The organism is Burkholderia sp. Ac-20345, from assembly GCF_017104825.1.
In the GTDB taxonomy this organism is placed as follows: Bacteria; Pseudomonadota; Gammaproteobacteria; order Burkholderiales; family Burkholderiaceae; genus Burkholderia; species Burkholderia lata_B.
Genome location: NZ_JAAGPO010000015.1, coordinates 1 through 57,671, shown reverse-complemented (window position 1 = coordinate 57,671; position 57,671 = coordinate 1). Strand labels below are relative to the sequence as shown.

42 protein-coding genes (1 of these 42 running past the window's edge) are annotated in these 57,671 nt (G+C 64.7%); 21 read left to right on the top strand and 21 right to left on the bottom strand.

Going from position 1 to position 57,671, the window contains the following annotated elements:
* The 3 genes from G3O06_RS09080 to G3O06_RS09070 all read left to right on the top strand — a co-directional run.
* Window positions 1–352: the 3' portion of an XRE family transcriptional regulator gene (locus G3O06_RS09080; protein ID WP_174917979.1), read on the top strand. 260 nt of this gene lie to the left of the window's left edge; only the last 352 of its 612 coding nucleotides appear in the window; its start codon lies off the left edge, out of view; it ends in the stop codon at window positions 350–352.
* Window positions 353–492: 140 nt separating this feature from the next.
* Window positions 493–870: a DUF2471 family protein gene (locus G3O06_RS09075; RefSeq protein WP_174917980.1), complete on the top strand. Its 378-nt coding sequence runs from the start codon at window positions 493–495 to the stop codon at window positions 868–870.
* Between the two features lie 102 nt (window positions 871–972).
* Window positions 973–1,992 (top strand): tyrosine-type recombinase/integrase, encoded by a 1,020-nt coding sequence (locus G3O06_RS09070; protein ID WP_205815782.1) that lies wholly within the window; start codon window positions 973–975, stop codon window positions 1,990–1,992.
* A gap of 136 nt (window positions 1,993–2,128) precedes the next feature.
* Here G3O06_RS09070 and G3O06_RS09065 read toward each other — a convergent pair whose 3' ends face one another.
* Window positions 2,129–3,310 carry a DNA-binding protein gene (locus G3O06_RS09065; RefSeq protein ID WP_174974386.1) on the bottom strand — a complete coding sequence of 394 codons (1,182 nt, stop codon included), beginning with the start codon at window positions 3,308–3,310 and terminating at the stop codon, window positions 2,129–2,131.
* Between the two features lie 1,821 nt (window positions 3,311–5,131).
* Between G3O06_RS09065 and G3O06_RS09060 the strand changes: the two genes are divergently transcribed.
* A complete protein-coding gene (locus G3O06_RS09060) occupies window positions 5,132–6,499 on the top strand; it encodes a replication initiation protein (protein ID WP_174917983.1) in 1,368 nt (455 codons plus the stop codon).
* A 92-nt stretch (window positions 6,500–6,591) separates the two neighbouring features.
* Here the strand turns inward: G3O06_RS09060 and G3O06_RS09055 are convergent, their stop codons facing one another.
* On the bottom strand, window positions 6,592–7,653 hold the full coding sequence (locus G3O06_RS09055) for a ParB/RepB/Spo0J family partition protein (RefSeq protein WP_205815781.1): 1,062 nt from the start codon (window positions 7,651–7,653) through the stop codon (window positions 6,592–6,594).
* 23 nt (window positions 7,654–7,676) lie between these two features.
* Window positions 7,677–8,339 (bottom strand): ParA family partition ATPase, encoded by a 663-nt coding sequence (gene parA, locus G3O06_RS09050; protein ID WP_174917985.1) that lies wholly within the window; start codon window positions 8,337–8,339, stop codon window positions 7,677–7,679.
* Window positions 8,340–9,297: 958 nt separating this feature from the next.
* On the opposite strand from parA, the gene arsC reads away from it, so the two are divergent.
* Complete coding sequence (gene arsC, locus G3O06_RS09045) at window positions 9,298–9,654, top strand: arsenate reductase (glutaredoxin) (protein ID WP_205815805.1); 357 nt, start codon at window positions 9,298–9,300, stop codon at window positions 9,652–9,654.
* Between the two features lie 141 nt (window positions 9,655–9,795).
* Here the strand turns inward: arsC and G3O06_RS09040 are convergent, their stop codons facing one another.
* Together G3O06_RS09040 and G3O06_RS09035 are read right to left on the bottom strand one after the other, a co-directional pair.
* A complete protein-coding gene (locus G3O06_RS09040) occupies window positions 9,796–10,017 on the bottom strand; it encodes a zf-HC2 domain-containing protein (protein WP_174984150.1) in 222 nt (73 codons plus the stop codon).
* Complete coding sequence (locus G3O06_RS09035; protein WP_174918638.1) at window positions 9,995–10,594, bottom strand: RNA polymerase factor sigma-70; 600 nt, start codon at window positions 10,592–10,594, stop codon at window positions 9,995–9,997. Before G3O06_RS09035 ends, G3O06_RS09040 begins: the two co-directional genes overlap by 23 nt.
* 369 nt (window positions 10,595–10,963) lie before the next feature.
* Between G3O06_RS09035 and G3O06_RS09030 the strand changes: the two genes are divergently transcribed.
* Entirely contained in the window at window positions 10,964–11,518 is a 555-nt protein-coding gene (locus tag G3O06_RS09030) for an NAD(P)H-dependent oxidoreductase (protein ID WP_175000100.1), read from the top strand.
* Window positions 11,519–11,564: 46 nt separating this feature from the next.
* Here G3O06_RS09030 and G3O06_RS09025 read toward each other — a convergent pair whose 3' ends face one another.
* Window positions 11,565–13,823: a hybrid sensor histidine kinase/response regulator gene (locus G3O06_RS09025; RefSeq protein ID WP_205815780.1), complete on the bottom strand. Its 2,259-nt coding sequence runs from the start codon at window positions 13,821–13,823 to the stop codon at window positions 11,565–11,567.
* 471 nt (window positions 13,824–14,294) lie between these two features.
* On the opposite strand from G3O06_RS09025, the gene G3O06_RS09020 reads away from it, so the two are divergent.
* From G3O06_RS09020 to G3O06_RS09010, 3 genes are read left to right on the top strand one after another with little or no spacing between them, the layout of a single operon-like run.
* Window positions 14,295–14,663, top strand: coding sequence for a response regulator (locus tag G3O06_RS09020; RefSeq protein ID WP_039344648.1), 369 nt, complete (start codon window positions 14,295–14,297; stop codon window positions 14,661–14,663).
* A complete protein-coding gene (locus tag G3O06_RS09015; RefSeq protein WP_174974378.1) occupies window positions 14,656–15,282 on the top strand; it encodes a chemotaxis protein CheC in 627 nt (208 codons plus the stop codon). Before G3O06_RS09020 ends, G3O06_RS09015 begins: the two co-directional genes overlap by 8 nt.
* On the top strand, window positions 15,279–16,217 hold the full coding sequence (locus G3O06_RS09010) for a diguanylate cyclase (RefSeq protein ID WP_174984155.1): 939 nt from the start codon (window positions 15,279–15,281) through the stop codon (window positions 16,215–16,217). The genes G3O06_RS09015 and G3O06_RS09010 overlap by 4 nt, the downstream gene beginning before the upstream one ends.
* Window positions 16,218–16,262: 45 nt before the next feature.
* Here the strand turns inward: G3O06_RS09010 and G3O06_RS09005 are convergent, their stop codons facing one another.
* Window positions 16,263–17,147, bottom strand: coding sequence for an alpha/beta fold hydrolase (locus G3O06_RS09005; protein ID WP_011353631.1), 885 nt, complete (start codon window positions 17,145–17,147; stop codon window positions 16,263–16,265).
* Between the two features lie 175 nt (window positions 17,148–17,322).
* On the opposite strand from G3O06_RS09005, the gene G3O06_RS09000 reads away from it, so the two are divergent.
* The 10 genes from G3O06_RS09000 to tssM all read left to right on the top strand — a co-directional run bounded on the left by G3O06_RS09000 (window position 17,323) and on the right by tssM (window position 36,567).
* Entirely contained in the window at window positions 17,323–17,655 is a 333-nt protein-coding gene (locus tag G3O06_RS09000; RefSeq protein WP_174918643.1) for a hypothetical protein, read from the top strand.
* A gap of 259 nt (window positions 17,656–17,914) precedes the next feature.
* Window positions 17,915–18,763, top strand: coding sequence for a presqualene diphosphate synthase HpnD (gene hpnD, locus G3O06_RS08995; protein ID WP_166891082.1), 849 nt, complete (start codon window positions 17,915–17,917; stop codon window positions 18,761–18,763).
* 13 nt (window positions 18,764–18,776) lie between these two features.
* Complete coding sequence (gene hpnE, locus G3O06_RS08990; protein ID WP_174974371.1) at window positions 18,777–20,030, top strand: hydroxysqualene dehydroxylase HpnE; 1,254 nt, start codon at window positions 18,777–18,779, stop codon at window positions 20,028–20,030.
* 11 nt (window positions 20,031–20,041) lie between these two features.
* A complete protein-coding gene (gene shc, locus G3O06_RS08985) occupies window positions 20,042–22,015 on the top strand; it encodes a squalene--hopene cyclase (protein ID WP_174918646.1) in 1,974 nt (657 codons plus the stop codon).
* A 51-nt stretch (window positions 22,016–22,066) separates the two neighbouring features.
* On the top strand, window positions 22,067–22,723 hold the full coding sequence (locus tag G3O06_RS08980; RefSeq protein ID WP_241019677.1) for a phosphorylase: 657 nt from the start codon (window positions 22,067–22,069) through the stop codon (window positions 22,721–22,723).
* Between the two features lie 364 nt (window positions 22,724–23,087).
* The gene (gene tssF / locus G3O06_RS08975) at window positions 23,088–24,965 is read left to right on the top strand and encodes a type VI secretion system baseplate subunit TssF (protein WP_205815804.1); all 1,878 of its coding nucleotides are present in this window, start codon (window positions 23,088–23,090) and stop codon (window positions 24,963–24,965) included.
* A gap of 70 nt (window positions 24,966–25,035) precedes the next feature.
* Entirely contained in the window at window positions 25,036–30,960 is a 5,925-nt protein-coding gene (gene tssI / locus G3O06_RS08970; protein ID WP_241019671.1) for a type VI secretion system tip protein TssI/VgrG, read from the top strand.
* Window positions 30,961–31,352: 392 nt separating this feature from the next.
* Complete coding sequence (locus G3O06_RS08965; RefSeq protein WP_205815779.1) at window positions 31,353–31,607, top strand: PAAR domain-containing protein; 255 nt, start codon at window positions 31,353–31,355, stop codon at window positions 31,605–31,607.
* A 267-nt stretch (window positions 31,608–31,874) separates the two neighbouring features.
* Window positions 31,875–32,582: a type IVB secretion system protein IcmH/DotU gene (gene icmH / locus G3O06_RS08960; protein WP_346779500.1), complete on the top strand. Its 708-nt coding sequence runs from the start codon at window positions 31,875–31,877 to the stop codon at window positions 32,580–32,582.
* Between the two features lie 28 nt (window positions 32,583–32,610).
* Complete coding sequence (gene tssM / locus G3O06_RS08955) at window positions 32,611–36,567, top strand: type VI secretion system membrane subunit TssM (protein WP_205815777.1); 3,957 nt, start codon at window positions 32,611–32,613, stop codon at window positions 36,565–36,567.
* Window positions 36,568–36,592: 25 nt separating this feature from the next.
* Here tssM and G3O06_RS08950 read toward each other — a convergent pair whose 3' ends face one another.
* The gene (locus G3O06_RS08950) at window positions 36,593–37,540 is read right to left on the bottom strand and encodes a VacJ family lipoprotein (RefSeq protein WP_205815776.1); all 948 of its coding nucleotides are present in this window, start codon (window positions 37,538–37,540) and stop codon (window positions 36,593–36,595) included.
* Entirely contained in the window at window positions 37,533–39,638 is a 2,106-nt protein-coding gene (locus G3O06_RS08945; RefSeq protein ID WP_205815775.1) for an MMPL family transporter, read from the bottom strand. The genes G3O06_RS08950 and G3O06_RS08945 overlap by 8 nt, the downstream gene beginning before the upstream one ends.
* A 323-nt stretch (window positions 39,639–39,961) precedes the next feature.
* Here G3O06_RS08945 and G3O06_RS08940 point away from each other — a divergent pair, with 323 nt between their 5' ends.
* Window positions 39,962–40,558: an ABC transporter substrate-binding protein gene (locus G3O06_RS08940; protein ID WP_034181524.1), complete on the top strand. Its 597-nt coding sequence runs from the start codon at window positions 39,962–39,964 to the stop codon at window positions 40,556–40,558.
* A 175-nt stretch (window positions 40,559–40,733) separates the two neighbouring features.
* On the opposite strand, the gene G3O06_RS08935 is transcribed toward G3O06_RS08940, so the two are convergent.
* The 6 genes from G3O06_RS08935 to G3O06_RS08910 form a co-directional block, all read right to left on the bottom strand.
* Entirely contained in the window at window positions 40,734–41,864 is a 1,131-nt protein-coding gene (locus G3O06_RS08935) for a fimbrial protein (protein WP_205815774.1), read from the bottom strand.
* Window positions 41,865–41,945: 81 nt separating this feature from the next.
* Window positions 41,946–43,115 carry a fimbrial protein gene (locus tag G3O06_RS08930; RefSeq protein ID WP_205815773.1) on the bottom strand — a complete coding sequence of 390 codons (1,170 nt, stop codon included), beginning with the start codon at window positions 43,113–43,115 and terminating at the stop codon, window positions 41,946–41,948.
* Window positions 43,103–45,649 (bottom strand): fimbria/pilus outer membrane usher protein, encoded by a 2,547-nt coding sequence (locus tag G3O06_RS08925; protein WP_241019669.1) that lies wholly within the window; start codon window positions 45,647–45,649, stop codon window positions 43,103–43,105. The genes G3O06_RS08930 and G3O06_RS08925 overlap by 13 nt, the downstream gene beginning before the upstream one ends.
* A 153-nt stretch (window positions 45,650–45,802) precedes the next feature.
* On the bottom strand, window positions 45,803–46,576 hold the full coding sequence (locus G3O06_RS08920; RefSeq protein ID WP_205815771.1) for a fimbria/pilus periplasmic chaperone: 774 nt from the start codon (window positions 46,574–46,576) through the stop codon (window positions 45,803–45,805).
* A gap of 89 nt (window positions 46,577–46,665) precedes the next feature.
* Window positions 46,666–47,214, bottom strand: coding sequence for a fimbrial protein (locus G3O06_RS08915; RefSeq protein WP_205815770.1), 549 nt, complete (start codon window positions 47,212–47,214; stop codon window positions 46,666–46,668).
* A 275-nt stretch (window positions 47,215–47,489) separates the two neighbouring features.
* Window positions 47,490–48,128, bottom strand: coding sequence for a TetR/AcrR family transcriptional regulator (locus tag G3O06_RS08910; protein WP_205815769.1), 639 nt, complete (start codon window positions 48,126–48,128; stop codon window positions 47,490–47,492).
* 144 nt (window positions 48,129–48,272) lie between these two features.
* Here G3O06_RS08910 and G3O06_RS08905 point away from each other — a divergent pair, with 144 nt between their 5' ends.
* Window positions 48,273–49,793 (top strand): MFS transporter, encoded by a 1,521-nt coding sequence (locus tag G3O06_RS08905; protein ID WP_205815768.1) that lies wholly within the window; start codon window positions 48,273–48,275, stop codon window positions 49,791–49,793.
* A 54-nt stretch (window positions 49,794–49,847) separates the two neighbouring features.
* Here G3O06_RS08905 and G3O06_RS08900 read toward each other — a convergent pair whose 3' ends face one another.
* The 6 genes from G3O06_RS08900 to glcF all read right to left on the bottom strand — a co-directional run.
* The gene (locus G3O06_RS08900; RefSeq protein WP_174918656.1) at window positions 49,848–50,492 is read right to left on the bottom strand and encodes a response regulator transcription factor; all 645 of its coding nucleotides are present in this window, start codon (window positions 50,490–50,492) and stop codon (window positions 49,848–49,850) included.
* Window positions 50,493–50,521: 29 nt separating this feature from the next.
* Complete coding sequence (locus G3O06_RS08895; RefSeq protein ID WP_205815767.1) at window positions 50,522–51,907, bottom strand: cache domain-containing protein; 1,386 nt, start codon at window positions 51,905–51,907, stop codon at window positions 50,522–50,524.
* Between the two features lie 157 nt (window positions 51,908–52,064).
* Window positions 52,065–53,627 carry a sensor domain-containing diguanylate cyclase gene (locus G3O06_RS08890; protein ID WP_205815766.1) on the bottom strand — a complete coding sequence of 521 codons (1,563 nt, stop codon included), beginning with the start codon at window positions 53,625–53,627 and terminating at the stop codon, window positions 52,065–52,067.
* A 597-nt stretch (window positions 53,628–54,224) separates the two neighbouring features.
* Window positions 54,225–56,399, bottom strand: a complete 2,175-nt coding sequence (locus tag G3O06_RS08885) for a malate synthase G (protein WP_205815765.1) — start codon at window positions 56,397–56,399, stop codon at window positions 54,225–54,227.
* A gap of 46 nt (window positions 56,400–56,445) precedes the next feature.
* Window positions 56,446–56,850: a heme-binding protein gene (locus G3O06_RS08880; RefSeq protein WP_174918660.1), complete on the bottom strand. Its 405-nt coding sequence runs from the start codon at window positions 56,848–56,850 to the stop codon at window positions 56,446–56,448.
* Between the two features lie 20 nt (window positions 56,851–56,870).
* On the bottom strand, window positions 56,871–57,671 hold an 801-nt coding region (gene glcF, locus G3O06_RS08875; protein WP_205815764.1), incomplete at its 5' end, for a glycolate oxidase subunit GlcF.

The window sequence follows — 57,671 nt, the reverse complement described above, 5'->3', positions numbered from 1 at the left end:
GCCGAAAGCGCCCGAGACCATTCGCGTAGACGGCCCGCACGACATTCCGACGCTCGCCGGCCATGACGGCCGGTACCAGTTGCGCGTGTGGGGCCCGATCGACCTCGCCGGCAAGTTCGAGTGGTACGAGCTGACGCTGCCGGGCGGCGGCGCACTGATATCGAACGCACACGAGCCCGGCACGCGCGAGCACCTCACCGTGCTGCAGGGCGCGATGGAAATCGAAGCCGCGGCGGCCAGCCGGCGCCTGAAGGTGGGCGACACCGCGCGCTACCCGGCCGACGAGCCGCACGCGATCCGCAATCCCGGCAAGGCCGAGGCGCGGGCACTGCTGATCGTGATACACCGCTGACGGCGCGGATAGCTGACCAAAAGGCCGATTGCAGGCTGGTTGCGGAAAACACTGTATGTTTGTACAGTATACGGACATTCCGCCATGCATGGGCCGGAGCCGGCGCACCGAGGCGCCCGCCCGGTCGACAGGAGCCTGCAATGACAGAAGAACAAGATTTGGCCGCGCTCAGCTTCAAGGCTGCCGCGCACGACCTCGAGCTGATCGTCCGGCATATTGCCGGGCGCTACATCCACCAGCGTGTCCCGCTGACGTGGCGCCTGCTGCACGCCATCGAAGCCGAGGCGCTCGCCGATCTCGGCTTTGCCAGCCGGCACGACGCCGGCATGCGTCAATTGTTCGAACGGCCGTCGGACATGACGTTTCCCGAAACGGACGATCCGATCGACTTCGGGCGCTCGAATGCGCTGCCCGCCGCTTTTTCGTTCGCGGTTCTCGCGTACGAAGCGGCGTCGACGTCGCACGACACCGCGCCTCGCGAGCGTGTTCACCGCCCGTCCAAGGCGTGGGGTGACTGACTGCCCGCCCGGGCTGCCGCGCATGGCGGCCTTGTCCAGCCTCTTGCTGCCCGAGACGTTGCGGAAAGGGCTACCATATACGCAACTAACGGAATAAATCACATGTCTCTTCCCGCCTCTCCCGATACCCCAGCACGCCCGGAAGAAACGGATCTGTTCGACCGCGGCGCGTCCGACTGGATCCTCTCGCCCGAAGCCGCATTCGATGCATGGCTCGCCATGCAGGACTATCGCCGCTCGTCGGCCGACGTCTATCGCGCGCAATGGGGCGCGTTTCTCACATGGATGCGTGCACACCAGAAGAATCTGGCAACGGTCGATACCGCAACCATCGCGAATTTCGTCGGCGAACTGCCGATCCGGAAAACCCAGCGAATGCGCTATTTGCGGCTGATCGAGCGCGTGCTCGACCACATCCGGCGCACCGAATACGCATCGACCAACCCGGCCCGGTTCATTGCTCAGGATGGCGAAGCAAACTGGCGCAAAGCGCGCGACAACGAACCTACCGGTTTCCTCACGCCGGCCGAGCGCGCGACGTTGCTCGCGTACCTGTTTTCACCGATCGGCGTATCCGGTTCAGCGTACTGGAAAGAGCGGCGCGACCGCGCGCTCGTCGCCGTATTTCTCGGTGCCGGCATTAAAACCGGCGAAGCGCGCGCACTCACGATTAGTTGCATCAATACGAGTGGAACGTCGCTGCAGATCGAGTCGACACATCCGGATTTCGCGCGCGAAACCCACCTGGCATCGTTCGCGATCGCCCTGCTCGAAGCCTGGCTCACCGAGCGCAAGCGCCAGGACATTCCGGGGGAACTCGTGTTTCCGGCGTCCCATGCCGGGCGTCCGATGCACAAGGCGACGATGCTGCGCGCGATCGACGCGATCGTTGAATCCGCCGGGCTCACGTCGTCGCGCACCGCGCGCGCGAGCCCGCAAACGCTGCGCAATACCTACGCGGCCGAACTGTTCGAACACGACGTGCCGCCCGAACGCGTCGGCAAATGGCTGGGCTTCATGCGGCCGATCTCGTCGAACCGCCTGCATCGCGCGTGGAAGAACTGGCGCGACGGTCTGGCCGGCAGCAACGGTGAAGCGTCCGACAGCGACGAAACTCACTGATCACCAAACGGCTGCTCACGCGAAATGATCCGTGAGCAGCCTTGTGTGGCGCAGCCTCACCGTTTCACCGCTCCCGAAAAACCTCACCTCAAGCTCCCCGGATCGTCTCACCTGTGCGGTGCAGGCGATTCTCGCGTCACGTGTGCGCAAAACGGGCAACGGCTTCGAATCGGGACGGCCATGCGCCCGAAGCGTGTTCGCACTCGGGGCACGCCACTTCAAAACCCTCTTCTCCGTGTGACAGCTCCGGCTCTGCATCGCAATGCGGACAATGGGCCGGCACCGGAATCTCCTGATCCAGCGAGGTGCCGATCGCGGCAAACGCCTCCGCATCCAGTTGCCCAGCATCGGCTAGGCGGCGGATCAGCGCGGCGATTTCCGGATTCATGCCGCGGCTCGCGCGCAGCGAAGTCACGTCGCGCGTCGCACGTTCCAGTTCATCGCCCTGGCTGCGCAACTGCTCTTCGAGCCGGTCGGCGCGGGCCTTGGCGGAACTCAGTTGCTGCAGGAAATCGAATTCCTTGCGCTGCACGTCGCGCAAACCGCTCTGATAGGTCGACGCCATGCTGCGCAACGAATCCAGCTCGACCAGCATCGGTTTGACGCGGCGTTCGGCCTCGGCCACCGCGTCCTTGATTTGCTGCGCGTAGTGCTCGGTGCGCTGCTGCAGTTCGGCTTGCAGCGCATCGATGCGGTCGCGCAGCGTCGCGTTCTGCGTCTGCTCGGCTTCGACGCGGCCGGCGGCCGCGGCCAGTTCCTTCTCCAGTCGAGCGACTGTGGTGAGCAACGTCGCTTCGCTGGCCGAACCGTGCGTCGTTTGCGACGCGAGCTGGACCTCGAGTTCGGTCACGCGAGCCTGCAATTGTTCGTTTTTCGCTTCGCCACGCGCGAGCGCGCCTTCGAGCGTCTCCTGGCGAACGGTTGCGTCGCGCAACCGCTGTTCGGCGTCGACAACACCGGCGCGAACCTGCTCGCGATCGCCATCGAGGCTGTCCCGCGCGGCTTTCAATGCTTCTTCATAAAGTGCGCCGAGCAACGCACCGGCCTTTTCCTCGACAGCTTTCGGGATTGCCGCACCGTCGAGCCTGACCTTGGAGGCGGAACGGATGCGCTCCCAGAAATGGTCGATGTCTTTGGGGATATCGCTGGCACTGCCGGTCTGGGTGAGATCGCGGACGTTGGCAGCCGACGGCCGGATGCCGAGATCGAAGAACAAGCGCTTGCAAGCATGCAGCGACAATTCCTGCCGTCGCGCACCGCTTGCACGCAGCGATTCCAGTTCGTCACGAATGGCTTGGCGGATTTCGTCCAGGGTCATCGCTGTGCTCACAGACATTGAAGTGTGGCAATCATAACGAAATACGTATCTATCGATACTTCTTTTGAGTTGCAGTTGTGAATTTACGTCGCTTTGCACAGAAATCAGGTCTGTGAGCCAATCCGGACGACTGTGGTCCAGGATCCCGTGAAACAAAGCGAAGAAAGTCAGCCAAGTCCTTGTCCCACAAGCATTTTCCTGCAGACCCCGAATTTTGGCATTTGTTTCACATGAACACGGATCCGATTGCCAGTGGGTGTTCAGGGGTTGGGGTGTCTGTGGAAAACTCGTCAGCCGATGTCTTGAGAGTATTAGAAGTAAACACCCTTGAACCCTTAGTTAAAAACGTTAACGCCACGGCACAGCCTTATGCTGCAAGGCTTTCCAGCCGACAAGGTGAAGTTTTACGGGAGCCAAGGTGATCTTCTGCGGGAGCTGACGTGATTGGGTTCAGGGAGCAGCGTGAGCCGTTGCGGGAAAGGTCGTGAGCGGATTCGGGAGCACAGTGAAACACGAGATTTCCCAAAGGTGAGGCTTTTCGGGGCCTCACAGCCACAGAACCCGCGCTGTGCCTGTCTGCACAGTTTTCTGCCTGTGCAGACATAGGTGAGAATTTGCGGGACCTTCTTCGCGCCCCGATTCTGCCCATCTTTTGGGCAGTTTTTCTGAAAGGTGAGGTTTCACGGGACTCCGCGGGTGTTTGGTGTGAGGCTTTCCGGGAAACGAACGCCATTTTGCACAGCAAAAGCACTCTCGGGGGCCTGTGAAGCCCTAAAGGTGAGGTTTTTCGGGAGGGGAATCCGGGTTTTCCTGCCCGGATCCCGTTGAGGTGAGGTTTTTCGGGGCCTGGATCACAGGCTGTGATTCAGGCTTTAGGTGAGACTTTTCGGGAATGGAAATTGCCTGAAAAACGGTCAAAGGTGAGGCTTTTCAGGACCTGTGAACGGCCGAATTCGCCGAAAAGCCCGCCAGGACTGGAAGAAATCTCGTTTTTGCTGTGCCACTTTTTGGCACAGGTGAGATTTTTCGGGGGCTGACATGAGGTTGTCGTATGAAGGATTTCCGGTGAAAGGTGAGGCTTTTCGGGGGATGTTGGCGACGCACAGCCAAATGCCTTCTGTGCATAAGTATCGGAAGGCATTGGGATTTTTGATACCGCGACAGTTACGGTGAGGTTTTTCGGGAGCCATTCCCAGGCCTATGGAGGCACAGCGATTTTTCGGTAAGGTGAGGGTTTTCGGGAGGCTGAGATAGGGAATCCCGCGCGTGCCGGGCATTCGTCGGTATCCAGGCGAATGAACACGCTGTGCTCGAGGTGAGTATTTTCGGGACCCGATACGATTTGTGCGCTGTACAATGCGCACCCGGGCCGGCAAAGCAGGCCCGATCGGGTCGCGCAGGCTGGTTTCGCAGGCGTCTTCCGGGATGCCGAACCCGATCACGATCTCCCGGTGAGTCGCTCCTGTACATGCATACAGGCTGATGCGGGTCGATCGGGAAGCGCGGTGAGGTGGGATCGCAACCCTGTGCCGAACTCACAGCTGCGCAGTCGTAAAATTACGACAAATCGAAAGGTGAGCCGATACGGGAGCACATTCCGCACGTGTCGTGCACAGGTGAAATTCTGTGAATCGGCGCATCCCGCAGCACGTCTGGACGAGTCCGGAACGCTGCAAATCCGGAGCGGTGAGGGTTTTCGGGAGCGCTTGGGGTGAGTGCCGTTTTGCACGTGCGCTTCACCCGCTATGGTGAGCATGTCGTTCTGGACGCACATCACCGCAGGCGCTATCCTTCCGGAAAACTTCTCCTCCGACCCGACGTATGGCCACGACGAAGCGCGCCAAGAAAACCGATGTGGATGTGGTGAGTGCCAGTTCAGCCGAATTGCGTAAGGCCGTCGAGGCGATCGCAATTCAGCCGAAGAGCGGCAAGATCACGCTCCTCACTCGCAAGCTGTTCAATGTCCTGCTGGCCGTGGCCCAGCAGGCCGACGACTCGGGCGATACGTATCGCGCGCTGCTGTCGGACATCGTTGCCAACTCCGCCTTCGATTCGAACGACACCGCGCTGGTGAAGGAACACCTGCGCCGCATGGTGTCGGTGCAGGTCGAATGGAGCACGGGGACGTCGAGCCAGAAGCCGGGCCGCAAGTGGGGGATCTCGACGCTGATCGCCGACGCGGAAATTCTCGAGGATCCGGCGACCCGCCGCGTGTGGGTTGAATTCTCGTTCGCGCCGAAGATCAAGAAGAAGCTGCTCGACCCGGTCCAGTATGCGCGCCTGAGCCTGCAGTTCCAGAGCCAGCTGCGCAGCAGCGCCGGCCTCGCGCTGTACGAAATCTGCGTGCGCTACCTGACGAACCCGAGCCACCTGACGATGCGCGAGCCGTGGGAATGGTGGCGGCCGATCCTGTCGGGTACGCCCGACACGGAAGCCGGCGACGAGGCGAAGCGCGAGTACAAGTATTTCAAGCGCGACTATCTGCGCCCCGCAATCGCGGAAGTCAACGCGGTCACCAACATCTTCGTCGAGCTGATCGAGCACCGTGAAGGGCGCCGGGTCGCGGAGATCCAGTTCCGCGTGACCGAGCGCAAGCAGCCGATGCTCGCGCTCGACGAACACCCGAACGTGTTCGACAGCACGCTGGTCGACCGGATGGTGAAGCTCGGGATCCCGCTGAAGGAAGCGCAGACGCTCTATGCGGACAGCGAGGAGAATCGCATTCGTGCCGCACTGCAGATGACCGAGCAGCGGATGCGCAGCACGACGCTGCCGCCGGTGCGCAGCGCGCCGGCGTTGTTCAAGGATGCGCTGAAGAAGGGTTATGCGCCGCCGGTCGAGTCGGTCGACGCGCTGCCTGTCGGCACGCCGTCCCCGAAGATTGCAGCGGCCCAGCCGGATGATCTGAAGGCACGCCTGCTGAGCGAGTTCGCCGCGTTCCGCCGCAAGGAAGCGAAGGTGCTGTACGAGGAGCAGGGCGACGCGGAGCGCGAAGTGGCGCGCGAGTCGTTCGAATCGGAGGCGCTGCCGACGATGGGCACGCATCTGCGCGATGACTGGCGCAAGCGCGGCCTCGATTCCAAGCTGGCCGAGACGGCCTTTTTCGACTGGCTGGCCCAGAGGACCTGGGGCGAGCCGACGGACGGCGACCTGCTGTCGTTCACGCTGAACCAGTCGCGGGCCGCCTGAGGCCCGCTCAGGCCCGCTGACGGGCCGCCGCCGGCCCCGCCCCTCAGGCGGGCGGGCCCGGCATCCTCACCAGGCCCTGCCGGCCGTTTCCATCACTCCGACAACAGCATCCGCTCGAGCTGCTCGAGGATCGCGTCGCGCTTGTCCTTCGGGAGACCGCGCAGGCGCAATTCGATGCGATCTTCGCCATACGACTTCAGGTCGCCGACCGACTTGCCGCCGAGCTTGATCTCGAGGCGTTGCGCGTAACGCTGACGACCCGCAGCCTTCGGCGTTTCCTGCGCCGCGACGCGGCCCTTGACGATGTCCGACACTTGGCGCGTGCTGAGATCGTCCGACACGATCTTGTTGATCAGCCGCAGCGTGGCCTCGGTGCCGCGCGCGTTGTGATAGCGGCCGACCTGATACGCCATGTTCGAACCGAATCGGTCGGGGCGCGCGACCATTTCCTGCATGATCGCTTCCGGCAGCTTGCCGATCGACAGCGCGACGGCCACCGTCGATTCGTCGAGGCCGAGGTGCTCGGAGAGCTCCTTCTGGCTCTGGAAATGCTTGTCGTCGAGGAAGCGGCGCCACACGACGGCGTTGTCGAACACCGTCTGCGAATCGCGCTGGACGTTGAGATCGTAGCCGAGCTTGTAGCTCTGGATGCCGATCGGCACGTCGATCACGATTGCCTTGACCGATTCCTTGTTTGCTTCCTTCAGTGCCCGCACGCGGCGGCCGCCGTCGCTGACGAAATACGTGCCCGGGGTGTCGTAATCCGGAATCACGTGGATCGCCTGCTGCTGCCCCTGCTTCGCGAGGTTGACCGCGAGTTCGGCAATCGACGATTTCAGATAGAAGTGCCGCGGATTGAACGGGCTATGCTTGATCGCCTTCAGCGACAGCTCGATCACCTGCCCCGGCGCATAGCGGTTCTCGAGACGCCACGCGCGATATTGCGTCGACTCATCGATCGACGGATCGATGGTGAGCTCGGGAGCGGGCGGCGGCGCGATGTCTTTCTTCGCGGATTTGGTCGGCGCCGGGGTGGGCGTCTCGGACTTGACGATGCCGTCGATCGCATTGAGTCGATCGAGTGCCGTGCGCTTCTCGCTCGTCGTGATATCCGGGCGCGCTTGGAATCCTTTGGCAAATTGGGAAGGTTTCATGTGACTCCTTTGTGCGCATAAAGTCAGGGCAGCATGGCGACGATTTCGTCGGCGCATGCGCGAATTTCGGATGCGGCCAGCTTGCCGCCGCGATCGTTCATCTGCAGCACGGTCTGACCGAGCGCCATTGCCTGCTTGTACGCCTCCCGGGTCGGGATCTGCGTTTTCAGCAACGGGAAGCCGAGTTCCTCGAGCGCGCGCTTGAGCTCGCGGGTCAGCATGCGTTTCTCTTCGGTCTTGTTCAGCAGGAAGACGGCCCGGAGGTCTTCGTTCATGACCTGCGCCTGCTGGATCAGTTTGACCAGTCCGACGCTCGACCAGTAATCGGCCGGCGACGACGACGTCGGAATCACGGCAATCGATGCGGCCAACAGGACCACGCCCGATACCTTCTCGGTGATCGACGGCGGGCAGTCCACGACGATGATGTCGTAGTCGTTGATGAACTTCTTGATCTCGCGATGGATCTGGCCATCGGCTTCGGCCAGGTTGACGACCGGAAACGGAATGCCGGTGTCGCTGTCGCCGGATGCGCTCGACCAGTGAACCAGTGTGTTTTGACGGTCTGCGTCGACGACGAGGACGCGCTTCCCTTTTTCATGGAACGCGGCACCGAGGTGCATGGCAATCGTGCTTTTGCCGACGCCACCTTTTTGTTGAGTGACTGCAATGATTTCCGCGGCCAATTTTCACTCCTATTTTGGTCGTTGGAATTCTACAGGACGATATTTGAATTTCAATGAAATTGTCGTTCTGCAACTACGCATTGGCCATTCGGGCTATCGGTTTATGCGCATAAACGAACAGGCGATGAGCGGTGGCTCGAGTGGATGGTGTGGCGGATGTCTGAAACGTCGCTGAGCGACTCGGGGTTTGAATCGTCGCGTGTGGGTCGTCAGGGTGAGTAGCAAGTTGCCGCAGGATCGCGGTGCACTGCCCTTTCGTTCGATGGGGCCGTCTTGCCTGAGAGCCGGGAAGTTTGTGCGCATAAAGTCCGCGGAGCCGGGGCAGTCGACCGTGCTATGGGAAGGCCGGTACTTTCATGAGCGGGTTGTGAGCGGTACGACCTGGCAGGGGATGCCGCGTCGAGGTGTGCCACTGAACCCGCGTACGTCGACACATCGCGCCATCCGGGCGCTACGTTTATGCGCATAAACCGAGAGCGATAGGCGGCGAGCGGTGAAGGATCACATCCCGACCGCGCCGGAATCCAGTGTGTGGCGATCTACCTGCGAGGCGTCACACCGAAGCAGGCATCACACCCGAGCGCCGAAATGTCCGGATTCACCGCGCCGTGGATCTCGAGGCACCTCACCCGGCACTCGCACGCTTTATGCGCATAAACCAATCGACCTACGATGCACCCGCCCGCACCTTTTGCGATCCGAAACACGCCTCGTACTGATCTGGCGTGGGGGCATTTATTCACCGTCACGCGAGTCGCTCGATAGAGTCCCGTCCACCTTTATGCGCATAAACCTACAAACTCCTTGAAGCGCATCCCGAGCAGCACTCCCCTCCCGCGGTCCGTCGCACTATCTAACCCACCTGCTTCTACAAAGTAGCGAGTCCGCGTCCACCACCCCGCCAAGCCCCCGATGCAGACTGGCTACAATACAGGGCTCTCCCCTCCAGGCCTGAATGATGATCACGATCTTCCACAACCCCCGATGCTCGAAGTCGCGCGAGACGCTTGCGTTGGTCGAATCTCTGAATACCACCGGTGCACCGGTGAATGTCGTCGAGTACCTGAAGACACCGCCGACGGCCGAGGAGTTGGAGACGCTGCATCGGCAGCTTGGCCGTCCGGTTCGCGACATGCTGCGCGACGGTGAGGAGCCGTACAAGACGCTGGATCTGGCCCGCGCCGACTTGACCGATGCGGAAGCCTATGCGGCGATTGCCGCTCATCCGATTCTGCTGCAGCGGCCCATCGTCGTTTATCGCGGCAAGGCAGCCATCGGCCGGCCGCCTGAATCCGTGCAGGCGCTGTTCGAATAATTCTTGTCTGCCGTATTTTTCTGATTGCATCAGCCCGGTGCAAGCAATAGTACAAGCACCGGCAATTGAAGCTGGCCCGATCACCGGGCAGCACGCCACTACTCACCACCGCCCGGACGATCGCCGTCACGCGATCCGGGCCTAGCCTTCCCCTGGCGACGCACTGTCATCATCGGGGGAAGGCCCCCGCCCCGCCGCCGCTTTCGCGGCCGTCCGCAGCAGCGCGATCTGCCCGCGATAGGCCCTGCAGCCGCTGCAGGTCGGCAGGTGGACGCGCACCTGCAGGCGCTCATGCAGGGTCAGATGCCGGTCGAGCGCATCCGACAGCAGTCGCGTCACGTCAGTACATTTCCCCGGCAGCATCTTCGGTCGTCAGTCCTTTTTCGCTCAGGCAGGTTCGCAGGCGCGTGCGCGCCCGATACAGCAGCACGCTGCAATGATTCGTGGTCAGCGTCAATTCGCTGCAGATGTCCGTTATTTCGACGTCGAGGAATTCGCGCATCATGAACACGCGCCCGATCTGCTCCGGCAGGTGATCGAGGCAGACCTGGAACAGCGTCCAGAACTGCTGCTGCTGCAACAGCGTTTCGGGGCGCGCCCACGGTCGCGGCTTCGCATGCGCGGCCCAGTGTCCGTTTTCCTTGAACAGCTCGCGATCGAGCACCGATTCGCCGTCGAGTTCGGCATCGAGCGCGGACAGGTTCACCGTCCGCTGCCGCGCGCGCAGCACGTCGATCAGCTTGTTGCGCAGGATACCGAACACCCAGGTCTTGTGTGCCGACAGCCCGGCGAAATCACCCGCGTGCGACCACGCGGCGGCGAGCGCTTCCTGCACGGCGTCTTCGGCCGCGTCGGCATCACGGAGCTGGAGTCGCGCGAAGCGCAGCAGGTCGCGCCGCAGTTGCGCGAGATAGGCGGGGTCGTCGTAGGCGGACGGCATGTCTGGGTTGCGGTGTCTCGAGGCAAGCGCATTTGCGCCCTCAAATGGGCGCGTCGCGGTGCGAGCAGCTTACTGGGCGCGGTGCGGGCCCGCAATGCATGTTCCGTCACGAATTCACGAAACCGGCCGGCGCGCTGCGCTATGCTTGCCGAGAACCCTGTGTCGCGTGTCGGCGACGACGCGCGGCGGGCAATCTGTAACGTCAGAACATAACGGCCGAGTTATCCACAATTTCTGTGGAAAACCTTGTGGAAAGTCGGCCGGACGGCCCCGTGGGGCGGTTCGCGGGCTGGCTTGCCTATAAACAGACCTTTGTCGCTCGTTCGGAAGCAATCGGTCCGATTCCTCACTCACCGGAAGGAGAATGCCATGTCCTATCGCATCGCTGTGGTCGTCGGCAGCCTGCGTCGCGCTTCGTCGAACCGCGCGCTCGCGCACGCCGTGATCTCGCTCGCCCCCGCCGATTTCTCGTTCGAGTTCGTCGAGATCGGCGAACTGCCGCTGTACAGCCAGGATTACGACGCGGATTTCCCGGAAGTCGCGAAGCGCTTCAAGCAGTCGATCGAAGCCGCTGACGCGCTGCTGTTCGTCACGCCCGAGTACAACCGCTCGATTCCGGGCGTGCTGAAGAATGCGCTCGACTGGGGCTCGCGCCCGTGGGGTTCGAATTCGTGGTCGGGCAAGCCGGGCGCGGTGCTCGGCACGTCGCCGGGCGCGACGGGCACTGCCCTCGCGCAGCAGCACCTGCGCAACGTGCTCGCGTACCTCGACGTGAAGACGCTCGGACAGCCCGAGATGTTCATCAAGCACGATCCGGCGCGTATCGACGACCAGGGCCAGATCGTCAGCGAAGATACCCGCAAGTTCCTGCAGGGCTTCGTCGATCGCTACACGGGCTGGGTGCGCTTGCTGAAGGCGGCCTGAGCGTCGCACCCCTTCACGACGCCGGCGCCGGCCCGCACGCAGCGGGTCACGTGCCGGCGTGCCGCGCGTGTCGTGCGTCGCGCGCTTCGCGGATGCCCAGCAGGATCTCGTCGAGCAGCGCGATGTCGAACGGCTTCGACAGCACGCGGACGTTGACAGTGCGCGTGCGGTCGAGCTCCTCCGCGTAACCTGTGACGAGAATCACGGGCAGTTTCTCCGGCCGCTGCTCGACCGCTTCGGCGAGGTCGATGCCGTTCAGGCGGCCCGGCATGTGGATATCCGAAATCACGAGGTCGAACGCGTCGTTCGCGGCTGCGCCTTCGATCAGGCGCAACGCGTCGTCGGCGGTGGGTGCGTAGGTCACGCGGTGCCCGAGCAGCGACAGCAGCGCTTCGGTGCCGGCCGCGACTTCGCTGTTGTCCTCGACGAGCAGCACGTGCAGGCCGGCGAGCGCGCCCGCCCCCGCTTCATGCACGACCGCCGGCGGCCGTGCGACGACATCCTCGGCCCGCGCGCGCGGCAGGTAGAGACGCACCGACGTGCCGGCACCGACCGCGCTGTCGATCGTCGCGAGGCCGCCCGAGCGTTCGCAGAACGCGAACACCTGCGGCAGGCCGAGTCCCGTCCCCATCCCCTGCGCCTTCGTCGTGAACAGCGGTTCGAACGCACGCGCGAGCACGTCTGGCGCCATGCCCGAACCCGTATCGTCGAGCGAGATCTGCACGAAATCGCCGGTCAGCGGAAAGCCGTCCTCGCGACGCAGCGTCACGTTGCGCGCGCCGACCGTGAAGCGGCCGCCAGTCGCCATCGCGTCGCGTGCGTTGACCGCGAGGTTGATCACCGCGAGCTCGAGCTCCGCGACGTCGACGCGGATCGGCCAGACGGCGGGCTCGATCGCGACGACCAGCGACGACTTCGAACCGAGCGACGTCTTCAGCAGTTCGCGGCACGTGCCGACCCATTGCCCGACGTCGATCGTCTCGTTGTGCAGCGGCTGCTTGCGCGCGACACCGAGGAGCTGGCGCGTGAGCGACTGCCCGTTCTTCAGCGCGCGTTCGATCGCGCCGAGTTCCTTGTCAAGATGCTGGACCCCGCGCCGCCGCACGATCTGCACGTTGCTCGAGATGATCATCAGCAGGTTGTTGAAGTCGTGCGCGACGCTGCCGACGAGGTTGCCGAGCGCCTGCATCTTGCGCGACTGCCGGTACGCCGATTCGATCGAGCGCCGCATCGACGCCTCGGCCTGCCAGCGGTCCCACGCCTCCTCTTCCGCCTTCAGCCGCTTGAGCGACAGCCAGATCACGGACCACAGCGCGATCGACGGCGCGAACATCGAGATGAACAGCACGCTCAGGTGTTCGTACCATTCATGCCAGATCGCCGACGTGCGGTATGCGCACGTCACGTACACGGGATAGCTGCCGACCTGGCGATACGCGACGATCTCGCTGCTCCCGCCGTCGTGGCGCACGCGCACGATGCCGGCGCGCGGATCGTTGCGCGCGTCGCCGAACGTGACCGAGCGATCGGTGTGCGCGAGTGCCGGCGGCGGCGGATACGATGCGATGACCGCGCCGTCCGAGCGCGCGAGCGCCATCGTCATCGGCGTGCTCGCGCCGCCGAGCAGGTCGCGGTAGAACGCGTTGAAATACGATGACTTCAGCGCGATCGACACCATCCCGGCGAACGAACCGTCGCTATGGCGCCGCGCGACGCCCGTGTTGAACACGGGAATGTTCTCGAGCTTGAGCGGCCCCATCATCAGCCGCGAGATGTGTTCGATGACCTTGCCGTCGCGGATGCCGGCGAAGTCGTCGCGATTCGCGATCGACGCGTAGGGCGCCGGATAGTAGAGGCTGTTCGCGAGCAGCATCCCGCTTGCGCCGAAGATCGACACCGCAGCCACTTGCGGATAGCCGCCACCGATCGTGTTCAGCGCTTCGTGGATGTCGGACTCGCGGTTGCGCACGGTCGCATCGTCCATGTCCTGCACGAGATCGACGATGCGCGCATCGAGCGTTTCGCTCAGGTCGAACACCTTGAGCGCGTGCTCCTCGGCCACCCGCACGGTGCGCATCGTCACGTCGCTCGCGGCGGCCTCGCGCGTCTTGAGATCGTTGTACGCCATCACCACGACGTAGATGCAGGGGAGCACGATCGCCGCGACGAGCAGCACGATCAGCGTCACGCGGCGCACCGCGAAATCGTGCTCGGGCGCACCGGACGCATAGTTGCCGTCGTCCTGCCAGTCGTCGGTGGGTGTAGAGGCGGGAGCGTGGGAATCGGCGGGCCGGTCGGACGTCATTGAAGAAGCGGGTGAGGCGGAGGTGCCTGCCATCATAAACGAGTTGCGGCGGCCCGCCGCACGGCCCCGGACGCACGCAATCCTGTCGATTCCGACAGGGGGAAACTGTCAGATTGAAAACGCGACGAATCCGGCAGCGCAAACGTACACAAGGAAAAATTTTGCGTGCTTATCTCGAAAATGGTCATGGCTGTTTTCAGAATGGCGCGTGTTCGGACCAATTTTGTTCGAAATGGTGAAAATGGCGAGTTGCATCGCCTCCGGTTTACTCCGAGAATCGCGCCTTGCTTTCCCTATGACAGATATATGCGCCCGCCGGCGTTCGCCGCGCGGTGCGTCGCGCGCACCTGCGTCGCGGCGCCCGCGCGCGGCCGCAAGACGGTTGCCCGCGCCCGAACGCATTGGCGCCTCAAGAAGCGCGCCGCGCGGTCGTTAACGCGAGAGAGACCACTCCGTATACCGCTTCGCTCCATGCCTTTGCCGATTGTAATTGCCGACGATTCGCTGCTCGCTCGCAAACTTCTGACAAAGGCGCTGCCGGGAGGCTGGGACGTCGAAGTCGCGTATGCCGCGAATGGTCGAGAGGCCCTGGCGCTCTATCGTGACGGCAAAGCTTCCGTAATGTTTCTGGACCTGACGATGCCCGACATGAGCGGATATCAGGTCCTGGAGACACTGCGCCACGAAGATCTGAACACGTTCGTGATCGTGGTATCCGCCGATATCCAGCCGCAGGCGCAAGCACGCGTGCGCGAATTGGGCGCGATCGCATTCGTAGCCAAGCCCGTGACGTCGGAGGCATTGCTGCCCATTCTCAAGGAGTATGGGTTGTATGCCTGACTCGGTGTTCACGGCGGAGCAACGCGACGCGTTGCAGGAGATCGCCAACCTCGCAATGGGCCGCGCCGCCGCGCGGCTTGCGTTGTTGCTCGGGCACTTCATCGAGCTGTCGGTGCCGCGCGTGCGGGTCGTGAAAGCGTCCGACGCGGGCGACGCGCTGCGCGAGATGACGGGCATTCACGACAACGTGACCGCCGTGCGCCAGGGCTTTCGTTCCGACATCAAGGGCGAAGCGATCGTGCTGTGCCGCACCGCGAGCATCGCGCGGCTCATGTCGGTCGTCGACCGCACGTTCGGCGACGGCGTGTACGGCGGGATGGCGACGCCCGACGAAGTCGTGTTCGACGTCGCGAACGTGCTGATGGGTGCGTGCGTCGCGTCGATCCTCGACGAGCTCGGCCGCAAGCCGGTGTTCTTTCCGCCGGGGCTGCTCGGCGCGAACGTGTCGTTTGACGACGTCTTCCAGCCGACCGAGCTGGCATGGAGCGTGGCATTGCTGCTGGAAGTGAACTTCGGGCTCGAGGACCATGCGTTCCGGGCCCACTTCGTGATGCTGATGGCCGAGGATTCGATCCGGCTGATGGGCGACGCGCTCGACGCGTTGCTGTCCGCGCTATGACGGCCGCCACCCCGTCGCTGAGCGACCTCGTGATCGAGCGGGTGGGCTTCGGCCTGTTCGTGCTCGACCGCACGATGACCGTGCTGATGTGGAATCGCTTCATGCAGGACCACAGCGGCATCCCGGCCGCCGACGTGATCGGCCGCAACCTGTTCGACTGCTTTCCCGACCTGCCGCGCGCGTGGCTGTCGCGCAAGCTCGAGAGCGTGTTCCAGCTCGGCAGCTTCGCGTTCAGCTCGTGGGAGCAGCGGCCCTACCTGTTCCGCTTCGAGCACGACCGGCCGATCACGGGCGGTGTCGACTACATGCAGCAGGACTGCACGTTCATGCCGCTCACGCGCGGCCGCGACGTCGAGGCGGTGTGCGTGACGATCTCGGACGTCACGCATGTGAGCGTGATGCAGCGCGAGCGCGAGGAAGCGGTCGCGAAGCTGCGCGAACACGCGAACCGCGACGGCCTGACCGGCATCGCGAACCGGCGCTTCTTCGAGGCGCGGCTCGGCGACGAATTCGCGCGCTGGCAGCGCTACGGCGGCGACATGTCGGTGCTGCTGTTCGACCTCGATCACTTCAAGACGATCAACGACCGTTTCGGGCATGCGGCCGGCGATGCCGTGCTGCGCGAGACCGCGCGCCGCGTCGCGTCGATCGTGCGTGCGCAGGATACGTTCGGCCGCTTCGGCGGCGAGGAATTCGCGCTGCTGCTGCCGTGCACGAATCTCGATGAGGCGATGCTGGTGGCCGACAAGGTGCGCGATGCGATCGGCAGCATGCCGGTCGATGCCGAGGGTGTCAGCGTGCCGGTGACGGCGAGCGTCGGCGGCGCGTGTGCGAAGACGGGCGCACCGACCTGCGACGTGCTCGTCAACGAGGCCGACGCCGCGCTCTATCGCGCGAAGCGGCTCGGGCGCGATCGGTCGGTCGCGTACGCATAGGCGGCGCATCCGCCCCGCTGTGCGCGGAGCGGACGAGCACCGGGCTCAGCTTTTCGCGATGTCGGCCAGCACGCCCGCCAGGACGGCCGGCTGCGACATGAACGGCGAATGGCTGCTGTCGAGCTGGTGCACGTGGGTCGGGTTGCCGGGCGCGAACGCGTCGGCTTCGTCGATGAAGCGCTGCTGGAGCGCGGGCAGGATCACGCGATCCTGCAGGCACTTGATGTAGTGGCGGTCGATCGCGCCCCAGCGTGCGGCTGTCGTCGGGATCGCGGTCGCGAACGGCGCGGCCGGCACGTCGCAGGTCATCAGGTTCGCGACGGCCTCGAAGTCGGCCTGCGGCACGTCGTCGTACAGCGCGCGCTTCGCGAGGTCGCGATACGCGGCGTCGCCACTGCGCGGATCGATGCGCAGCGCACCGGCGACGCGCGGGCTCGCCAGCATCAGCGGGCCGAGCATTTCACCCTTGTTTTCAGGGGCCCGCACGTAGTCGAGGCCCGGCACGCCCGACGCGGGCATGAAGGCCGCGAGATAGACGATCTTCGCGATCTTTTCCGGCGCGCGTTCGGCGGCCGCCGTGATCGCGAGGCCGCCCATGCTGTGGCCGACGAGCACGACCTTGCCGTGGCCGAGCGCGTACGCGTCGTCGACCGCCTGCATCACTTGCGTCGCGTAATCGTCGAGCGTCGTGTTCGCGACCGGCGACGGCTCGGCGCCGAACGCGTCCTTGTCGAGCGGGCGTGCGAAGTAGGAAGCGGGAAAGCGGGCATTGATGCCGTGCGCGGGCAGGTCACGCGCGATCGACAGGTGGCCGCGCGCGGCCAGCGCGGCCGCGACGTGCGCGTAGCTCCACGCGCCGTGCCAGGCGCCGTGCACGAGTACGAAAACGGGATGATCGGACTGCGGGGTGGCGCTTGCGTTCGTCTCCATGGTGTCCGGGTCTTTAGATTTTGAGAAAGGTGTCATCTTAGACGAACCCGCGTGCGCCCAGACGGGCCGGATTCGATCTGTCCCTCTTGTCTCGTGCAGGCCACATTTCGTCCGTATCCGATTTGAATTTATCCCGAAGCACGCTAATTTGTTGCTTTGCCTGCGATTGCACCCCATGAACGTCGACTACCTCTTCTACCGGAAGCCGGACAAACCCGGCCCCTATTCGCTCGACGACCTGGGCGACATCGCGCCGCCGATCGGCCCGGGCGACCTGGTGCGCGCGGGCATCGCGCGCGTGTTCGCGCAGATCGACTGGCAGGAATCGCCCGATGTGCCGGGCGCGTGGTTCGGCACCGGCGGCGCGGTTTTCCAGTTCACCGCGGAGCCCGACGGCGGCGTGACGAGCTTCATGGGTTCGCGCCTCGAACGCCGCTCGATGCTGCAGCTCACGCGCGAAATGGGGCTCATTGCGCTCGACCTGCAGCGCGACATCGTTTACGGCTGAAGCGCCGCCGGCGCCGGTTTCCGCCCGGGCCGGCCGCGCTTGCCGGCCAACGGCTTCCGGCCTGCCGCCGCACGCGGCGCGTGTCCGCCATCGAACTTCAAAGATTGCTATACTTTCGCCCAATTCCGGCTTCCGGCCGGTAATTTGTGCCTGTCTGCGTCGATCGTTCGCATATCTCGCACGCATTTGACACCCTGACCATCCCAGCCGGGCATGGCTTCTTCAATCGCCCCGCGTGGGTGTCTCCGTGGAGCTCGTCTTGGCCGTTTCCAATTCCGTCGTGGACGAACAAGAAACCGACGCCGCTGCCGTCACATCGGGCAGTTCTTTCTATCTTGCGATGCGCATCCTGCCGGCCGTGCAGCGCGATGCGATGTTCCAGGTCTACGCGTTTTGCCGCGCGGTCGACGACATCGCCGACAGCGACCTGCCGCGCGCCGAGCGCAACGCGGGCCTCGACCGCTGGCGCGCGGACATCGACGCATGCTTCGCCGGCCGCCCGCCGCGCCACCTGGCCGCGCTCGACCGCGAGATCCGCGCATTCAACCTGCAGCGCGACGATTTCCACGCGATGATCGACGGGATGGCGATGGATGCGGTCGAAGACATCTGCGCGCCCGACGAACCGACGCTCGACCTCTTCTGCGATCGCGTGGCGAGCGCGGCCGGCCGGCTGTCGGTGAGGATTTTCGGGATGCCGGAAGCCGAAGGGATCAAGCTGTCGCATCACCTCGGCCGCGCGCTGCAACTGACGAACATCCTGCGCGACATCGACGACGACGCGGCGATCAACCGTTGCTACCTGCCGCGCGAGCTGCTCGCGCGCGAAGGCATCGCGATCACCGACCCGGCGACGATCGTGCGCGATCCGGCGCTGCCGCGCGTGTGTGCGACGCTCGTCGAGCGCGCGCTCGAGCACTTCCGCCAGGCCGATGCGGTGATGGATACCTGCGCGCGTGCGCAGGTGAAGGCGCCGCGCATCATGTCGGGCGCGTATCGCTGCATTCTCGAAGCCGCGATCGCACGCGGCTTTGCGTTCCCGCGCGCGCCGCTGCGCAAGCCGAAAGCGCGCATGCTGATGATCGCCGCGCGCTACGCGCTGTTCTGAGCCGACCGAGTCGATGCCCAGGACCGTCCACGTGATCGGCGCCGGCGTTGCCGGCCTGTCGGCCGCGGTCGAGCTGCAACGTCGCGGGCGACGCATCGTGCTGCACGATGCGCACGCGCATGCGGGCGGCCGCTGCCGCTCATGGTTCGACGGGACGCTGAACACGACGCTCGACAGCGGGCTGCATGTCGCTTTCGCGGGGCAGCCGGCGACGCAGCGCTACCTGCGCGCGATCGGCGCGGCCGACCAGCTCGCGGGGCCCGCGCTGCCTGAATTTCCCGTCGTCGACGTCGCGTCGCAGCAGCGCTGGACGCTGCGCTTCGGCAACGGGCGCTGGCCGTCGTGGCTGTTCGATGCCGCGTCGCGCGCGCCGGACACGACACCGCTCGACTACCTCGCGCTCGCCCCGCTCGCGTTCGCGCGCATGGGCCGTTCACTCGCACAGACGATGCGATGCGACGGCATGCTGTGGGAACGTTGGCTGCGGCCGTATTTCCTCGGTGTGCTGAACGTCGAGCCGCGCCATGCGAGTGCCGAACTCGCTCGTGCGGCGCTGTGCAGCACGTTTGCCATGGGGGCACCCGCCTGCCGTCCGCTCGTCGCGCGCCACGGCCTCGGCAGTGCATTCGTCGAACCGGCGCTGCGGATGCTGCAGCACGGCGGCGCGCAGATCCGGCTGAACTCGCGGCTCGACGCGTTCGAATTCGGCGCGCACGGCAATGCGGTCGATGCGGTCTCGGTCGGCGGCGAGCGGATCGATCTCGCACCGGGCGACGCCGTCGTGCTGGCCGTGCCGCCCGAGGTCGCGCAGCCGCTCGTGCCCGAACTCACCGCGCCCGACACGTTCAGCGCGGTCGTGACCGCGTATTTCGCGGCCGAAGCGCCGGCCGGCAATCCGCTGCAGACGTCCGTGGTCAACGGTGTCGTCGATGCGGTGCGCACCGGCGGCGGCCAGCTCGCGGCGACGATCCGCGACGCGGGCCGCTGGCTCGATACGCCGCGCGACACGCTCGCGCAGCGCATCTGGGAAGACGTCGCGCGCGTGACCGGCGCGAACCCGGAAACCATTCCCGCGTGGCAGCTCGTCGTCGAGCCGCGCGCGGGCTTTGCGGCGGTGCCGTCGCAGGAAATGAAGCGTCCGGCCGTGCGTACGCGCTGGACCAATCTCGTGCTGGCGGGCGACTGGATTGCCACCGGCTTGCCCGCCACGATCGAGGGCGCGATCCGCTCCGGCCAGCTGGCCGCGGACGTGCTCCAGACACAATAAGAGAGGGACCGATGAACGATCTCACCGAAATGGCTACCCTGTCCGCCGGCACCGTGCCGGCGGGCGTCGACACGGCCGTCGCGCGTGCGACCGATGCGCTGCTGGCCGCGCAGAACGCGGATGGCCACTGGGTCTACGAACTCGAAGCCGATTCGACGATTCCCGCCGAATACGTGCTGCTCGTCCACTATCTCGGCGAGACGCCGAACCTCGAGCTCGAACAGAAGATCGGCAAGTATCTGCGCCGCATCCAGCAGGCCGACGGCGGCTGGCCGCTGTTCACTGATGGCGCACCGAACATCAGCGCGAGCGTGAAGGCGTATTTCGCGCTGAAGGTGATCGGCGACGACGAGAACGCCGAGCACATGCAGCGCGCACGCAAGGCCATTCACGCGATGGGCGGCGCCGAGATGTCGAACGTGTTCACGCGCATCCAGCTCGCGCTGTATGGCGCGATTCCGTGGCGCGCGGTGCCGATGATGCCGGTCGAGATCATGCTGCTGCCGCAGTGGTTCCCGTTCCATCTGTCGAAGGTGTCGTACTGGGCGCGCACCGTGATCGTGCCGCTGCTCGTGCTGAATGCGAAGCGCCCGCTCGCGAAGAACCCGCGCGGCGTGCGCATCGACGAGCTGTTCATCGATCCGCCCGTCAACGCCGGGCTGCTGCCGCGCCAGGGCCACCAGAGCGCCGGCTGGTTCGCGTTCTTCCGCGTGGTCGACCATGCGCTGCGCGCGGCCGACGGCCTGTTCCCGAACTACACGCGCGAACGCGCGATCCGCCAGGCCGTGTCGTTCGTCGACGAGCGCCTGAACGGCGAGGACGGCCTCGGCGCGATCTATCCGGCGATGGCCAACGCGGTGATGATGTACGACGTGCTCGGCTACGCGGAAGATCACCCGAACCGCGCGATCGCGCGCAAGTCGATCGAGAAGCTGCTCGTCGTGCACGACGACGAAGCGTATTGCCAGCCGTGCCTGTCGCCGGTGTGGGACACGTCGCTCGCCGCGCACGCGCTGCTCGAAACGGGCGACGCGCGTGCCGAGGACGCCGCGATCCGCGGCCTCGAATGGCTGCGCCCGCTGCAGATCCTCGACGTGCGCGGCGACTGGATCTCGCGCCGCCCGCATGTGCGGCCCGGCGGCTGGGCGTTCCAGTACGCGAACGCACACTACCCGGACGTCGACGATACGGCGGTGGTCGCGGTGGCGATGGAGCGCGCGCAGAAACTCAAGCAGAACGATGCGTATCGCGATTCGATCGCGCGTGCGCGCGAGTGGGTCGTCGGGATGCAGAGCAGCGACGGCGGCTGGGGCGCGTTCGAACCGGAAAACACGCAGTACTACCTGAACAACATCCCGTTCTCGGATCACGGCGCACTGCTCGATCCGCCGACGGCCGACGTGTCGGGCCGCTGCCTGTCGATGCTGTCGCAGCTCGGCGAGACGCCGCTGAACAGCGAGCCGGCGCGTCGTGCGCTCGACTACATGCTCAAGGAGCAGGAACCGGACGGCAGCTGGTACGGCCGCTGGGGGATGAACTACGTGTACGGCACGTGGACGGCACTGTGCTCGCTGAACGCGGCCGGCCTGACGCCGGACGATCCGCGCATGAAGCGCGGCGCGCAGTGGCTGCTGTCGATCCAGAACAAGGACGGCGGCTGGGGCGAGGACGGCGACAGCTACAAGCTGAACTATCGCGGCTTCGAGCAGGCGCCGAGCACCGCGTCGCAAACCGCCTGGGCGCTGCTCGGCCTGATGGCGGCCGGCGAGGTGAACAACCCGGCCGTCGCGCGCGGTATCGACTACCTGATCGCCGAGCAGAATGAAGAGGGCCTGTGGGACGAGGCGCGCTTCACGGCGACGGGCTTCCCGCGCGTGTTCTACCTGCGCTACCACGGCTATCGCAAGTTCTTCCCGCTGTGGGCGCTCGCCCGCTATCGCAACCTGAAGCGCGACAACACGACGCGCGTGACGTTCGGGCTGTAACGCGTGGCGCCGCAACCCACCGGCACGTTGCCCGTCATCGCCGTGACGGGGATGGCGTTCGAGGCGCGCATCGCGCGCGGCGACGGCGTCGAAGCCGTCTTTGCCGCACGGGCCGACCGGCTCGAACGCGCGCTGACCGAGGCGACCGCGCGCGGTTGCGCGGGCATCGTGAGCTTCGGCACGGCGGGCGGGCTCGCGCCCGACCTCGCGCCCGGCGCACTCGTGATCGCGAACGCGATCGACGGGCCGTTCGGTCGCGTCGAGACCGATCCGGGCTGGAGTGAACGGCTCGTCGCCGCGCTGCACGACACGCCGGTCTGGGCGCGCGTCACGCGCGGCACGATCGCGGCCGTCGGCGCACCGGTCGTCAGCGAACAGGAAAAGACGTCGCTGCATCGCGCGAAGGGTGCGCTCGCCGTCGACATGGAGTCGCATATCGCAGCGGCCTTCGCGGCTGCGCGCGGCGTACCGTTCGCGGTGTGCCGCGCGATCGTCGATCCGGCGTGGCGCACGTTGCCGAGCGCGGCAACGGCCGGCCTGCGCGACGACGGCAGCACGGCGATCCTGCCGATCCTGCGTGAACTGCTGAAGCAGCCGTCGCAGCTTGGCCCGCTGCTGCAGGTCGCGAGCGACGCGCGCGCGGCGCGCACGACGCTGATCCAGGCGCGGCATGCGTTCGAGCGTGCGGGCGCGATGCGGATCGTTTGAGCGGCGCGCACCGCTGCGCATTCCCCTCCTCCGCCCTCTTCCTCGCACTCGCAAGAAAATTGCTGCATGACGCAGCACTCTTGACCGTTTCCGGCCATTGCAATCGGCACAACGGTATGGAGAACGAGACTTGCGAGGTTTCATGAGCAACGAGCGTCAGCGCAGGATTGTAGCGGTGGATTATGCTTAAAATATTCAGGATAACGACTCATATCTCAAAATAAGGCTCTCAGCCCCGGTATCAAAGCCTGACCTCTCAATTCTGTCAGGTATTTATCGAGATGGTTTTTGAGGCTAGCATCCAACACACTGCTGACAGCGATGCTGTCGAATTCTCTGTGTGGAATCCGAATTTGCGCTTGCCATGAACCCTCATCTCCTTGATGCCTACAATCGGGAATTGCTTTACTTCAAGGAGTTGATGGAGGAGTTCGCCCAGGCGCATCCAAAAATTGCGCGTCGGCTGGGCATGCATGTCGGGGAGATCGCCGACCCTTTTGTGGAGCGTCTGGTGCAGGCGGCGAGTTTTACAACCGCTCGGCTGCAATTGAAACTGGATGCCGAATTCCCCCTGCTGACCAGTCGGCTCCTGGAAACTGTCTATCCGAATTACGTCGCCCCGACGCCCTCGATTGCGGTAGCTCGCCTCTATCCCGATGAGCAGGAAGGCAATTTGCTCGAGGGGTTTTGCGTACCGCGTGGCACGGAGTTCACGAGCCGCGTGCCGGATGGCGAACGCACGTCCTGCACGTTTCGTAGCGGTCTGGATGTGATGTTGTATCCGTTGGAGATTGTTTCGGCGAGGCTGACAGGGGTTCCACCGGACATCCCGTCGATAGAGCGTTATAGCGCTGCAGATAAGCCGGTTCGCGGTGCGCTGCGCCTCAGGCTCCGTACCACGGGCGAAGCGCTATTCGATGAGTTGCGCGGCCTGGATCAGTTGCCCGTGTATCTGGCAGGTGACGAGCGCGTCGCGTCGCGGCTGTTCGAACTGATCCACGCTGGCGCTGTGGCATCCGTGACTGGGGTGCCGAACCGCTTCGCTGACCCGAATCAATCGCTCGGGATTGTCTCCGGTCAGGCGATCGAACACGCGGGTCTGGCTACCGACGAGAGTCTGCTGCCGCTGGCCAGATCGAAGTTTCACGGCCATAACCTGCTGCACGAATATGCAGCGTGTCCCGCGCGCTTCTGGTTTTTCACGCTGGCGGGTCTGAATGCGGGATTGCGACACGTGACCGGTCGTGAAGCCGAAATCGTCATATTGCTGGATCGCTTCGACAGTACATTGGTCGAGCACGTCGACGCATCCCGCTTTGCACTCTTCTGTACACCGGTCATCAACCTGTTTCGTCGTAAAACCGATCCCGCCGAGATCCCGCGCATGGGCGCTGAAATTCCGCTGAGACCCGACAGGCAGAACGGCTCGGACTACGAGGTGTTCGCGGTAGAAGCATTGCATGGTTTTGTGAGCAACGGCGCGGCGTCGCTCGAGTTTCGGCCGCTGTACCAGGCGCTGCTGAACGATGAAGCCAATCACGGACGCTACTTCACGACGCGCCGCGAGCATGGAATGGCGAAGACGTCGTATCGTCGCTATGGTGCGCGTGCCACGTACGCAGGTACGGATGTTTTCGCTTCGTTGGTCGATCAAAATGAGTACTCCTATCCTCAAGATATGAAATATCTGTCGGTGGATGCCTGGTTGACGAACTGCGATTTGCCTAGCCTGCTGGTGCCCGATGGCCTGAAGGATCTGACTGTCGGGATCAGTGCGCCGGTAAGGAGCGCGGGACTCATTCGTGCGCCGAGCCCTGCACGTGCGCCGTTTGCCCAGCGGGACGCTGCCTGGCGGCTGATCGGCCAGCTGAATCTCGGATACAGCACCTTGGAGGCTCAGGACGGGAGCGGGCTACGCGACATTCTGGCTTTGTTCGCTGCTGCCGACGATGTGCGCTTCCAACGACAGATCGACAGTCTGCTCCATGTTGATGCGCGCCCCGTGACGAAGAAACTGCCCGGCCAGAGCCAGTTGCGATTCGGTCGAGGCATCGAATGCGTGCTGACCGTGGATGAAAGCGGTTTTGATGGAATGAGCCCTTATCTCTTCGGGGTGATCCTCGAGCATTACGTGGCACGTCACGTTTCGACACATTCTTTTACTCAGTCTGTGTTGCGCTCGCCGCAGCGCGGCGAGTTGATGCGTTGGCCGGTTCGAACGGGGACGCGCAGCGCACTCTGACTCACGGAGGAAAGCGGTTCATGCAGTCGGTGACACAGAACAACAATCACGCGCACGAGGGCCAGCACGCATGTTGAGTTTCAAGACAAACCGAACATTTTCGGTCAGCGGCCCGGCGCTGCCGGAGCTGGAAGGCATCGCGTCGGTGCTGCACCTGAGCGCGATTCGGGGCACCGAGCAGCTCTCCACGCTGTATGCATATGAACTGTGGCTGACGACGCCAGCCGATCCGCTGCTGCCGGTCGACCTGCTGGCCAACCTCGATCTCAAAGCGACGCTCGGCAAGGAGCTGACCGTCACGATCCAGCTGGACGGGATGGGCGGTTTCGTCGCGGGGATGGCCGGGCGGACGGGGGCAGCCAATCTGGGGGCCGGCACGCGAGAAATCAGCGGCGTCGTGACAGCGGCCAGCTACGTGGACCAACTGAATCGGCAGTCGCGTTACCGGGTCGTGCTGGAACCCTGGTTTGCGCTGGCGCGGGAGCGCACCGACTACCGCATCTTCCAGCGCAAGAGCGTGCTGGACATTCTGCGCGAGGTGTTCAGCCTGTACCTGTACTCGTTCGAGATGCGGGTCGGCCGGACCTACAAGCCGCTGCGTTATCAAGTCCAGTACGGCGAGTCGGATTTCGCGTTTGCCCAGCGGTTGATGGAAGAACACGGCATCACGTGGTTCTTCGAGCATTCGGAAGGCGTACACCGACTGGTGCTGGTCGACGGTCCAGGCGCTCACCGGATGGTGGAAAGCGTCGCGTACCAAACGCTCGCGTACTACCCACCGGGCCAGAAGATCGACAGGGAGCACGTCGACCGCTTCGAAGCAACGGAGCGCCTGCAGTCGGGCGTGTGGACCACCGATGATTTCGACTTCGAGAAGCCGGGCGCGACGCTGACCACGCAGAACAGCCTGCCGCGCGATACGGCGCACAACCAGCTCGAACGTTACGAGTGGCCGGGCGACTATACCGAAACGGAGGACGGTCACGCATTCGCACGCGTGCGAATGGAAGAGATTCACGCACAGGGCGAGCGGGCGAAAGGCGAGGGCAACCTGCGCAACGTGGTGTGCGGCACGACGTTTGCGCTGGCAGGCCATCCGATGGTGAACGCCAATCGCGAGTATCTGGTGATCGAGTCGGCGCTGGACGCGAAGGAAACCGGCGAGACGACCGGGTTCTCGGCCTACGCGATTCGCAGCAAGTTTATCGTCCAGCCGTCAACCACGGTATTCCGCCCGCCGCGTACGATCACGAAACCCCGCACGCGCGGCCCGCAGACGGCGATCGTGACCGGTCCGGCAGGCGCGGAGATCTGGACCAACAAGAACGGCGAGGTGACGCTCAAGTTTCACTGGGACCGCTCCGACGTGAAGGACCAGAACTCGTCCTGCTGGGTGCGGGTGTCGTATCCGTGGGCCGGCAGCAACTTCGGCGGCATCCATATTCCGCGGGTGGGCACCGAGGTCATCGTTGATTTCGAGAACGGTGACCCGGATCGCCCGATCGTGACGGGGCGTGTCTACAACGCGATGACGATGCCGCCGTGGACGTTGCCGGCGAACGCGACGCAAAGCGGGATCCTGACGCGCTCGACCAAGGGCGGCGGATACGGCCACGCCAATGCGATCCGCTTCGAAGACAAGAAAGGGGCGGAGCAGGTCTGGATCCAGGCCGAGCGCAACCTGGATGCGGTGATCGAAGCCGATGAAACCCACACGGTAGGACGCGACCGCACGAAGTGGATCGGCCACGATGAAACTGACCAGATCGGACGTCACTGGACACTGTCGACCGGTGGCTACAAGGTCGAGACGGTGACGCTCGCGTCGGTGAAGAGCGTGGGCATGGGCGCGATGCTCAACGTCGGGATGGCGTACAACGTCAACGTCGGCGGGCTGTACTTGCGCAACGTCGGATTGCACATGGCCAGCACGGTGGGCCAGAGCCGGACCGACCGCGTCGTGCAGGACTGGACGGCAGATGTGGGGCATACCTACACGGTGACCGTGCGCGGCAAGGCGGTGGGCGATGCGGTGAGTGCCGATCAGGCGAATCCGATCGTGCCGTCACCCGACTTCGCGCCGCAACTGCCCGCGCCTGTGCCGAGTTCGAACGCCAATCAGTTGCGCATCGCGGATACGGGTGAAAGCAGCCTGTCGGGGGCGAAGCAGGCGCAGCTGACGGGGCCGGGCGGGACGGTGACGATCGACGAGTCCGGCATTCACCTGAAAGGCACGGCGATTTACCTGCAGGCGCCGACGATCAGCATGACGAATGGCGATGCCAGCGGCCTCGCACCGGTGACCGAAGCCGATTGCGCGGAATGCGCGAAAAAGACGGTCAGCGCGAACCCGGTCGATCTGGCGACGGGGCAGAAGGTGCTGTCGCACACGGACTTTACGCTGCCGGGCCGGGTATCGATTCACTGGAGCCGGAGTTACCGCAGCGCGGATCAGCGTCAAGGCAGTCTGGGTGTGGCGTGGAAACTGCCGTATGCGACGGAAGTGCGGACGAGTTCGACGGGATTGATCTACTTCGACGCGGACGGGCGGCAGTTGCGGTTTCCGCCGCTGAGCCCCGGTGAAGAACACTTCCATTCGATTGAGAAGCTCACGCTGGCGCGTGGTGACGACAACGCCTCGGGCGCCACCTACATGCTGCGCTTCGGCAACGGTGTCGAAGAGCACTATGGCCGCCATCCGGCTGACGAGGCCCGATGGCAATTGCAGCGTATCGGCACACGCGACGGGCAGAGCCTGACGCTCGGCTATACGGCGCAAGGCTGGCTGGAAACGGTTCGCAACAATCGGCATACCGTGCGCTGCGAACTGGACGAGTCCGGCCGGATCACGTCCGTGTTGCTCGACCAGGGGTTCGGCAATCAGCCGCTGCACCTGACGAGCTACGCCTATGACGAACACGGCGACCTGATCGAGTCCACCGACCGCGAAAACCTGACGTGGCGCTACAGCTATGACCACCATCTGCTGACAACGTACCGTACGCCGGCGGGTGCGACGCACGTATCGGAATGGAGCGACGATACGCCAAACGCATACTGCCTACGGACCTACGCGTATACCGAGACCGCCGACGGGCAGCAAATCGTCACGCGCGAGACGCGTTTCGATTACCTGCCGTCGCTGCGCGTGACACGGGTGACGGACGGATTGGGGCATACGACCGAATACCACTACAACGGCTTGTGGGCGGTCGAGAAGGTCGTGCATCCGGACGGCAGCCTCGAGCAGACGCATTTCGACGAGACGGGGAGCGTGGCAGGTTATACGGATGGACTGGGCCGCACGACGCGGATGGTGAACGATGCGCGGGGCAATCCGACGTCGATCATCGACCCGGCCGGTCAGGTCACGCGCATCAGCTATAACGACCGGACCCTGCCGGAACAGATCACCGACCCTGCCGGGCAGATCTGGCAGCGCGGCTACGACGCGCAAGGTCACCTGACGAGCGAAACCGATCCGCTCGGGAATGTGACGAGTTACGCGTACGAGAACGGCTTGCCGGTTGCCCGCACCGATGCACTGGGTAACGTGACGAAAATGCAGTGGGACGAAGCGGGGCAACTCGTGGCGCGTACCGATTGCTCGGGACAGACCACGACCTATCAGTACGATCAATTCGGCCAGTTGACCGAGACCACGGATGCATTGGGCCAGGTCAGCCGCCACAGCGGCAGCCTGTCGGCGCGCATGACCGCGGTGCAGCCGGCCGGTATGGGCTGGTGGAAGGCTGAATATGATCAAGCGGGTCGGGCGATCGCGCATACGGATCCGCTCAAGCGCGTGACGCGGGTGGATTGGGATGGCTACGGGCAGCGAACCCGAATCGTCGATCCGGCGGAGGGCACGCAGCAGTTCCGGTATGACGCAATTGGCCGTCTGACCAAGCTGACCAATGCGAATCAGGAGGCGACGACGTTCCGCTACGACAGCCGGAACCGGTTGATCGAACAGACCGGCTTCGATGGCCGCCGGCAAAGCTATCGGTACAACGCTGCGGGGGAACTGGTCGAGCGCATCGATCACGGCCAGGACGGGCAGATCACTACGCATGTGACGTATGACGTGCTCGGCCGGCCGGTGGAGCGGCGATCCAGTGATGGGAACCAAGCCAGTTATCGGTACGACGAGCGCGGGTTGCTTACGCAGGCTCAGGCAGCTTCACCGGGACGGGCGCCGGTGCAGGTGACCTACGAATATGACGCGGCCGGGCGCCGCACGGCCGAGGTGCAGGCGCATCACGGACGCGTCTGGCGGTTGACCCACGGGGTGAACGCGATCGGGAACCGCGACTGGACGAGCGTGCCGGACGTCGGTGCGCTGGTCTGGCAGCGCTACGGCTCGGGGCACGTACATGGCGTCCTGCTGGACGAGCATTCGCTGGCGAGTTTCGAGCGGGATGGGTTGCATCGTGAGATCAAGCGCACGCAGGGTCCCGCTGCACACCACTTCGGGTATGGCGCGAACGGCTTGTTGGCCGCGCATCGCTGGCAGAACCTGGACGAACGGGGGCGGTCGCTGGAGAGGCCGCGGCCGTGGCGCGCGTGGGAGTACGACGCGGCGGGCCAACTGACGACATTGGACGATGCGTGGCGGGAGAAGAAGACGTATCGCTACGACGCACTATCCCGTCTGACACACGTCACAGCGGCGAGCGGTTCGGAAGCGTTTCATTACGATCCGGCAGGCAACTTGCTGGGTGCTGCACCGAGCCTGAACGACGTGCAGGCGTGGAAGGCAAGCGGGGATCGCTTGCTGCGGTTCGCGCCGCAGACGCGCCCGGATCGTCTAGTGGATTTTACGTACGATGGGCACGGCAACCGCATCGCGCGAACGGTGCCGTTGCGGCCGAAGCCGGAACTGACTGCGGCGGAACAGCGTAGTCAGCGCGGGACGGACAATCTGCTGCGCGTGATGGAAGTGCTGACGGGGACGCCGAAGTATGAGGAACCGACGGAAGCGCCGGAGGTGACGCGGTATCGGTACGACGGCAGTCACCAATTAGTCGCAATCGAACACGAGAACGGTGCAAGAAGCGAGTACGAATATGACGCACTCGGACGGCGAGTAGCAAAGCATCACACGCAGACGGGCGGCGTGCGGCAGACGACGCTGTTCATGTGGGACGGCGACTGGATGATGCAGGAGGTGAGGACGGGGCGCACGTCGCATGAGGACAGCGCCGTGACATACGTACCGCATCCGGATCATGAAGGCCCGTTGACGCGGCTGGCGGATGGGCAGGCGTGGCACTACGTGATGGATCACCTGGGGACGCCGCAGGAGTTGTACGACGAACAGCGCGAGGTGGTGTGGGCAGCGGATTTGAGTGCGTATGGACGGACGACCCGAAGGCTGGCGCACGCCGTTGACAATCCGATACGATTTCCGGGGCAGTACTACGATCGGGAGTCGAGGCTGAATTACAACCGGTTGCGTTATTACGATACCGAAGTTGGACGTTACATTAACCAAGATCCGATTGGATTGTTAGGAGGGTTGGCTCACTACTCTTACGCGGATAGAGATCCGATCAATAGAATTGATCCAAGTGGAGCGTTTGCGTTCCTCATACCCGTGGCACTTTTTGCTGGGAAAGCGCTGGGGGGGGCTGCCGTTGATGCAGGTATTCAACTTGCAAAGCAGAAGATTTTTACGGGGAAAATGAATTGGAAGTGCCTTGATGTGGCTGATATGGCAATCTCTGGTGCATTTTCCGCAATTTTGCCAGGGATGGGTGCCTCTGCAGGGAAGGCTGTTAAATCGGCGAAGGCGGCGCGCGCATTATCTTCCCAACTAAAGACTGCGCGTAGTACGTCAAGAATTGCGAAGCTTAGTAATAGGATTGATGCGCATAAATCAGAAATTATGAGTCAAGTGAAGCTTCAAGGAGCGATTCAAGGTGGCAAGACCCTTATGAAGGGAGCTGCGGGGTGTCCTGCGTCGGATGAGTGTGATGAGGTGGGTGATTGAGATTCGATAAAAAATTCAGCAAGGTTAACATTTATTGTGTGTTGGTGTTTTTTGGCGTTTTGCCGTATTGGTGGTTGAAGTCCAGGTTTGATGCGATTTATTTTGTGATGATTTATGTTATTTATGCTGTAGCTATAAGGTTGGTGGCTGAGAGGTTTGGAAAAGGTGAATAAGCTTTCGTGTACTCATCACGAGTCCGGTCCATGGTGTCGGATGCTTGTCGGAGAAGTCTCCTTGAGATTCTCCCGTATGACCCGGAGTTTGACGATCCAAGTGAGTCGTCACCCTATGAATTTTCAAGGAAAAGGGAGGTTTTTGATGAAAAATTCAAAAGAGATTGAGTGGGGTTTTTAGTGGTGAAATTTGGTAATTTATTTTGAGGTGCATTCTGAATGCCAGCTTCCGTCGCAACTCTCGGCACATTGACCACCCACGGCGGCGTAGTCACATCAGCCAGCGCAGGCGTCGCGATCAACGGACGGCCCGCAGCATGCGTAGGCGATTCCGTGTCGTGTCCATTGCATGGCCCCGGTGTCATTACCAAAGGCGGTTTCGGCACAATCAACGGCCGTCAAATTGCTCATCATGGCAGTGGCACAAGTTGCGGTGGAACGCTGATCGTGTCCGATGCTGGTCCTACGGTTTGACTTTTTCTACATTGAGCGCGAGGAGTCGAATTTTGAATCCACCCGAGCATGACCCAACCCAGTAGCCCGCCCAAGATCGTGTCGGCTCGAAGCGCGCTGGCACCACCGCGACAACCGAACGGTATCTTTCTCTCTGGCAAGAGTAAAAGGCAGCGACCCAACTCGCGCCGTAGTCGTCCATTGAGACCGCTTTCGCCGCCCGAGGACGAGCAGACGAGGCTGACAGCGGTACTGGGCCACCGTAATGCCTTGCTGGAGGCAAGCAGGGTGCTGCTTCGAGCGCTGGTGGATATGCCGGAGCTAATCGGCATCGGCCATGACGAACTCTTGCGCGACCTGCTGATGGACGAAGTTCGCGTGTATGAGCGCCTTTGTGTGCGGGCCAACGTCCGCAGCGAACACATGATCGGCGCACGATATTGCCTGTGTACGGCGCTGGACGAGGTCGCAATGCGCGTACTTGCATCGCGAGGCGATACGTCGGGGAGTGTCGCCTGGGCTGCCGGAGCGCTGACTCAGTGTGTTGGAGAAGACAACCAGGGCGGTTCGAAGATCTACGCACTGTCGCTGCGGCTGTCGAAAGACGATGCCGATCACTGGCCATTGCTCGAAGTGATCTCCCGGATTTTCAGCCTGGGGTTTGAAGGTCGGTATCCACGTGGCAGGACGTTTGGCGTGCACGACCGCGTGCGAGAGCGAATTTACAACGCGATTGTCATGCATCTTCCACCTGTTCCAGACGCGCTCTCACCTCATGCGCAATCGACCGTAACGAATCGACAGACCTTCCATTTCGAAATCCCGGTGTGGATGTCGGTTGCCTTGCTGTCGGCGACACTTTGCGCACTGTATGTCTTTTGCCGTATCGAGTTGGGCACGCAAGCGGATGACGTCCAGCGACAACTCTCCAGCATTGCGCGTGTCGCGCCGACAGGCAGTGCGATCGAACCACTGAGGGCCAGTTCGGCCCGGTAGTGCAAGTTGGACGCCATTCACCCTACACATGAAGAAGATTCTCTCGTTTCTACGCTCGCGTCATCTATGGGCAGTCGTGACGGTGATCGTTGCTGCTGCCGCGATCTGGTTTGCGGGACCGATGGTGAGTTTCGGTGGACTGAATCCACTCGCATCGGTCGGCATTCGACTGACTTTGATCGCCTTGGTGCTCTCTGTATGGATCCTGTGGCTGATCGACTGGTCGACGAGCATTGTTTTCGTCGTGCTGCTCTGTCTCGCGATATGGCATGCCTTTCCACTCGTGACGTTGGCCGGCAAACCGCTGTTTGCATCCGTGATGGCCCGCATGCTGGCAATGGCCGGCGTTGTGTTCGTGTGTGCCGTCGCTATGTCGGTCCGATGGTGGAGGCGCATGCGCCGGCATCCGGGCCAGCTCAGGCGTTTGCTTCGACTCGGTAAGCGTGGCGCCCGGCCGCTGGCTGCATCGCGCCTGGCGGAGATCGAAGACATGGCCAGGACGGCGATCAAGCAGTTGAAAGCGCGGCGCGGGGGCGCCCGCAGGCTGTCGCGACTGTTTCGAGGGCCAGCAGCATATCTCTACGATGTGCCGTGGTATGCCGTCATGGGCTCGGAGGGGGCGGGCAAGACCACGGCGCTGTTAAACGCGGGCCTGGCGTTCCCGCTGGATGCACAACTTCAGCATTCGCTCGCGCCCGATGACGCCCGGGCTTTGCCGGGTTGGCGGATAACCAACGAGGCCGTGCTGATTGATACGGCTGGCCATTATGTCCGGCACGGCACGTCGCGCTACCGTCTGACGGCGGAACTGTCGGATACCCGGAATGAGGGGACACGCAACAAGCGGCCGACCGACACAAGCACTGCCCGCGAGCAGACCGATGCGGCGGAATGGAAAGGATTTCTTCGACTGCTTCACCGTATCCGGCCCCGGTTGCCGCTGAATGGCGTGCTGTTGACGATCAATGTCGCGGCCTTGACGCACGCGGATCTCAACGTACGCGCAACCGAGAGCCGCGCATTGCGGGCGCGGCTCGATGAGATGCAAGTCGAGTTCGGGACTGAATTTCCCGCCTGGCTGATTGTCACGAAGATAGACCGGCTGCCGGGCTTCACTGACTATTTCACGTCACTCGGGGAACTGGAGCGTGAGCAGATATGGGGCGTGACGCTGCGGTCCGACCCGGAGGGGCGGACGGCCAATGCGGTCAAGACGGAACTGAACCTGCTCGCGACGCGTCTTGCCGATGGCGTGAGTGGTCTGCTTCGCAATGAAACCGATGTGGCACGTCGTCGCCGTCTGGCGATGTTGCCGGAGGCATTTTCGGCACTCACGAATCCGTTGGCAGACCTGATCGGGCAAGTGTTCAGCGGGGGCGACAACGGTGCGCCGACGGTACCGTACGCGATGCTCCGAGGTGTTTACCTGACGAGTGCAAGTCAGACCGGCCAGCAGGTCGTCGCGGATCGTCAAACGCTGTTGCAACGCATGATCGGCGCATCCGGTGCGCAGTCGAATGACCGGCGAGGAGCGTGTAGCGAAACCGGCTACTTCCTGCGCGATCTGTTGGTCGGAGTCGTATTTCGCGAGGGGCATCTCGCATATCCGAACCCGAATCGGGAGCATCGCGCGCGACTGCAGCGATGGCTGGGACACTCGCTTGTGTGGCTGATCGCTGTGGGGTTAGGCGCGAATCTTTGGAGCAGCTTCACAGGGGAACGGACAGCCCTTGCTACGCTGGGACAAAAGGCACGCTCACTGGCCGCTTTGCTTGCGCGAAGCAACCTTTCTACTGCTCCTGAGCGTGTTCCGATGGTGTTGGACAATGCAAACGAATTGTCGCGTGACACAACGCGCCTCATCGCCGATCCCGACGTCGGATTTCGTTTCGGCGCGGACCGGCTCGACATGATCGAGTCGGGAAGTCGTCACGTATACGAGGCTCTGTCGGAGCAGGTTGTATTGCCGAACATAGTCCGCAGGATGGAGGCCGTGATAAACGATGCCTTGGCGAACGGTGATGCCAAGGCTGCGTACGATACGTTGCGCGTGTACCTGATGCTCTACGACAGGACAAGGTTCAACGCGAACGACGTCAGGATGTGGGTGCTGGACGATTGGGCACGTTACGACAGTGCAGCAATGTTCGGTGGGCGCGCCGCAATGATCGATCACGTGCAGCGACTGTTCTCCGTAGGACACGTAGTGCAGTCGCCATTGTCCCGTAACGATGGGCTGATCCGGCAGGCGCGTGCATTTCTCGATGGCAGCAATCCAGTCGATCGTCTGTACCAGCGCGCGAAAGCGGCGATGTTGAAACACGCGCCCGCCGAATTTTCGCTGCTGCGCGTGGTTGGACCACAAGCAGGCGTCGTGTTTACGCGGGCCAGCGGAGCATCGTTGTCCGGCGGCGTACCAGGACTCTTTACGCTGGACGGATATCGGGCGATGTTCGACAAGCGCCTGCCGGAGTTTCTTCAGAAGGCAAGCGACGACGATGCCTGGGTTATGGGGCGTCGGACGCTGGGTGATTCCCCGGGAAATTCGGCTGTGGTGCTGAACGTGTCGAGTCGAGATGGGGGCGAGCTGTCGATGGCGATCAGGCGCTTGTACCTGGCGGAGTACGCTCAACAATGGGATGCGTTTCTTGACGACATTCGTGTCGTGAGCGGAACAAGCCTTGCCTTTAGCTTGAAGGTGCTGCGGACTTTCGCTGCACCAGATTCACCGCTGACGCGTCTCGCGCGGGCGGTGGCACGTGAAACGACGCTGACGCAGCCATTGGCGAGAGCAGACGGCTCCTTCCTTGAAAAAGCGACTGACGCCGTCAACCAGCAAACCGAGAAGATACTGGGACCTCGCGCGTCGGAACAGGTTGAGCGCGAGTTGGTCGATAGCCATTTCGCGGCATTGCGTGAGGTCGTGACTGGCCATGCCGATGTGTTGTCGGATACGCAGTTGTCCAGGCCCCCGGCGGAGAAAACGGGCCTGGATGGCGTCACCGATCTGTTGAACGATTACTACACGACACTCACGATTTCCGACAATGCGCTGTTGAACAACAGCATGCCGCCGAAAAGCGAGAGTGCTGCAAAGCTCAAGATGACGGCTGACACGATGCCGGCGCCGTTCCGGGCAGTCTTGCGTCAACTCGCTGTCGATGGCTCACGTGGCGTGAATCAGGGGATCGGCCAGTTACGGTCGCGCCAGATGCAGGCGGTAGTTGCAGACACCTGTCGAATGACGATCGAAGGAAACTACCCGTTTTCGCCCGATAGCGAGCGCGACGTCAGCATTGACGATTTCACTCGGGTGTTTACGCAGGGTGGCGTGATCGATGACTTCTTCACGAAAACACTTGCACCGTTCGTCGACACGGCCGCGAAGCCGTGGCGCTACCGGACGCTGCCGGGCGCGACCGAACCCGTGCAGGGGCCGGACCTCGAGCCATTCGAGCACGCGAAGGCGATCCGCGACATTTTCTTCAACGATCCTGATCGTAAGCAGCCGAGCTGGAAGGCTGACATCCGAATTCCTGAACTCGACCCGACGATCATGAGCCTGTCGCTCGACATCGACGGACAGACGACGCTCTACCGACATGGCCCGATTGCGCCTTTCACGGTCACATGGCCGGGACCGCGTGGTGGTGTCCATGCTCAGATCACCGCGAGCCCGCGCGTTCGTCCGGACACTTCGACGATCGCAACGGACGGGCCGTGGGCGCTGATGCGGTTGCTCCGGAAAGGTCGTGTGGTCGAGGCGGCCACACCGGGCCGCACGCGAGTCGCGTTCAGTTTTGACGGCCGAGAAGCAGCACTCGACATTACGAGCGCCGGAAGTGTCGCGAATCCGCTGACAAGCGATGTGCTGAAGACGTTCCGGTGTCCGAGCACGATGGCGATGTTTAACCTGCCGGATAGCGGCCCGCAGCCGGGATTGCCGCAGGGCAGGTTGCCAGTAATTCGTGAGAGCGGGTTTTGAGCGAGCAGTTTTGAGGCCGCCGCCGTTACTGCGCGGCCGGACTGCTCGCGGGCATCGCCGATGCGGCAGCCGGAGCAGCAGCCGATGCCGCAGCCGGCGCACTCGTCGGCATCGCATTATCCGCGCCCGGATCGTCGTACTGCGGCAACCCCGGCGCGGCCGGCGCGTTGTTCGGCGTGGCGCCGGACGCCCCGCCCGACTCGCCCGGATCCTCATAGTTCGGCAACCCCGGCACGGCCGGCGCGGCGCCCGATTCACCCGGTTCGTTGTAAGTCGGCAGCGTGGCCGACGACGACTGGCTGCGATACGTCAGCGACTTGCGCTGCTGCAGGTACGCGTCGCGCACGAACGAATACGGATCGAGCGCGGCCTGCTTCAGCAGGTCGGTCGCGCCGAGCAGGTCCGAACGCGCGCTGATGAACTGCGCGATATACATCGGGTTGCGCGCGGCCGGCTCGATGTAGTTCAGCAGGTTGAAGCGCACGTCCACCGCGCGGCCGACACCGTCGCGGATCGTGCTCGGCCCGAACACCGGTAGCACGAGGTACGGGCCCGACGGCATGCCCCAGCGCGCCATCGTCAGGCCGAAGTCCTGGTGATGCTTCGGCAGCCCGGCCGGCGTCGCGATGTCGATCAGGCCGGCGACGCCGAACACCGAGTTCATCGCCACGCGCATCAGATCCTCGGTGGCGTCGGTGATGCGGAGCTGCAGCAGGTTGTTCGCGATGTTGCCGAGGTCGCCGAGGTTCGAGAAGAAGTTGCTGATCGCGGTGCGCACGGGCGTCGGCGTGACCTTCTGGTACCCCTTCGCGATCGGCTGGGCGATGTTCGTGTCGACGGTGTCGTTGAACTTGTACATCGCCCGGTTCATCGGCTCGAGCGGGTCGTTGGGGTTGCGGTTCGGTCCCGTCGCGCAGCCGGTCAGCACTGCGCTGGCGGCAACGGTCGCCGCAATGATTCGCACCTTATTCATTGATTCCTTGCGATTGGTTCTTGGCGCGTTTGACGCGCGGTTTGCCCATCAGGACGGGCTGGAACACCACGGCGCCGATCAGCGTGCAGGTCAGGGCGAGCGCGAGCAGCTTGCCCATGCTCGACGTGCCCGGGTGGTGCGACAGCCACAGGCTGCCGAATGCGGTCGCCGTCGTCGCGGCGCTGAACAGGACGGCATGCGTGAGGCTCGAGTGCAGCAACCCGGTTTGCCCCGCGCGCCACGCCATCACGAAATACACCTTGAACGCGACGCCGACGCCGAGCATCAGCGGCAGCGCGATGATGTTCGCGAAGTTGAGCGGCATGCCGAGCACGACGCACAGTTCGAGCGTCACGACGCCCGACACGAGCAGCGGCACCAGCGTGCGCAGCACGTCGCCGAAGCGGCGCAGCGTGACCCACAGCAGGATCGTGATCGAGATGATCGACCACAGCGCCGCATGCAGGAACGCGTCGATGATCGTGTCGGCCGAATGCAGGATCGAGATCGGCCCGCCGGTCGCGCCCGGCTCCGCGGCCTTCACGGTCTTCGCGAAGCGGCGCAGCATCGTGTCGTCGTTGACGGCGGCTTCCGGCGAATCCTTCAGTGCGAGCAGCGTCGCCATCGATTCGCTGTTCGGATCCTTCAGGTGCAGCGGGTTGAAGTCGAAGCGCAGGAACGCGAGCAGCGGCAGCGCGCCGACCACGACCACGAGCGTGCCGATCAGGATCGGCTTGCGATGGCGATCGAGGTAATCGTCGACCGGCGCGAGCCACGGGAAGCCCGGCGTCTTCGATTCGCCCGGCGGCGCGAACAGGCGCAGCAGCGCGGGCAGCAGCGTGAGCGTGGTGAGCAGCGCGACGAACATCCCGACGCCCGCGATCAGGCCCAGCTCGGACACGCCGCGATAGGCGGTGGGGATGAACGAGAAGAAGCTCGCCGCGACGGCCGCGGTGGCCAGCGCGAGCGGCATGCCCATCGAGTGCGCGGCGCCGATCAGCGCGTGATCGATGCGCGGATCGCGGAAGCGCTCCTCGCGGTACTTCACGCCGTACTGGATCGAGAAGTCGACGCCGAGGCCGACGAACAGCACCATGAACGCGACCGAGATCATGTTCAGCGAACCGACCATCGCGAGGCCGAGTGCGGCGGTCACGACGAGGCCGACGAACAGCGTGACGAGCACCGAGCCGATCATCCGCTTCGAGCGCAGTGCCAGCCACAGGATGACGAGCACCGCGAGCAGCGTGAAGACGCCGTTGAGTGCCGCGCCGTCTTCGACCGACGCGAATTCGTCGTCGGCGAGCGGCTGCTCGCCGGTCAGGCGCACGGCCGCGCCGAAGCGCTTCTCGAGGTCGAGCGAACGGGCCGCGTCGCGGATCACCTGGCTGGTTTCCGCGCCGGCTTTCAGCGCGCCGTAGTTGACCACGGGCTGCACGGTGACGAACGCGCGCGCGGGCTGCCGCGCGGCATCGTTGTCGACCAGTGCGCGCCACGAGAACGCGGCCGGCTTGCCGGCCAGCACGTCGTCGGCCGTCGCGGCGCTGCGTGCGAGCAGCTTCGCCATTCCGGACAGTTTCACCTGGCCGGTCAGAAGCGGCTGGCCGAGCGTGGTGGACAGCGTCGTGGCGAGCCCGGTCAGGCTCGGGTTCTTCGCGAGTTCGTTGACGAGCGGGCGCGCGCTCGCGAGCTGCGAGGTCGTATCGGTCACTTCCTGCGGGGACAGGAACAGCAGCCCGTTGTGCTCGAAGAACGGCCCGCCGCCGGGCTCGGCGACCTGGCCGATGCGGCCGGCTTCGGCATCCTTCCGCAGCGCTTCGGTCAGCGCATGCGCGGCGGCATTCGCGAATTCGGGCGCGGGCGCCTCGACGACCGCGAGGATCGTGCCGTTGCGTTGCGGGAACGCTTTATCGACGGCGTGGCCGAGCGCGGCAAATTGCGGTTCCGCATCGACGAGCTTGCTGATGTCGGTGTTGATCTTGAAATGCTGGGCGACATAGACGCCGCTGAGCGCGGCGATGACGAGCGACAGCACGACGACCCAGACGGGTCGGCGTACCGACCATGCAACGAGTCGGACGATGAGAGATGTCACCATGTGGCGGTGGGGAGCGGCTGGCAAGGGCAAAGTAGCCAAGTATACCGGCGCGGCGTGGCGGCGGTCGTGACGTTGGGGGTTTCGGGGAGGGAAGGAGATTTGTTCGTGACGGCGGAATCGATACCGACGTCCGGCCGGTTTGTAAGGGGATATTTACATAAACGGCGCCATGCTGCTTCGACGCGCCGCCGCGGGCCTGTGACAAAGGGACCTGAAAGGTAACAGTCGGTCACGGCGGAACACCGAAGCGTCAGGCCCGGTATACTTTGCTTCGTCGGCCGGTGCAATGAACCGGTCGTTTTTTCTCATCGAGCGATATTCGTATGAAACGTCATCTGTTTGCTTTCGTCGCGGCGGCCGCCGTGTCGGTTTCCGCTTTCGCGCAGAGCGCGCCGGTCGATATCGTCCGCAATGCGGTCGAGGGCACCGTTACCGCCATGAAGGCCGATCCGGCCGCACGTGGCGGCGACATGGCGAAAGTCACGCAGGTCGTCGAGCAGCGCTTCCTGCCCGCGACCAACTTCGAGCGCACGACCCGCATCGCGGTCGGTGACGCGTGGAAGCAGGCCACGCCGCAACAGCAGCAGGAGCTGTACAAGCAGTTCAGGCTGCTGATGACGCGCACCTACGCCGCGTCGCTCGCGCAGCTCGGCAGCCAGGACGCGAAGTTCTCGTTCAAGGCCGGCGGCGCGTCGGGCGCCGACGCGCTCGTGCAGTCGACGGTCACGACGCCGGGCGACAGCCAGTCGGTCGGCTATCGTCTCGGCAAGGTCGGCAACGACTGGAAGATCTACGACATCGACATGTCGGGCGCGTGGCTGATCCAGGTCTACCAGGGGCAGTTCAAGAGCCAGCTCGCATCGGGCGGGATCGACGGCCTGATCGCGTATCTGCAGAAGCACAATTCGCGGACGAACTGACGGCCGTTGCAAGGCCTCGGTCCGGATGCAAGAAGGGCGCCCTCGGGCGCCCTTCTCTTTTTCTTTTGCCCAGGGCGCCTGGTGAGCGGTCGAGCGACCGACGTGACCGCGCGTCCGGGCGTGCCGGCGCAGGTCCAGGCCACCTCCGCACACGTCAAGGCTCGCTGCGCGCGGCCTACTGATACGTCATGGTGAAGGTCAGCACCGCGTTCGCGCTGCCGGCCGTTACTTTCGCGGCAGTCTGGTAATAACGGGCCGTGAGCGGGATCGTGTAGGAGCCGCCCGTCGACTTGCTGTAGCTCGTCAGCGTGTACGGCGTGCTGTACTTCAGCGCGTTGCCGCTGCTGTCCTTCAGTTGCAGGCCGATGCCGGTGGCCGTCGAACCGCTCGACAGCGCCAGCACGCCGTTGGTGCTGTCGAGTACGGCATTGACCGGGTCGAACTCGTACTGGATCGAGTTCAGGCCTGTCGGACAGGCGTTGACCGCCACATTGACCGCGACGGCCTGCTTGGTGGTCGAACCGATGCCGGTGAATTCCGACTGCATGTGCGAGCCCATGTTGACCGTCACGTTCGGCGTGGTGCAAGCCGCCACGCTGACGTTGGTCGACGTCAGCGAAAACGACACGAGAGGCGAGGCGGCGACCGTATACACGTTGCCGCCGGTGCTCGTCGCTGACGCCCCCACGAGCAGCACGCCGCCCGTCATCGTGCCCGCCGTGATCGGGCCGGTCTTGACCAGCGCCGCTTGCGCCATACCGCCGTTACTGATCGAAGTCACAATTCCGTTTGCGTTGCAGGAGTTCCCCGTCCACGGGCTGGGGAACGGTGAAGACGGCACGCCCAGATCCACCCAGGGCAGGCTTCCGCAACCGTTCGCGTAAGAACTCACGCCGATCGCGACACCGACGCCAGGCACATTGGTATTCCAGACCGTATAGGCCACCCCGGTCGGTCCCTTCACGGTCATGCCGGACTTGGTCATCGATAGCGGTTCGAAGACCATACCCGCGGCTGCCGTACCCGATACCGCGCAAGTGTAGTAGTTGGAGACGTTCGGCGTACTGACCCAGGAGGTTAGTACCGTGCCGTTCGGCGCATCGCGGGGGACGGTCACCGAGGGCTGCATCGTCAGCGTCACCGTCTGCGCCGTTCCCGAGCAAGTTATGCTCGAGGCGAACACGGGACGTGTCCCCAAGCCGAGCATCAGCACCGCCAGCGTGAGCAGCCAGAACGCCAGGTGGCCCAGGCCTCGCGCCGATTTCGCCTGCCTGCGCGTCGAGGCCGGCGTCTTGTTCCGTTTCATGATCTTTCCCAGGTCCATTGCATCCGCATGCTCATTACATGCGTACCGCCACCGCATACGTCGAAATCCGATACGCACTGCTTACTGATACGTCATGGCGAAGGTCAGCACCGCGTTCGCGCTGCCGGCCGTTACCTTCGCGGCAGTCTGGTAATACCGGGCCGTGAGCGGGATCGTGTAGGAGCCGCCCGCGGATTTGCTGTAGCTCGTCAGCGTGTACTTTGTGTTGTAATTCAGCGCATTGCCGCTGCTGTCCTTCAGTTGCAGGCCGATGCCGGTGGCCGTCGAACCGCTCGACAGCGCGAGCACGCCGTTGGTGGCGTCGAGCACGGCATTGACCGGGTCGAACTCGTACTGGATCGAGTTCAGTCCAATCGGGCAGGAGTTGACCGCCACGTTGACCGCGACGGCCTGCTTGGTGGTCGAACCGATGCCGGTGAATTCCGACTGCATGTGCGAGCCCATGTTGACCGTCACGTCCGCCGTGGTGCAAGCCGCCACGGTGATGTTGGTCGGGCTCAGAGAAAACAACACGTGGCCAGAGGGGGCAACCGTGAACGGGCCGTGGATGGTTGGCCCCGTCACTGACGCCCCCTCGAACTGCAAGCCAGTCACCGTGCCCGCCGTGATGGGGCCGGTCTTGACCAGCGCCATTTCGGCCTGGCCGCCGTTGGTGAGCGAACCGTTTTGGGTGCAGACGCCGCCAGACCATGGGGTGGGGAACGTCCCCGACGGCTTGCCGAGATTCTGCCATCCCTGGTATCCGCAAGTGCTCACGTAGGGATTCACGCCGATCGCGATACCAACGCCAGGCACGTTGGTATTCCAGACTGTATAGGCCAGACCATGCGGCCCGGTCACGGTCATGCTGGTCTTGGTCATCGACACCGTTTCGAAGAGCATGCCCGAGGCGTACGAGCCCGTCACGGTGCAACTGAAGTAGTTGGGGGTATTCGAGGTGCTGACCCAGCTACCCAGCACCGAGCCGATCTGGGCGTCGCGCGGGACAGTTACCGCGGCCGGCATCGTGACCGGCACCGCCGACGGCGTTCCCGCCGCGCAACTGGCGCTCTGGGCGAATGCCGCACGCGAGCCCAAGCCGAGCATCAGCATCGCCAGCGTGAGCAGCCAGAACGCCAGGCGGCCCAAGCCTCGCATCGATTTTGCCGGTCTGGGCGCCGAGGCCGGCTTCTCGTTCCGCTTCGTGATCTTTCCCGGTGCCATCGCGCCCGCTCCGCTCATCTCGTACATACCGCCTCCGCATCGGTCCAGCGTTGCTGGCTCGCCTTGCTTGCCGTGGGCAGCCTGTACGACAGCGCACAGCCCTCGGCGACCGTATCGCCCCACTTCACATTCAGCGTGCCGGCATCGGTCTTCACGCCGCGCAACACGACACGGCCATCCTGGGCCACGGTGCCGACGTTCTGCCCCGCCGCATCGCTCACTTCCGCGCCGAAGGGAACCGGCTCGCCATCGCTCATGCGCGCACGCATGATCACCGCGCGCCCGCCGCCCTCGGTCTCGTACTTCAGCCGCACCACCGCGCCCGCGGTCGGCGCGACGTGCTGCGCGCTGGATTTCAGCTCGACGCTCATCGGCACGCCCTTCGGATCGATCTCCACCTCGTTGGTCGAGAACGGCGTCAGGTTCGACACCAGCGCATGGCCGAACCGATCGATGCGCAGGCCGCTGCCGGCCGTCACGCGTGCGCCGTTCGCGTCCTTGGCCTCGACGATCGCCATCGTCTCGCCCATGGTCGGCGCAAAGGCCACGCCGCCGGCATAGGCCACCATGCCGCCCGAGATGCCGCCGCCGTACTGCGTAAAGCCGGTGCCCTTCGACGCATTGCCCGAGAAGGTCGCGTACGGCGACATGTAGGCCACGTTGCCGCCCATGTTGACGGTCGCCCCGGCGCCGCCGCCGCTGGTACGGCCGACGTTCACGCCGTAGCTGAGCGCGTTGTCGACGCCGAGGGAGCCCGTCAGCGACTGCTGGACCAGGGTTGCGCCATGGCTGTCGTGCTGCAGGCTGGTCGACGAGTACAACGTGCGCGAGCCGAGGTTTAGCGGGATCGACACGTTCAGCATGAAGCGGTTGTCCCAGCGGTTTTGCGTCGCGTCGAATTGGCGCGCGGCCGACACGCCGTAGTTGATGCGCCGGAAATTGTTGTTGTAGCCAGCCTGAAACTGCGTGTCGTTGCCGCCGCGGTTCCAGTAGTTGACGGTCGAGCCCGACAGGTAGAACGAGCCCCAGCCTTCCGGCAAGCCCTGGTTCAGCATGACCTGGAACTGACCGCGACGTACGCCGCTCGACAGCAGGCCGTTCACGCCGCCCGTCTGCTGGCCGCGCAACTGCATGGCGTCCTGCAGGCCCAGGTAGCCGCTGCTCGAATAGCGGTAGGCGGCCACCGCGATATTGGTATTGGTCGGACTGATCAGCTTGCTGTACGAGAGCTTCACGCTCTGGCCGTGGCGCGTGCCCATGCCGGGCAGATCGGTGTTGGCCTGCGTGATGTCGAACGCGAACGAGCCCAGCCCGGTGTTGAGTGCGGCGCCGACCAGGCCTGCCAGGTAGCCGGGCGCGGCGGTCATGCCGCCGTAGCCGGTGATCAGGTTGGTGAAACCGTGCTGTACGGTCGCCTGGAACAGTGCCGGCTTGCTCGATAGCAGCGGACTGCGGTACTGGCCGGCGGTCACGCTGAAACGCGTGATGCCGGGCCGCAGCGAACTGACGGCTGACGCATACGGCACCTTGAAGGTGTGGATGCTGCCGTCGGCTTCGGTCACGATGACGTCGAGGTCGCCGCCATAACCGGTCGCATAGAGATCGTCGATCTCGAACGGGCCGGTCGCGACGTTGGCGCTGTAGATGATGTTGCCGTTCTGGCGCACCTGCACCAGCGCATTGCTGTTGGCGATGCCGTGGATGGTCGGCGCATAGCCGCGTTGCGATTCCGGATACATGCGCTCGTCGCTGGCGATCCGCACGCCGCGAAAGCCCACGCTGTCGAACATCGTGCCGTCGGTGAACGCGTCGCCGATCACGAGCTGCGCCTTCAGGCGCGCGATCGAGCGCTGCAGGCTGGTCTGCACGCTCTGGTAGTGCGTGCCGCCGTGCGTGTCGTAGGTGTAGTTGCCGTTGTGGCGGAAGCGCCAGGGCCCGACGTTCAGGCCGGCGGTCAGGCCCAGGTAGGCCTGGGTCGCCGAGGCGCCCTGGTTGTCGGCGCGGTAGATGTTGCCGTTGTACGACAGCAGCGCTGCCGGCACGCCCTCGTCCCAGTAGCGCGGGTCCACGTAGCCGCGCGCCGCGCGGCTCAGCGACGCCTGCGGGATGCTGACGTCGAGCCGCTGCTCGCCATTGTCGAAGGTGGCGACGGCGTCCGGTACCAGCATGCCGATCGTCGCGCAGGCATGGTTCGAGTCCGTCAACCTGCGCGTCGCTTCGGGCGACAGCTTCGCGAGATCCACCCCGACCTGCTGCAACAGCTCGCGATCGAAGCAGGGCTGGACGTTGTTCCGGCTGTCGCCCACCTGGCGCAGCGTGATTTCGGCGCGGCCGATCCAGTTCGTGTTGACGTACAGGTCGGCGCGATATGAACCCGGCGCCGCCACATTGCCCTTTTCGAAGCGGCTGACGTCCACTCGCTTGCCGCCCGGGCGCTGCAGGAACAGGTCGTCGAACTGGACTTCCGCCACTTGTGTGGCGTTTGTGGTTTCCGCCATCGTGCCGGTCGATGCGAACATCGACAGCGCGAGCAGGAAGCACGGGCGCGGGCGCCAGCGCATGAATGGCGGCAAACTGGAAAGACGTTGGATCACGATAGGCACCCGAGCGTGAGCAAGCCTGCGCCCTGCCCGGGCAGGCATGCTGGGTCTTGCTGTGGAAAGGACGTGGCGCGCTACCCGCGCCTCGCGCAATGGAAGGGGGTCAGCCGCGCATCATCGCGACGGCGCCGCGGTGCCGGACCGCAATGGCGTATCGCCGCTGACCGCGCCGCCGTAGTCGTTCAGCGCCGTGTAATGCACGCTGGCGCCGGCCGCGCCGGGCATGTCGCCCTTCAGCGGGAAGGCGCGCGTCTCGCCCGGCCCGACCATGCCGCCATCGTCGAAGGTCGCGCTGCGTCCGCCGGACTGGACGCTGATCATGGTCAACGACACATGGAACGGCGTCGGGTTGTGCGCCTCGATGGCCGGTTTGCCGTCGGTCTGCGTGAGCCGCCAGGTGAGCTGCGCCGGCGCATCGGCCGATGAACCCTTGAGTTTTTCCGGACGATAGAACAGCTTGATGCGCGAACGGAACGCGAGCTGGATGCGGTTCATGTCCGCGTCGGCCGCGCCCGGTTTGGGCGGTACCTCGAGCACGTTGAGCCAGAACACCGACTCGCGATCCTGCGGCATGGGCTCGCCGGTGTAGACGATGCGCAGCGTCTGCGACTTGGACGGATCGATCCGCGCGATCGGCGGCGTGACGGTGAAGGGCACCTTGATCGTGGACGGCGCGCTGTGCACATCACCTGCATCGACCCACGACTGCACGAGCGCGGGCGACTGGCCGGCGTTCGACAGCTTGAGCGTGACCTCGGACTCGCTCGCGCCATAGATCACGCGCGTGCCGCCGATTACCACCGATGCATTGGCGGGCGTCGCCAGGTAGCCGAGCGATGCGACGCACGCGGTGGCGATCGCACGCCGGAGTGTTTTTCGAAGCTTCATGATAGGGATCGATGCAGGTAGCGAGCACGAGGGGCGGAGCGACGTCGTGCCGCCCCACTCGCCCCTGATACGTAGAACTAAGTGATTAATTACTGATAAACGAGCGAATACATCACGCTCGACGTCGCCGCGCCTGCCGTTGCAGCGCCGGTCGCGAGGTACTGCGCGTAGTAGTTCAGCGTGGCGGCGCCGGCCGCGCTGATTGCGACCGACTTCGAGTTCTGCGAGGCGTCAGCCGCACCGATCTTGATCGGCGAATAGCTGCCGTCGCCGTTCAGCAGCTGGATCTCGACGTTGGTCGCGCCGCCGGTGGCCAGGATCAGGTTGCCGGTGGAGGTGTCGACCGTCGGACCCGGCTCGAAGTAGGTGTGGACGGTGCCCGACGCCGGCGTGCAGGCCGTCAGCGCGATGTTGAAGGGCGTGCGGTTGGCATACTGGCCTGCTGCGGCCAGCGCGCTGGTCGACACCGATTGCAGCGGGACATTGAAGTTGTTCGAGCCGCTGCCGTTGCCGTTGATCGTGCAGGTTTGCGCGAGCACGGTGCCGTTGAACGTGATCGTGCCGTCGGCTGCGGATGCGATTTGCGACGCAGTGGCTGCAGCCACGAACAACACGGCGGTAATGAGTTTGGTTTGCATGGTTTTTGGTTTCTGAAAGAAGCGATCTGGATGGAGATACGACGCCGACGCGATATCCGCTCGATAGCGCGACGCGACATCCAACGGCAACCCGAAAGGCATCACGCGGTCGAATTTTGTGTTTTCGGCCTGGTTACACTTGGACGAAGCGAATCTTACCGGCGTCAGTCATTAGTAAGATGAACTATTGTCACATCGCGATTCCACCAACAAAAAATGCCGTCCAGTTCGACTGGACGGCATTAGCTGTCGGGCGCGTGGTTCGTTGCCGTGCGTCAGGTGCCGACGCCGAGCATCCGCAGGCAATCGTCGACTACCGCATCGACGAACGCGGCGCGATCCGTTTCCGGCGCCGCGATGATGTGGTCGGTCGCGCCGTGCACGCCCGCATAGATCAGCAGCGCGGTGACCTGCGGGTGCGCGAGCCGCCACGTGCCGGCCCGTGTGCCGCCGTCGAGAATCGCGCCGAGCTGCTCGAGGATCGCGTTCTTGTCGGCATTCGCGCGATCGTGGTGATGGTGGTTCGTGTAGACGATGTCGTGCGTACGGTAGGTTGCCGCGTAGGTTTCGATGCTGGTGCGGATCCACGCGCGCAGGCGCGCGAGCCAGTCGTCGGTGGCGCATGCGTCCACCGCGTGCTGCAGGCGATCGACGAACGACGACGTATAGCGCTGCGCGAGCGCGGCGAGCATGTCGGACTTCGATTCGAAGTAGTGGTAGAACGTGCCTTTCGCGACCTGCGCGTGCTCGACGATCTCGCTGATGGTCGTCGCTTCCACACCCTGCGCGAGGAACAGCGTCTCGGCCGCGGCCATCAGTTCCTCGAGGCGCACTTCCGCCGGCTTCGTGCGCGGCTTGCCTGCCGGCGCGTCGTCTTTCACTGTCGTGGTTCCTGCCTTTGTCCTGTACGTCATCGCGCGGCTCGACGCCCGTTCGTGCAAAGCCCGCAGTTTAGGCCAGCGCCCTGCTGACAGCCAACGCAATCCATTGACCGACGGTCAGTCGATATATATGATGAGAATAATTCTCATCTTCGTGCCCATCAAGGGCGGACCACCATGCCTCGCTACCGTCGCGCCGCACTCGTCCTGGCCGCCTGTCTCGGCACCTTTCTCGCCACGCTCGACATCAGCATCGTCAACGTCGCGTTGCCGACGCTGCAGACGGCGCTCGATACCGATATCGGCGGCCTTCAGTGGGTCGTCAATGCGTATGCGCTCGCGCTGTCCGCGTTCATGCTGTCGGCCGGGCCGCTCGGCGATCGCTACGGACACAAGCGTGTGTGGCTCGCCAGCGTGATCCTGTTCACGGCCGGGTCGGTGGTCTGCGCATGCGCGGGCAGCATCGAGCCGCTGCTGATCGGGCGCGCGATCCAGGGGCTCGCCGGTGCATTGCTGATTCCCGGCGCGATGCCGATCCTCACGCATGCGTTTCCCGATGCGCGCGAACGCGCCCGCGCGATCGGCGGATGGTCCGCATTCAGTGCGCTTGCGCTGATCCTGGGGCCGCTGGTGGGCGGCCTGCTGGTCGAGCACGGCGGATGGCAGAACATCTTCCTCGTCAACGTGCCGATCGGCATCGTGACCGTGCTGCTCGGCGCGTGGGGCATTCCTGAGCGCCGGCATCCGCAGCATGCGCCATTCGATCCGCTCGGTCAGGCGCTGAGCGTGGTCTGGCTCGGGTTGCTCACGTACGGGTTGATCGGCATCGGCGAAGCCGGGGTGTCGCATGTGAAGGTGCTCGTGCCGCTGGCGGGCGCCGCGGTGGCGTTCGCTCTGTTCGTGCGGGTCGAAACGCGCGTCGAGCGGCCGCTGCTGCCGGTCTGGCTGTTTCGCGACCGGCGGCTGGTGCGCGCCAATCTCGCGTCGTTCGTGCTCGGGTTCTCGGGGTACAGCAGCCTGTTCTTCCTGTCGCTGTTCCTGCAGCAGGCGCAGGGGCGCACGCCCGCCGAGGCCGGCTGGCAACTGATGCCGCAGTTCGTGATGACGGCGATCACGTCGATGCTGTTCGGGCGCATCGCGGCGCGCATTCCGTTGCACGCGCTGATGGTGGCCGGGTATGGGCTGATCGGCGCGATGCTCGCGGTCATGGCCGGCTTCGGCGCCGGAACGCCGTATGTGCCGGTCGGCATCGCGCTGGCGGTGCTCGGCGTCGGCATGGGGCTCGCGGTGCCCGCGACCGGCATGACCGTGATGGAACTGGCGCCGGCCGAACGCGCGGGCATGGCATCGGCGACGATGAATGCATTGCGCCAGACGGGGATGAGCATGGGCATCGCGGTGCTCGGCAGCATGATGAGCGTCGGTGCGCTGCACCGGATGACGGGCGCGATACAGGCGATGGGTAGCGCGCAGGCGGATACGCTCGCGCGGCAGGCTGTGATGGAGCACGTGTTTGCGGCGGGGCGGCCGGCACTCCTCGGCGCGTATCGGGAGGCGATGGCGCACGGGTTTTCGATCGCGGTTATGTGTTCCGGAATCCTGAGTATCGTGATTGCGGTGATGTTGATGATGCGGCGCGAAACGGAGAGGCAATCGGGACGCGCGGCGGCGTGCGTGACGTCTTCACAGCCGGAATGATGTGGCGTGCCGGCCGGGTCTTTCGCAACGGATCGCCACCACCTTCCGACACGCCTACCTTCGCCGATGCTCCACCGCGAACTTGATCAGCTCGGCCTGCCCTTCGATCTCCAGCTTGCGCTTCAGATTGAGCCGGTGCGTCTCGACCGTGCGCACCGACAGCCCCGTCTGTTGCGCAATCTGCTTGCTCGACAGCCCTTGCGCCAGCGCGTCGAGGATGTCGCGTTCGCGCGGCGTGAGCCGGTCGAGCGGCGACGCGGTCGCGCTCGCGTGGATCATCCGCGCGGCGAGCCCTTCACTGAAGAACGTCTGGCCGGCCAGCACCGCGCCGATCGCGCGCACGATCTCGCTCGCGGGCGAATCCTTCAGCAGGTAGCCGCTCGCGCCGGCACGCACGGCCTGCGTCACGTATTCGATGTTGTCGTGCATCGACAGCATCAGCACGCGGATGCCCGGAAAGCGCTCGTGGAACACGCCCGCGAGCGTGATGCCGTTCATCCCGTTCATGCCGACGTCCATCAGCGCGAGATCGGGTTCGAGCGACGCGGCGAGCGCGAGCGCCTCGTCGGCGTTGCCGGCTTCGCCGACCACGGACAGGTCGGCCGCTTCGAGCCGCATCCGCAAGCCGTCGCGGACGAGCGGGTGATCGTCGACGAGCAGCAGTCGGGCGACGGGCCGGGCGGTGTCGGGGGCGCTCATGCGTGAAAGGTCTCCTGTTATCGGGCGCGTCATGACGCGGCGCCGGGCAGCGGCACGCGCGCGTCGACGATCGTGTGGCCGACCTGCGACGTGATCGTCAGCATGCCGCCGAGCGCGTCGAGGCGCTCGCGCATGTTGCGCAGGCCGATGCCGCGGCGTGCGTCGGCCTGCGAGCGTTCGGCGTCGAAGCCGCAGCCGTTGTCGGCGATGGTCAGCTTGACGGAGTGCGCGCCGACGTCGAGCGTGACGGCCGCGCGCGACGCCTGCGCATGATGCACGATGTTGCTGAGCGCTTCCTGTGCGATCCGGAACAGCGCGGTGTTGACGGCTTCGGGCAGCGGTCGGGCGCCGCTGTGCGCGACCTGCGTATAGCCGATGTCGATGCCGCTTTCGGCGCCGAGCTCGCGGACAAGCTGTTCGAGCGCGGCGGCGAGGCCGAGGTCGTCGAGCATGGACGGACGCAGCGCATGCGAGATGCGTCGCACTTCGCGCAGCGTGTCGCCGAGCCGTGCGACGCCCGACGCGAGCGCCTGCTCGGCCTCGGGCAAGCGCGCCGTGCCGCGTTCGAAGCGTGCGAGCGCGGATTCGAGCATCAGCTTCGCGGACACCATCATCTGGCTGATCCCGTCATGCAGCTCGCGCGACAGCCGCGCCCGCTCCTGCTCCTGCGATTCGACGACGCGCTGCGCGAGCAGCTTGAGCTTCGCGTCCGCACTGCGCGACTCGCTGACGTTCAGCACCAGCGCGCACACGGCGATCGCCGCCGCGCCGGTGAGCGCGATCGCGGTGAGCCAGCTCATCGTGCGCTCGATGTTCGCGGACGCGCGCGCGTCGATGCGCTGCAGCGCGGTGTCGACGTCGTCGAGATAGATGCCGGTGCCGACCATCCAGCCCCAGCGCTCGAGCGCGACGACGTAGCCGAGCTTCGGCGCGACGCGGCCCGTCGACGGCCGCTGCCATGCGTAGCGCACGTAGCCGCCGCCGCTCGACGCCGCGCCGATCAGCTTCTGGATCGTCAGCGCGCCCTGCGGATCGCGCATCGACCAGTAGTTGTGGCCGACGCGCTCGGGCTCGCGCGGATGCATCAGCGAATTGCCGTGCAGGTCGTACACGAAGAAATAGCCGTCCGGGCCGAAATCCATCTTCTGCAGCATCGCGAGCGCCTGCGTGCGCAGCAGCACGTCGTCGCGTGCGTTGCGGCCGCTCGCGTCGTAGAGCGGCATGATCGCGCTCGTCGCGAGCTCGACGTAGTGCTTCAGCTCGACTTCCTTGCTCGACAGGTACGCGGCCTGGATCGTCGCGTGCTGCGTGCGCGCGAGGGACGTCGCCTGCTGGCGCACGCCGAAGCCGATGCCGGTGATTGCGAGCAGGAACGGCACGATGGCCAGAAGGAAGATCTTTGCCTTGAGTCTCATGGTGGTGCGAAGCGGCCGTGCGCCCGCGCGGGCCGGCCGGGCGCGTCAGCCGCGCGGCGGCATGTCGAGGCGACATTGTCGGTGATTTTGCGCACGGGCGGCGACGGCGGCCCGACGGCCGCCCTGCCGTCGCCCGGCGGTGTGGCGTCCTGGCCGCTCAGGCCTGCCGCGCCGCGAAGCCGCCGGAAGCGGCCGCGTGCACGACGATGCGGTTGCGCCCGCCTTCCTTCGCGCGATACAGCGCGTCGTCGGCCAGCTTCAGCGCGCCCTGCATGTCATCGTCGTGTTCGGGATAGCTGGTCGTTACGCCGATGCTTACCGTCAGGCGGCCGGACGTGCCGGCGTCGTGCCGGATGCCGAGATCGAGGATGCCGGTGCGGATCGTCTCGGCGATCGTTACCGCGCCGTCCGTGTCGATGTCGGGCAATACCACGACGAACTCCTCGCCGCCGTAGCGCGCCGCGTAATCGGCCGGGCGGCGCAGGCAGCCGGCGATGCAGTGACCGACCGCGGCGAGCGCGTCGTCGCCGGCCTGGTGCCCTTGCGTGTCGTTGTAGCGCTTGAAGTAATCGACGTCGATGAACAGCAGCGACAGCGCATGCTGCGAGCGCGCGGCACGGCGCCATTCACGCGCGAGCGTGACGTCGAGCATCCGGCGGTTGTCGAGGCCCGTGAGGCCGTCGGTGCGCGCGAGCGCCTGCAGCTCGGTTTCCGCGCGGTGGCGCTTGCGCAGCTGCACGTCGAGCAGCAGCGACAGGCCGACGAAGCCGATCGCGAGTGCGACCATCGCGGAGCCGATCGGAATCGCACGGTCGTACCACGCGGCGTAGGTATCGGCTTCCGAGCGCGCGACCATGATGATGAGCGGCAGGTTCTCGAGGTGCCGGAACACGTACAGGCGTCGCACGCCGTCGATCGACGCGGTGTCGGCGAAGCTGCCTTCGTTGGCGGTCATGAACCGCCGGAACGTGCTGGCGTGGCTGATGTCGCGGCCGACGATCTTCGGGTCGTACGGCTCGCGCGCGAGCATCCTGCCGTCCGTGTTGATCAGCGCGATCGAGCCGCGATCGCCAAGCGACAGGCGCGAGAACAGGTTCTGGAAATATTCGAGCCGGATCGACATCACGGCGGCGCCGCCGAACGAGCCGTCGGGCTTCGTGATTCGCCGGCTGAGCGCGACGCTCGGCGAGCCGCCGCGCAGCCGCGAGTGATACGGCGGGCTGACGTACAGGCCGGCGTCGGGGTGGTCGCGGTGCACGACGAAGTACGGCTCGTTGCCGAAGTTGGCCTTGCGCGGCACGTCGCTCTTGCCGTCGACCTCGATGTCGCCCTTCGCGTCGAGCACGTAGATGCCGCCGAGGTACTTGGCGGTCGTCGCGCGATCGAACAGCACCTGGCGGCGCAGCGCCATCGGCAGCTTGACGATCGCAGAGTCGTTCTGGCCTTCGACGACAGCCTGCAGCGACAGCGAATAGATCTCGATGTTGCGCTCGATGTCCCACGACGCCATCAGCGCCAGATTCTGCTGCATCGCGATCGAGCGGTCGCGCGCATCGATGCGGCCTTCGTACAGCACGATCCCGCACAGGAGCAGCAGGACCAGCGCGATCACTAGCCCGGTATAGAAGATCAGGTGCGGCAGCAGGAACCGGCGCAGATGAGCGGCGACACGGCTCGTCAGGCCGGATTCGCTGGGCATTGCGTAGTCGGTTTCTGCCATGGTCCGTGGATCGATGGGCATTGCCGCCGGGGAGGCGGGCCGATGCGATTGTTCGTATGACGTGCCGGCGGCGATCCGTTACGCGGCCATTCCGACGCCTTCCTGCCGGCCGGCGGAGAAAATGGACGCCGATTATCGCCAATCGCGGCCAGATATACCGGTAAATCAAGTATTCACTGGTGACATCTGCGCCGATTCAACGATCCGACGAATCGGGCAACGCGAATTCAACGGAGTATAACGCGCGCGTCCGCACGCGCGGAAAATGTTGCGGGTTGTTGATCCGGATCAAATTACCGTGAATTCCCGGGCTTGCGAATTTCCGGCAAAGCGTTCCAGCGCAAGGCTTTGCGGGATGAACGGCCGTGGCGCGCGGCATGCAGCGTTCGATTCCATCCGGTTAACGGCATACGCGCGCGAAAAATGAAGGCAGACGATATGTGCCGATTATCCGTTTCAACGGCCGGGCGAACCCGAAAATGAAAACGGGCGGCCGTTGCGGCCGCCCGTTTCGTGAAGCAGGCATACGGGCTCCCGGCATACGGACATACGGCATACGGGCATCCGGCATGCCGGGAGCCCGCAGCACGCCCATGCTTATCCGCCGTGCTGTTGCGCCTTGAACGCGAGCCGGAACCGGTGCAGCAGCGGTTCGGTATAACCGCTCGGTTGCGACGTGCCCTGCAGCGCGAGCGCACACGCGGCCTTGAACGCGGTCGACTGGTCGTAGCCGGGCGCCATCGGGCGATAGTTCGGGTCGCCGGCGTTCTGCTGGTCGACGACGCGTGCCATCCGCTTGAACACGTCGAGCACGAACGCCTCGGTGATCACGCCGTGGCGCAGCCAGTTCGCGATGTGCTGGCTCGAAATGCGCAGCGTCGCGCGGTCTTCCATCAGGCCGACGTCGTGGATATCGGGCACCTTCGAGCAGCCGACGCCCTGTTCGACCCAGCGCACGACGTAGCCGAGGATGCCCTGCGCGTTGTTCTCGACTTCGCTCAGGATTTCGGCTTCGCTCCACTCGGCGCGCTCGACGACCGGCACGGTCAGCAGGCCTTCGAGCAGCACGTCGCGTTCGCTTGCGTACGGCGTCTTCTCGAGTTCCTGCTGGACGGCCTGCACGTCGACGAGGTGGTAGTGCAGCGCGTGCAGCGTCGCGGCGGTCGGCGATGGCACCCACGCGGTGTTCGCGCCGGCGCGCGGATGCGCGATCTTCTGCTCGAGCATCGCGTGCATCAGGTCCGGCATCGCCCACATGCCCTTGCCGATCTGCGCGCGGCCGCGCAGGCCGGCCGACAGCCCTGCGAGCACGTTGTTGCGCTCGTACGACTGGATCCACGCCGACGACTTCATGTCGCCCTTGCGGATCATCGGGCCCGCTTCCATCGCGGTGTGCATCTCGTCGCCGGTGCGATCGAGGAAGCCGGTGTTGATGAACGCGACACGCGCGGCGGCCGCGGCGATACACGCGGCGAGGTTCACGCTGGTGCGGCGTTCCTCGTCCATGATGCCCATCTTCAGCGTGTTGCGCGGCAGGTTGTACAGATCCTCGATGCGCGCGAACAGCGTATCGGCGAACGCGACTTCGACCGGGCCGTGCATCTTCGGCTTCACGATGTAGATCGAGCCCGTGCGCGAGTTGCGCTTCGCCTTCAGGTCGTGCAGCGAGCACAGCACCGTGACGACGCCGTCGAGGATCCCTTCCGGAATCTCGTTGCCGTCGCGGTCGAGCACCGCGCCGTTGGTCATCAGGTGGCCGACGTTGCGCACGAACAGCAGCGAGCGGCCGTGCAGCGACAGCGTGCCGCCGGCGGGCGTGGTGTACTCGCGATCGGCGTTCAGGCGGCGCGTGAAGGACTTGCCGCCCTTCGCGACTTCCTCGACCAGCGTGCCCTGCATCAGGCCGAGCCAGTTGCGGTAGAGCTGGACCTTGTCTTCGGCGTCCACCGCCGCGACCGAATCCTCGCAGTCGATGATCGTGCTGACCGCGGCTTCGAGCACGACGTCCTTCACGTTCGCGAGATCGGCGCGGCCGATCGGCGTCGATGCGTCGATCTGGATCTCGAGATGCAGGCCGTTGTGCTTCAGCAGGATCGCGGACGGCGCGTCGGCCGTGCCCTGGTAGCCGACGAACTGCGCCGGCTGCGCGAGGCCCACGATGCCCTTCGCGGTTTCGACGGCGAGCTGGCCGTCCTGCACGCGATAGCGCAGCGCGTCGCGGTGCGAGCCGGTCGCGAGCGGCGCCGCGTTGTCGAGCACGTTGCGCGCGTAGTCGATCACGCGCTGGCCGCGCGTCGGGTTGTAGGTCGCGGTGCGTTCGGCGCCGCCGTCTTCCGGCAGCGCATCGGTGCCGTACAGCGCGTCGTACAGGCTGCCCCAGCGCGCATTCGCGGCGTTCAGCGCATAGCGCGCGTTCGACAGCGGCACGACGAGCTGCGGGCCGGCCTGCGTGGCGATCTCGCTGTCGACGTTCGCGGTGGCTGCCGCGACGTTCGACGGGACCGGCACGAGGTAGCCGATTTGTTCGAGGAATGCGCGATACGCGGCGTGGTCGCGCACGGGGCCGGGGTGCGCGCGGTGCCAGGTGTCGAGTTCCTGCTGCAGGCGGTCGCGTTCCGCGAGCAGTTCGCGGTTGCGCGGTGCCAGGTCGTGCACCAGGGCCGAGAAACCGCTCCAGAACGCGGCCTTGTCGATGCCGGTGCCCGGCAGCGCTTCGTTTTCAATGAACTGGCTCAGCGCTGGTGCGACTTGCAGTCCTGCTTGGTCGATCATCGTCAATCCTCCCGGGGAATAAAGATTCGCGCGCGGCTTTGGCTGGTTATTCCGCGACGCTTTGTGTGCCGGCGCGGGCGATCTGCGCGTCCTGTTCGGACTTTACGCCAGACACGCCGATCGCGCCCGCGATCCGGCCGCCGACCGTGACCGGCACGCCGCCTTCGAGCAACCCCGTCAGCGGCACGCTGAGAAACGCGGTGCGGCCACCGTTGATCATATCCTCATACGCCTTCGTCTCGCGCCGGCCGAGCGCCGCTGCGCGCGCCTTGTCCTGCGCGATACAGGCGCTGGCCGGCGATGCACCGTTCAGGCGCGCAAACGCGAGCAGGTGGCCGCCGTCGTCGACGACGGCGATCGATACGGCCCAACCGTGGCGTTCCGCTTCCGCGCGGGCGGCGGCGAGCATGCGGTCCGCATCGGCGAGTTCGAGTTCAGGTTTCGTCTGCATGGCATTCCTCCGGAATCAGGTCAGTTGACGAGTTGGTTGTCGACGAGCTCGATCCAGTGGCGCACGGGCGTGCGGCCGGCGCCGTTCAGGTGAGTCTGGCAGCCGACGTTGGCCGTGACAATCAGGTCCGGCCGCGCGGCTTCGAGCGCATCGAGCCGGTTGTCGCGCAGTTTCGTCGCGAGTTCGGGTTGCGTCAGCGAATACGTGCCGGCCGAGCCGCAGCACAGATGGCCGTCGGCGACATTCGTCAGATCGAAGCCGAGCCGCGTCAGGATGCGTTCGACCGCGCCGCCGAGGCGCTGCGCGTGCTGCAGCGTGCACGGGCAGTGCACCGCGATACGGCGTGGCGTTGAACCGGCCAGCGCGTCGAGCGGCTCGGCCGCGATGACCTCGGCGAGATCGCGCGCGAGCGCGCTGACGCGTCGCGCTTTCTCTGCATAGACGGGGTCGGAGCGCAGCAGGTCGCCGTATTCCTTGACGAACGCGCCGCAGCCGCTCGCCGTCAGCACGATTGCTTCGGCGCCGGCTTCGATCGCCGGCCACCATGCGTCGATGTTGCGGCGCGCGCGGGCAAGGCCCGCTTCCTGCGCGTTCAGGTGATATTCGGTCGCGCCGCAGCAGCCGGCTTCGCGCGCGGGGCTCACGCTGATGCCGAGCCGGTCGAGCACGCGTGCGGCGGCTGCATTGGTGTTCGGCGACAGCGACGGCTGCACGCAGCCTTCGAGCATCAGCACGCGCCGCGCGTGGCGCACGGCCGGGCGCGGTGCGGCCGCGGGGACGGCGGCCGGGATCTTGTCCTGCAGCGGGCCGGGCAGCAGCGA

What these genes read in the sequence shown, in the direction of transcription:
- G3O06_RS09065 (WP_174974386.1), bottom strand. Translation starts at nt 3,310, where the DNA reads ATGACCCTGGACGAAATCCGCCAAGCCATTCGTGACGAACTGGAATCG.
- G3O06_RS08920 (WP_205815771.1), bottom strand. Translation starts at nt 46,576, where the DNA reads ATGAAGCTTCGAAAAACACTCCGGCGTGCGATCGCCACCGCGTGCGTC.
- G3O06_RS08885 (WP_205815765.1), bottom strand. Translation starts at nt 56,399, where the DNA reads ATGATCGACCAAGCAGGACTGCAAGTCGCACCAGCGCTGAGCCAGTTC.
- G3O06_RS09030 (WP_175000100.1), top strand. Translation starts at nt 10,964, where the DNA reads ATGTCCTATCGCATCGCTGTGGTCGTCGGCAGCCTGCGTCGCGCTTCG.
- G3O06_RS08965 (WP_205815779.1), top strand. Translation starts at nt 31,353, where the DNA reads ATGCCAGCTTCCGTCGCAACTCTCGGCACATTGACCACCCACGGCGGC.
- G3O06_RS08950 (WP_205815776.1), bottom strand. Translation starts at nt 37,540, where the DNA reads ATGAATAAGGTGCGAATCATTGCGGCGACCGTTGCCGCCAGCGCAGTG.
- G3O06_RS09010 (WP_174984155.1), top strand. Translation starts at nt 15,279, where the DNA reads ATGACGGCCGCCACCCCGTCGCTGAGCGACCTCGTGATCGAGCGGGTG.
- G3O06_RS09000 (WP_174918643.1), top strand. Translation starts at nt 17,323, where the DNA reads ATGAACGTCGACTACCTCTTCTACCGGAAGCCGGACAAACCCGGCCCC.
- G3O06_RS09040 (WP_174984150.1), bottom strand. Translation starts at nt 10,017, where the DNA reads ATGCTGCCGGGGAAATGTACTGACGTGACGCGACTGCTGTCGGATGCG.
- G3O06_RS08940 (WP_034181524.1), top strand. Translation starts at nt 39,962, where the DNA reads ATGAAACGTCATCTGTTTGCTTTCGTCGCGGCGGCCGCCGTGTCGGTT.
- G3O06_RS08905 (WP_205815768.1), top strand. Translation starts at nt 48,273, where the DNA reads ATGCCTCGCTACCGTCGCGCCGCACTCGTCCTGGCCGCCTGTCTCGGC.
- tssI (WP_241019671.1), top strand. Translation starts at nt 25,036, where the DNA reads ATGTTGAGTTTCAAGACAAACCGAACATTTTCGGTCAGCGGCCCGGCG.
- G3O06_RS09020 (WP_039344648.1), top strand. Translation starts at nt 14,295, where the DNA reads ATGCCTTTGCCGATTGTAATTGCCGACGATTCGCTGCTCGCTCGCAAA.
- G3O06_RS09005 (WP_011353631.1), bottom strand. Translation starts at nt 17,147, where the DNA reads ATGGAGACGAACGCAAGCGCCACCCCGCAGTCCGATCATCCCGTTTTC.
- G3O06_RS09015 (WP_174974378.1), top strand. Translation starts at nt 14,656, where the DNA reads ATGCCTGACTCGGTGTTCACGGCGGAGCAACGCGACGCGTTGCAGGAG.
- G3O06_RS08900 (WP_174918656.1), bottom strand. Translation starts at nt 50,492, where the DNA reads ATGAGCGCCCCCGACACCGCCCGGCCCGTCGCCCGACTGCTGCTCGTC.
- G3O06_RS09070 (WP_205815782.1), top strand. Translation starts at nt 973, where the DNA reads ATGTCTCTTCCCGCCTCTCCCGATACCCCAGCACGCCCGGAAGAAACG.
- G3O06_RS09055 (WP_205815781.1), bottom strand. Translation starts at nt 7,653, where the DNA reads ATGAAACCTTCCCAATTTGCCAAAGGATTCCAAGCGCGCCCGGATATC.
- hpnE (WP_174974371.1), top strand. Translation starts at nt 18,777, where the DNA reads ATGCCCAGGACCGTCCACGTGATCGGCGCCGGCGTTGCCGGCCTGTCG.
- G3O06_RS09025 (WP_205815780.1), bottom strand. Translation starts at nt 13,823, where the DNA reads ATGACGTCCGACCGGCCCGCCGATTCCCACGCTCCCGCCTCTACACCC.
- tssF (WP_205815804.1), top strand. Translation starts at nt 23,088, where the DNA reads ATGAACCCTCATCTCCTTGATGCCTACAATCGGGAATTGCTTTACTTC.
- G3O06_RS08945 (WP_205815775.1), bottom strand. Translation starts at nt 39,638, where the DNA reads ATGGTGACATCTCTCATCGTCCGACTCGTTGCATGGTCGGTACGCCGA.
- G3O06_RS09060 (WP_174917983.1), top strand. Translation starts at nt 5,132, where the DNA reads ATGGCCACGACGAAGCGCGCCAAGAAAACCGATGTGGATGTGGTGAGT.
- G3O06_RS08915 (WP_205815770.1), bottom strand. Translation starts at nt 47,214, where the DNA reads ATGCAAACCAAACTCATTACCGCCGTGTTGTTCGTGGCTGCAGCCACT.
- G3O06_RS09035 (WP_174918638.1), bottom strand. Translation starts at nt 10,594, where the DNA reads ATGCCGTCCGCCTACGACGACCCCGCCTATCTCGCGCAACTGCGGCGC.
- G3O06_RS08910 (WP_205815769.1), bottom strand. Translation starts at nt 48,128, where the DNA reads ATGACGTACAGGACAAAGGCAGGAACCACGACAGTGAAAGACGACGCG.
- arsC (WP_205815805.1), top strand. Translation starts at nt 9,298, where the DNA reads ATGATCACGATCTTCCACAACCCCCGATGCTCGAAGTCGCGCGAGACG.
- shc (WP_174918646.1), top strand. Translation starts at nt 20,042, where the DNA reads ATGAACGATCTCACCGAAATGGCTACCCTGTCCGCCGGCACCGTGCCG.
- G3O06_RS08925 (WP_241019669.1), bottom strand. Translation starts at nt 45,649, where the DNA reads ATGCGCTGGCGCCCGCGCCCGTGCTTCCTGCTCGCGCTGTCGATGTTC.
- G3O06_RS08895 (WP_205815767.1), bottom strand. Translation starts at nt 51,907, where the DNA reads ATGAGACTCAAGGCAAAGATCTTCCTTCTGGCCATCGTGCCGTTCCTG.
- G3O06_RS08935 (WP_205815774.1), bottom strand. Translation starts at nt 41,864, where the DNA reads ATGAAACGGAACAAGACGCCGGCCTCGACGCGCAGGCAGGCGAAATCG.
- G3O06_RS08980 (WP_241019677.1), top strand. Translation starts at nt 22,067, where the DNA reads ATGGCGTTCGAGGCGCGCATCGCGCGCGGCGACGGCGTCGAAGCCGTC.
- G3O06_RS08930 (WP_205815773.1), bottom strand. Translation starts at nt 43,115, where the DNA reads ATGTACGAGATGAGCGGAGCGGGCGCGATGGCACCGGGAAAGATCACG.
- tssM (WP_205815777.1), top strand. Translation starts at nt 32,611, where the DNA reads ATGAAGAAGATTCTCTCGTTTCTACGCTCGCGTCATCTATGGGCAGTC.
- G3O06_RS08880 (WP_174918660.1), bottom strand. Translation starts at nt 56,850, where the DNA reads ATGCAGACGAAACCTGAACTCGAACTCGCCGATGCGGACCGCATGCTC.
- G3O06_RS09075 (WP_174917980.1), top strand. Translation starts at nt 493, where the DNA reads ATGACAGAAGAACAAGATTTGGCCGCGCTCAGCTTCAAGGCTGCCGCG.
- G3O06_RS08890 (WP_205815766.1), bottom strand. Translation starts at nt 53,627, where the DNA reads ATGGCAGAAACCGACTACGCAATGCCCAGCGAATCCGGCCTGACGAGC.